Raw genomic sequence first — 42452 nt, 5'->3', positions numbered from 1 at the left:
TGGCCAAACGCATCAGACTGTAAATCTGCTCCCTTACGGGTTCGGTGGTTCGAATCCATCATCCTCCACCAGTTTTATAGGGGCATAGTTTAAAGGTAGAACAACGGTCTCCAAAACCGTTGGTGTGGGTTCAATTCCTGCTGCCCCTGCCAATTATTCATTACTTGCGGCGGTCGTGGCGAAGTGGTTAACGCACCGGACTGTGACTCCGGCATTCGTGGGTTCAAGCCCCATCGGCCGCCCTTTACTTATTGGGGATTAGCCAAGCGGTAAGGCAACGGACTTTGACTCCGTCATGCATAGGTTCAAATCCTATATCCCCAGCCATCTTTATGCGGACGTGGCTCAGCGGTAGAGCATCGCCTTGCCAAGGCGAGGGTCGCGGGTTCGATTCCCGTCGTCCGCTTTGTTATACTCTGGCGCCATAGCCAAGTGGTAAGGCAAAGCTCTGCAAAAGCTTTATTCCCCAGTTCAAATCTGGGTGGCGCCTCCATAATTAAATATGCCGGCGTGGCGGAATGGCAGACGCGCTCGACTCAAAATCGAGTGGGAAACCGTGGAGGTTCGAGTCCTCTCGCCGGTATTAACTAAAAGAGTTCATTAGAGATAGTCTCTAGTGGGCTTTTTTTATTTGAGCTTTAGTACCCCACTCATTGTTTGAGCTGAAGATACTTTCGAGTTGTATTCCAAATGCGAATAAATATTGGCTATTATTGCGTAATCACTGTGACCCGGCCATTCCTGAACTTCTTTCATGCTTACCCCTAATACATCTACATAAATATAATCCAGGTATTCAAGACAATAAGAATTGTCAGAAGATAAGCGATAGGATTCCTGTTATTCCTTCATACGGATCAGAAGCTCATAGAACGTCTCCACCAGTGGCAGTATACGGCGACTGGCTTTATTCTTGGTTCGGTCCTTTTCAATTTCAATATATCTACCATTCAAATTGCCCGATGTGGCGGTATGTTTAATATTAATAGTCCAATTCAATAAATCAATAGCCGACCATTTTAATCCTACGACCTCGCTTCGGCTTAGCCCATAAGAGGCAGCCAGGATAACGGAAAGCTCAATTCTTTCGCCTCGGATTACTGCGAGGAGTTGATTCAGCTCCTCGGCATTGTAGAAGCTCACGACGTAATTGTTCTTTTTTGAGCTTTCAACTAAGTCAGGGAGATTCGCCACAATCGGCTTTATTTTCACGGCATACTGAAGGGCTCTGCAAATGTTCGCGTGGTAATGAATAACGGTATTGGCGCTGACACCTTGCACATTCATTTCATGGGTATACAAGGTCTGAAAATCCTCTGTAGTTAAATCATCAAGCAATACATCCCTTTCTCTCGGAAAAAGGATCTACGCGGCCTTTTACAGTGTCGGAATAGGAGATATAGGAGATAAGCCCGATACTGTTTTTCATCATCTCTAGCTATTGAAGCATAAAGTCTGCGAACAGCCTTTTGCTATTAACGGATGGAGTAGCCGCTTTTACTCTTACAGCATATCTTCGTTTTCAACCGCGAGTGCTTGTCCTTCCATATGATAATTCTTCCTGGCTTCCTGAAGCAAGATTTCGGCTCTTTTCTTGGTTCCTTTTATCTTAAGCCCCGTAGGGATCCATTTTGGTTATCGTTTACCATTCTCATCTTTACAGTTAGGCGGATGTCCCGTTGCGCTTTCTCCTCTTCCAACAACTCCAGAGGGTGAACCTGATCCTTTTTCAAATACCGGTTGAGCTTCGGAATGGATTTGCTACAAAAGTGGTAGCTGAATCCACCGATGGATTGCTTTAGCGCCCAGAAGGTGCATTTGATTTTGAACCGGGCGGTATAAAGTTCGATGATCTAGGTCGCCTCCAGTGTCAGATCGGTGCTGGCTAGAATGGAGCATCGCCTGTTCGGATTCACCAGCAAAAACCACAGTTTTTGGTATACTCTTTGGCCCCATAACATATCCAGACACAGGTAACTGACGGATTATTCATTGCCATACATGCTCACGATAGCGTACTCAAACGCGGCGGTACGGCTTTAAAACAGCTCAGCCAAGCACCACCTTTGTCCTCTTTTTACGGTAGCGACCCCGGTCTGTGGCAGGTGTACCATGACGTTCATAGGCAACGGTATTGGACTTGGCTTCGGTTACCAGATCCATCCGGGTGCTGCCGAATTGGTTCCATTGTTCAACCCCCGCAAAGCAGGATTGATCAGAGGTAGGCAAAACCATTTCCGGGACGTGCCCTAGTCAAAACACAGCATGAGGCCGACGACAATGACAACAAACCCATGAAAAGCGCCTTTTAACACAATTGATATTGATTATCAATATCAATTGTGTTAATATGATTTTGTTCACTAGTAAACAAAAAATAATCTAATGGTGACACTGAACTTGGTCTGCAACTACTACAAGAGAGGGGAGATTGGGAAATTGGAGTTTCAAAATCATTTTAAAGGTCATCTTTACGAGCAATATATTAAAATGCTACATCTGAATGAGCTGTATACTGAACAAGAATTTAACTCGTTTCGACAACAGGCCAGAAAGTACCAGATTGACATGCTCTCCAACAATATTACTAGTGTACACGTTATTGATTGTATTGGTGATTATGAACCGATAAATCATACCGGGATTGTGGAGAAGATGGGGTTGTCCAAAGCTAGCATTACTAAAATTAGTGCAAAGCTGCTGGAAATGGGCTTCATTATGAGAAGTCAACTGAACAGCAATCGTAAGGAGATTTACTTTAGTTTAACGGATAAGGGAAGACACGTTTATCATTTGCATAAAGAACTGCACAAAGAAAAAGAAGAAAGGTTTTACCAATTCATTGAATCCTATTCAGAGGTTGAGCTGCAGACTATTGGAAAATTTATGAGTGATTTGGTGGCGCGTGCCGAAGAATACTCCGAAGGGAAGTTTACGATAAATGACGACATTAAAGATTGAGGAATTAAGATCCAAGATTGAAGGGAAAGAAATTTTAAAAGGGCTCACACTGGAGATTCATGGCGGAGAGATTCATGCGATTATGGGGCCTAATGGGACGGGAAAAAGTACATTGGCTTCAGCTTTAATGGGCCATCCCAAATATGAGGTTACTGGCGGTAAGGTGACATTGGACAATGAAGACCTTCTGGAGATGGAGGTGGATGAGCGTGCCCAGGCAGGCTTGTTCCTCGCTATGCAATACCCAAGTGAAATTGCTGGCGTGACCAACTCGGACTTTCTCAGAAGTGCCATCAATGCACGGCGTGAAGAAGGCGATGAGATATCCTTAATCCGTTTTATCCGTGAAATGGAGAGCAAAATGAAGGGGCTGGAGATGAACCCGGAATTTGTGCATCGTTATTTGAATGAGGGATTCTCTGGCGGTGAAAAAAAGCGGAATGAGATTTTGCAAATGATGCTACTTGAACCCAAGTTTGTGATCCTGGATGAAGTGGACTCAGGGCTTGATATTGATGCACTGCGTATTGTGGCCAATGGCGTAAATGAGATGCGCAGCCCGGATAGAGGCTTTTTAATCATCACCCATTATCAACGACTGTTGAATTATATTACCCCGGATTTTGTGCATGTCATGATGCAAGGCCGGATAGTTAAATCTGGCGGTCCGGAGCTTGCCCACCGTTTGGAGGCTGAAGGGTACGATTGGGTGAAGGAGGAACTTGGGATTACGGATGAGACGGTAAGGGAAGCTTAAAAGCCGGAGAGGAGGAACAGCACGTGGATATACAAGCTAGAGTTTCAATGAATGTGGACGATTTACGCGCATGGTCAAGCGCTAAGGATGAACCTCGTTGGCTGATTGAACGCCGCGTTCACGCACTCGAACTGGCAGGGACGCTGGAGTTGCCTAAAGTGGAGAAAATCAATCTCGAAAAATGGGATATCTACGAAAGTGGAGATTACAAAGCTGAGAATGCGTGGTCTAGTTTGGAGGAAGCGCCGGAGGTTGTTCGAGGTTTGGTTGCTTCTCCGGTGAAAGGCGGACTAATCGTTCAGTTCAACTCGGATGTAGTGTATACGAAATTGTCCGAGAGCTTAGCCGCCCAGGGAGTCATTTTAACGGATCTGCATACTGCGGCAAAAGAGCAAGAGGAGCTGGTTCAACGTTATCTCTTTCAGGCAGTAAAGCCAGAAGAACATCGTTTATCTGCTGCACACAGTGCCTTATGGAGTGGTGGCGTTTTTCTATATATCCCAGACGGTGTAGAGGTTGAAGCACCTATTCAAGCGATCTTTCTTAACGATACAAGCGGTGTGTGTTTTGCTCCTCACGTCTTAATTGTGGCAGGGAGCAATAGCAAGATCACTTATGTGGATAATTGTGTATCGAGTGGTGATGATGTCAAGGTATTGCATAACGGTGTGACGGAGGTCTTCGCGGGGGCGGGCTCAAAGGTGCAAGTAGCTTCGGTTCATCAGCTTGCTGCAACTACAACAGATTTCACCCAGCGACGGGCGGTGGTTCTTGCTGATGGGGGTGTGGAATGGATTATCGGTGAGATGAACAATGGTTATACCGCCAGCGATACCAAGACTTTGCTACAAGGCAACGGGGCGGTCTCCGACAATAAGGTGATTGCTATTGGCACGAGCAATCAAAAATCGAGCTATACAACTCAAGCTCAGCATTTTGGCAGAAGCTCGGCAAGCCAGATGATTACGCGTGCAGTCATGCTTGAAGAAGCTACGGCCATTATCAACGGCATTACAAAGATTGAAAAAGGTGCAACCCATTGTGATGGTCAGCAAACAGAACGCGTGCTTATGCTAAGTCCTAAAGCTCGCGGCGATGCCAATCCGATCCTGCTGATAGATGAGGATGATGTAACCGCGAGTCATGCTGCATCCGTGGGGCAAGTAAATGCAGAGCAAATCTATTATCTGATGTCGCGCGGGATATCACGGAGTGAAGCCGAACATCTTGTTATATTCGGGTTTCTCGCTCCTGTCATTTCGGAGATCCCGCTGGAAGGTGTTCGCAGTCGCCTAAAAGATTTAGTGGAAAGCAAGCTCGGCAGATCATAGCAAATCAAAATGAATCTTGAAAGGTAAAAAAGGAGTGATACTAATGGCTAAAAAAGCACCAGATATGGGCGAATATAAATATGGGTTTCGCGACAAGCACCAGTCTATTTTTCAATCTGGAAAAGGTCTGACGGAAGAGATTGTCCGGGAAATTTCCCGAATCAAGGAAGAGCCGGAGTGGATGCTCAATTTTCGGTTGAAAGCTTTGAATCAATTCTACAAAATGCCGATGCCTGAATGGGGAGCGGATTTGACCGGGCTAAATCTTGATGACATCCAGTATTACGTTCGCCCTTCTGAAAAACAGGGAAAGACCTGGGAGGAGGTTCCTACCGAGATCAAAGCAACCTTTGACAAGCTGGGAATCCCTGAAGCGGAGCAAAAATTCCTGGCGGGCGTATCCGCTCAATATGAGTCGGAAGTAGTTTATCACAGCATGCGGAAAGAACTGGAGGATCAGGGCGTTATTTTCCTTGATACGGATAGTGCATTAAAGCAATACCCCGAAGTGTTTAAGCAACATTTTGGGACGATCATCCCTCCCGCCGACAATAAATTTGCGGCGCTTAATAGTGCGGTTTGGTCAGGCGGTAGCTTTGTATACATTCCGAAGGGTGTTCAGTGCGAGGTTCCTATACAAGGTTATTTCCGTATTAATTCTGAAAATATGGGTCAATTCGAGCGGACATTAATTATTGCCGAAGAGGGCAGCTTTGTCCATTATGTTGAAGGATGTACAGCACCTATTTATAGTACCAGTTCTCTGCATAGTGGAGTTATTGAAATTATTTGCCGGAAAGATTCCCGTGTCCGTTACACGACCATTCAGAATTGGGCTCCTAATATCTACAACTTGGTAACCCAAAGGGCTGTGGCAGAAGAAAATGCCACAATGGAATGGGTGGACGGCAACATCGGCTCCAAGGTAACAATGAAGTATCCGGCAGTATTATTGAAAGGACGGGGAGCCAAGGGGTCCATCCTGTCTATTGCCGTAGCCGGTAAAGATCAGCATCAAGATGCTGGCGCGAAGGTAATTCACCTTGCTCCCGAGACAACATCTACGATTATATCCAAATCCATCAGCAAGCAGGGCGGAAAAGTAAACTACCGAGGGTTGTCCAGCTTCAGCCGCGATTCCGCAGGGTCCAAGTCCAATATTAAGTGCGATACGTTGATATTGGACAACATGTCAACATCAGATACGATTCCGTACAATGAAATTAAAAACGATCAGATTACTTTGGAGCACGAGGCAACAGTATCCAAAGTGTCCGAGGAACAATTGTTTTACTTAATGAGCCGCGGGCTTACAGAACAAGATGCTACACAAATGATTGTAATGGGCTTTATTGAACCGTTTACCAAAGAATTGCCAATGGAATATGCCGTTGAAATGAATCGGTTGATTCAATTTGAGATGGAAGGAAGCATCGGTTGATTCATTAATTTAATAGATCAAACCTTTATCATTCTTTAAAGAAGTGCGAGGTGCTAGTAATGAAGAAAAATAATTCGGACGATTCAGAACTAGCTCAAATTGCCCGAGAGATACGAAAACTTCAGTTCTGCTTCAATATGCTGTCAGGATTGAGCGCAAGTTGTGGTGTGATGATACCTTTAGACTCTATTCATACGCTTATAAGGGAACTTTCGGATCAAGAGGTCACTCTTAGGCAAAAAGCAAAGGATCACTCAGACGATCTAGGGTGAAAAAAGGTCTGATTTGACGAATGGTAAAACAATGGGAGGAGTTGACATAATGGATGAAAATAGAGTTTTATTCGATGAAGTATCGGAAGTTCTTCTCAAACTACGTCCTTTCTTACTGCGTGACGGTGGAGATGCTGAACTGGTCGAGGTTGAGAACGGTATAGCAAAATTAAGATTTTTGGGAGCTTGCAATGGTTGCCCAAGTGCTACGATTACGTTAAAGGTTGCTATTGAGCGCGCAATTCTTGAGGAAATTGATGATATTAAAGAAGTTGTACAAGTATTCTAAATTCCTTGATACTGAGCAACTGAGTTAGTCCTGTCGCAGACCATAGCTACGGAAGTTGATCCCGCTGCTCAATACCAAAGTACATCGACAGATTACCTTGCGGGTTGAAATCGACGAGTAACACTTTTTTTACTTCATCAAACAAAGTATTATCAAGATTGTATTCGGTATCGAGTGGGAAACCGTGGAGGTTCGAGTCCTCTCGCCGGTATACACAAAAGGATGATAAAGTGCTTAAAAGCATTTTATCATCCTTTTTATTATTCATACTCATGATTTAAGGAACAAAACTAACTTGGATTTAGATTAGTTCAGGCAAGAACTTTGCTTAGGTTTTCTCAATAGATTTAAATTTGACCCGGTCTTTGATCTTATAGTAAGATGGTGGTACTGAAAAAACATTTTCAGTTTATTAAGTACGAGAGAAATGAGGACGAATATGCAGGAAAGAATTTTGGAGGCTTTTGTAGATGAAGTTCATGAAAATGGATTGAAATTTACTATGGATGATCTTGCGAAAAGACTCGCTATTAGTAAGCGTACATTGTATGAAAATTTTTCGTCTAAGACGCTTATTTTAGAAACACTTATTGAGCGTACAAATGATGATATGATTCGAAAAACTGAGCAGATTATCGAAAATAATGAGTTATCTTTGTTAGACAAGATTAAGCAGTCGATTAGGGTCATGCCTCTGTATTATAAGTTTTACGATTTAAGAATATTGGACCAGATGAAAAAGTATTATCCTGAGCAATGGAAAAGGGTACATGCCGATTTAAATGACTGGTCTCCGATTAGAACATTAATTCAGGAAGCCATACGTGAAGGAATTATTGTGAACAAAAATGAGGCTCTGATCATGAAGCTTATTATTGAATCTGTAAATTTAACGCTTGATCAGCGTTTCTTTCTGGATAACAGTGTGACGGTAGAGGAAGCAACTTATTCTATTGTAGATATTTTGTTGTTCGGATTGGTCGAAAAATAAAAAATAGCCTCAACAATATGCTGCATATTTGAAGAGGCCATTTTTTTATATGAAAACTAAGAAAACAATTTTAGTTTCAATTGTTTTTGAAAAAGAATAATGAAGTTTACCTGATGTTGAATAAAGAGATACGGAAAAGGAAGGGTGGAAATATGTCTATACTCACAAGAAATCGAGGAGCAATGCTATTATTGATGCTTAACATTTTTTTGGCATTCATGGGGATTGGATTGGTTGTCCCTGTGTTACCTAAGTTTATAAGTGAGCTAGGGATGAATGGTTCCTCGATGGGACTGATGGTTGCAGCTTTTGCGTTGACACAGCTTTTGTTATCACCATTGTCAGGAAAGTTGTCTGATCGTTATGGACGTAAAAAGTTAATTGTTTCTGGGATGTTCATCTTCATGTTATCAGAGCTTGTTTTTGGACTGGCGAATTCCATTCCTACCCTGTTCATAGCACGAATCATGGGTGGAGCAGGGGCAGCGTTACTTACTCCTTCTATTATGGCCTATGTTGCTGACGTGACCTCGTTTGAGGAAAGAGGCAAGGGAATGGGAATGATTAATGCAGCGATCAACACAGGCTTCATAATCGGGCCAGGGATTGGCGGATTGCTTGCCACATATGGAATACGCATTCCCTTTTTTGCGGCAGCAGGAGCTGCGGGAATAGCAGCTATCTTGTCTCTGTTAGTACTGCCTGAGTCTTTAAGCAAGGAAAAGCAACAATATAATAGAGAGCTTCCACGTCAAAAAGAAAATCTTTTGCAGCAATTTGCCAAGTCATATCAATCTCCATATTTCATGGGTTTACTCATTGTATTTGTCGTTGCTTTTGGGTTAGCGAACTTTGAAACAGTATTTGGACTGTTTGTTGACCATAAATATGGTTTTACACCGATGGATATTGCCATCATCATAACGACAGGCTCCATTTTGGGAGCAGTTGTCCAAGCGACTATATTTGGATGGATCATTAATCGTTTTGGAGAAAAAAAAGTAATTCACCTCTGTTTGGCTATTGGGGGCCTGTTCATTTTTCTAACCCTATTTGCTGAACAGTACGTGATGATTATGCTGACGACCTTCATCATTTTTCTGGCTATGGATATCCTTCGTCCGGCAGTAAGCACTTCTCTATCGCGGCAGGCTGGAGATGAGCAAGGCTTTGTGGCAGGCATGAACTCGTCCTATACCAGCTTGGGTAATGTGATTGGACCGCTTGTTGCGGGATTGCTGTTCGATGTTCATATTAATCTGCCTTATATGGTTGCAGCTATAGCGTTGCTGGCTTGTCTCGTCCTTTCACTACGTTCCAAGCAAGCGGGTGAGCAACACTCGATAGCCCGTGCAGCAGAACAGCATAGAGGAGGATAGCCGCAGGTCTATACTCATCCCCGACTTAGGTCTAGGTTCAAAAACCGTCTGGGGTCCGTTTTGTCAAACGCTTGTTCAGCGTACAATAAGGACATAAGCAAGACACAGTGAAAGGCGGTGAGAGATGATGAGAGTTAACAAAGGGAATGGGTTAGCCATTGTACTGATCGTGTTGGGTTCGATTATGCTGCTCGGTAAGTTTACTCCGTTTTTCGGTCACTTTTTAGGACATCTGATTGGTTACTTAATTCCGATAGCTATGGTCATGCTAGGCTACTACGGTGTGAAAAAAGGAAATGCGCTCTTCGGCTGGATCGTACTTGTACTTGGGGTACTGATTTTGCTTGGCAAACTGTCCTGGCTTCTGGGACCGCTACTGGCAATCGGGTTAATCATATTTGGTGTTTCCCTGCTGAGTGACCGCAGAAGACGTTACTGATTTTAGCAGTTTGGCGAATGAAGAAAGATTGCAGTAACGAAGTGTTGAATTGTTGAATTATGGGATACGAATTGTGAAAGGAGCAGACGCAAATGAGTGTTTTTCGAAGAATGCGCGATATCACGGTAGCGACCTTTAATGAGCATTTGGAACAAAGCCAAGACCCAGTGCAACTGATTGACCAGTTCTTGTATAATACCCGCCAGGAAATTGCCGAAGCGGAAAAACTCCATCAACAGTATGCGATGCATACAAGACAGATGAAGCAGCAGTTGGATCATGCATTGTCCATGCAGACCAAACGGGAGGAACAGGCGCTACTGGCTTTGAAGGCTGATGAAGAACATATCGCGAAGCTGGCCCTTCAGGAGAAAATGCTATATGCAGAAAAAGAAGAGCAGTATAGAGAACTGTGGGAGCAGAGCCGTGAATCACTACGTGAGCTAGAACAACAGCTAGATACATTAAAGACAGAATATCAAACGGTACACAGCAAGCGTCAGTATTATGCGGCACGTGTACAGACGTTGAGACTCCAGCAGCAAATGAACGAACGGGCTGGTACATACGGTGGACGGAATGTTCCCCGAATGTTCAACCGCTTGGAAGACCGGGTAGCCGATATGGAAGCAGAAACGATGAGTCTGCGTGATTTACGTCGGGGTGAGGGCGACCATGCACAGGATGCCCAAGGCGGTGGATCGCTGCTCGAACAAGAGTGGGCGAGACTGAAAAGCAAGCTGAACAACAGTGGGAAGGAGTAATTTGATAATGACCCGAATTTACAGATCAAGCCGGGATAGAGTAATAACAGGTGTATGTGGCGGTCTTTCTGACGCAACAGGAATGGACTCAACATGGATTCGTATTCTGGTTGTGATCAGTTTCTTTATTACAGCAGGAACCACATTTATGATTTATGTAATTGCGGCCCTGGTTATCTCCAAGGAGCCGAGATCTCCTTTCGATGGAGGATTTGGCCCTGACAGCGGTCCCTACAATCAACAGGATCCACGCTATTATGGCAGTAACAATACAAGATCGCAGTATGGGCAGGGAACGGGTTACAACCAGGGCGGTGCATATGGCAATTCGAATCCGTTTTTTGGTCAAGATGCCCGCAACTCATCTAAATTTAACACAGGTCAGAACAGTGACCTGGATTCCATGATGGAAGATATCGAGAAAAAGGCAATGAAAAAAGAATTGGCAGAGTTACGCAAAAAAGTAGAGCAATTTGAGAAGGGAGATCGTAAATAATGGGGATCTTTAAAAGAATGAAGGATATGACAAGAGCATCGGTGAATGAAGTGTTGGATAAAGTGGAAGATCCGATTATTATGTTGAATCAATATCTGCGCGATATGGAGGCGGAAATTCACGAGGCTGAGGTAACGGTTGCCAAGCAAATGGCGAATGAACGACGTATGAAACAGCGTTTGGAGGAAGCGGTACGTGTATCCAATGAGCGTGAGAAACAAGCTGAATCCGCATTGCGAAATGGTCAGGAAGAAGTAGCGCGCAAGTTGTTGGGAGAGAAGATTTATTTTGTGCAGAAGCAGGACGAATACCGCGACTTGCATACACAAGCTGAGCTTCAAGCAAAAGAATTGGTACAGCAGCTTCACGACATGAAAGATGAATTCTATAAAATGCGCAACAAGCGCAATGAGTTGGTATCCCGTGCTCAAATGGCGAAAGCCAAAAAGCAAATGTCTCAAATCAATAGTTTGCACACGATTGAAAGTGGGTCTGCTTCACTGGGCTTCCACCGTATGGAAGAAAAAATCATGCAAATGGAAGCTGAAGCTGACGTACTGCGTGCTCCTTACCGTCAAGCTCCAGGAGAAGCATATGTTAATCCGGCTGAGGCTGAAAAACAGTTTAAAGTGGATGAGCAGCTTCAACAGCTTAAGTCCAAAATTCAGACAGGTGCTAAACCAGTCGATATGAAGAAGGACTGACTACTCGGAAACAAGACATTATGATATGCTGTATGGAATGGACATTGGTCGATGATCGTGCCTAATCTGTATGGTTCAGGAAAGCCATATGGCGGAATGTTGCGCCACTATGGCTTTTCCGTCCTGTATAAACAAAAAGGGGGTGCAGCATGGAGAGAAGAAAATCAGCCTTGGCACTGGCAGGGATTGGCATCGGGATTATCATTTTATTCGGTCAGTGGATTGGGTTCCTCTCCGTGGTTGCACTGATCCTAATGTTGGCCGGAATATATAAGATCCGTAATTCCAAAATCAAAAAGGGCTACACGATGCTTGCGATTGGTGCTGGACTGTTAGTACTGGATCATTTGTTCCTATTTGTGGTAGTTACACTAGCATCATTAGCTGTATTCTATTCACGTTCAAGGAAGCTGCATAAAGGTCAAAGCTCCATATTCAAGCACAATTTTATATCCAATCATAAATGGGATGAAGTGCCTTGGAGCCTGCGCAGCACAAGCATATGGCATGTGGTTGGGGACGTGGATGCCGACCTGACGTTGGCTCTCCCAGAGGAACGTGAGCCCGTCATATTTTTGCAGGGGATCTTCGGTGACATTGACATCACCCTACCGGATAATTACGGTGTAGAGGTGGAGATGTTCATATTGTTCGGACAGATTCAGTTTGACCGTGACCATGAGGCGGGGATGCTCAATCGACTGGTTTGGAAGTCTCCCCATTTTGAGCAGAGTGAGTATAAAGTGAAGTTTGTCGTTTCGTACTTGGCGGGCGATGTCCGCGTCCGATTTTATTGAATCAGGAGGAGCCGGGATGAATCATAAAAAAACGTCCAACATGGTAACCCGCAGTATGGGTGAAGGTATCCTCCTGTGTGTTGTTGTGGGCGTAGTTGTCTTTTATATGCTGTATACATATGGATATGTGAAGTCGTTCCCAACCTGGGGAATGATATTGAAAGTTGCAGGAGCCGTTATACTGGTGTTGATTGGTACAGGGGCAATGTACGGATTTTATGAAAGCTACCGCTTTAAAAGCAGACTGGAAATGTTGAGAGAGACGTTGCTGATGTGGGAAAAGGGAACGCCTGCACGTGAGTTGCCGCCCCTAGGGCATGATGAGCTTGGCAGGTTGGGAGAGCAACTGGAACGGATTGGGCGTAAATGGCAGGAACAAGTTACGTCTTTACAACGCTTATCCACGGATAATGCTCAGTTGGCAGAACAGGCACGGATGACTGCGATTGTGGAGGAGCGGCAGCGGCTGGCCAGAGAGTTGCATGACGCCGTATCACAGCAATTATTTGCTATTTCAATGACGGCAACGGCTGTGGGGAGGACGCTGGATAAGGATTTTGATAAAGCGCAGCGGCAAGTTGCTCTAATTGAAGAAATGTCTTCCGTGGCACAATCCGAAATGCGGGCGTTACTACTTCATCTGCGGCCTGTCTATCTGGAAGGGAAACGGCTTGAGCAGGGTTTGCGTGATTTGGTACAAGAGTTGCAGGCAAAGGTACCGATGGAGATTGATTTTGAGATGGAAAGCGGAGTACAGTTGGTTAAAGGCATTGAGAACCACTTGTTTCGCATTGTTCAGGAAGCGATGTCTAATACATTGCGCCATGCCAAAGCAACCCGCATGGAAATTCGTATCGTGCAACGCCCGGATTCTATCAGGCTGACGATTCGGGATAACGGTATTGGTTTTGAACTGGATGAGAAAAAGCAGACTTCATATGGATTATCCACAATGCAGGAGCGGGTCAGTGAGATTGGGGGAGCTATTCAGTATATAACGGCTCCGGGAAAAGGAACACGGATCGAGGTGTCCGTGCCAGTTATTAATGATGAAAGTGGAAGGAACGATGATCATGGAAACGGAATTACCGATTAGCGTACTGCTGGTAGACGACCATGAAATGGTACGGATTGGTCTTGCGGCGGTGCTGGGGACGGAAGAAGGTATTGAAGTGGTCGGCGAGGCCGGAAGCGGAGAAGAAGGCATACGGTTGGCTTCCGAATACAAGCCAAATGTGATTTTGATGGATCTGGTCATGGATGGCATGGATGGCATAGAAACGACACGCCAAGTAACTCGCCTGCTTCCAGAGACCAAGGTGATTGTGCTGACGAGTTATTTGGACGATGAGAAAATGTATCCGGTCATTGAGGCAGGGGCATTCAGCTACTTGCTCAAAACGTCTCGTGCTTCCGAGATAGCGGATGCGATCCGTGCAGCTGCACGCGGACAGTCCGTACTAGAGTCACAGGTGGCCTCCAAGATGATGAATCGATTCCGCCAGCCACAGGCTGAGGCACCCGCGCATACGGAGCTGACTGATCGTGAGATGGAGGTGCTTCGCCTGTTGGCACAAGGGAAGTCTAACCAGGATATCGCAGATGAGCTGATTATCGGGATTAAGACGGTAAAATTCCATGTCACGAACCTTCTCGCTAAATTAGGAGTGGAAGACCGTACACAGGCGGCGATCTATGCCTATAAGAACGGATTAGCAGAGTAGAAGTAGAATAAACGAATACAAAGAACCGGAGACGACAATAGTCCTCCGGTTTTTTTGTGTTCCATAACAAGTTGTTTAGATCAGGAGGAATAAAAAGGCGATTAAAGCCAGATCTAATGCAAGCCCTGCCCCGTATCCATATCCGCCGTACCCACCGCGATAGCCTGTTCTGCCATTTCCAGCAAATCCGCCTGCGTCATAAGGAAAGGATGGGCTCAGAGGTGCGTTGGGCGACTTAATTAAGGCATTTAGTTTGGCCGAGGTACGAGCTTTGTTTTTAGGATTCTTTTTTTTCTTTTTAGAGGAAATCTTTTTCGGGGTTTGTTTTCCTTTGTTACTGTAGCTCCCGGCATAAAGACTGCCAGGAAAAGAAGGTGGATATCCGTTCAACATCAGCTTGCCTTTGCTACACCCACTTAAGATGCCGATGTGTCGTGTACCATCACGCATAACGGCACAGACCAGACGTCCACCATGAGGTGCCACATTGGCTTCATTTACAGGATAAATCGGAAACATGATTTCACCTCTTTTGGTGTAAGATGCATTGTGATCATAGTCTATTCTTACGGTGCCTACGACGTATGGTCGAACACCCAGTAGGCAGATGAATATTTTAGAAGGGCTTTGCCAAATGCTGTGTGTATAAAACCTCTGACAATGGGAATGCTATTGATAGATTCATAGATTTCAATCCAGCCGAAAAGAAAGTATCCAGAGCGTAAGTGTGGGAATCGGATGGTTGTGGAGCGGGGGGAACGATAATGTTAAAAGCAGAGCTGATTAAAAAGGGGATTATTGCAATTTTGGTATTAGGAACGGTGCTGGTACTAGCTGGCTGGCGTTACGGAACCCTTCAGACAAACCGAAATGACTCCCGCGAGGCAGAAACGGCTTTACGCTCATTGTTAATCATCTCGGATCAGACCCCGGGTACGTTGGATAAGCTGGTTGTGAAGTGGCAAGGCGATTGGATTTCTAACCATGAAGAGCCAGCAGATGTGGCGGCACAGATAGCTGATCAGCTGAATATACCCACAGTAAACAAACTCGTAGAAAATGGACACACGGTTTATCGTTCTGTTCGTGATAGTGAGGATCTAAGAATCCGCTTAAATGTGATGGAACGTCAAACTGGACAATGGTATGTAGTTGTTCAACTGGAGAGCAATGATGCAGGACGTGAGCGGTTAATTCAGCTTCATAAGCTTTGTGCTGAGCAATTAAAGTCTATGGGAATTCAAGCACAGTGGAACACGGCCCTTCAGCGTTTGCTGCATACAAAGGAATCCAAAGATCAACTGTTGAAACTGACAGAGGCGAGCTTAGCAGGGAACATCTCCATGCAGGCCAAAGAAAGATATACGGATGCTACTACTGTGGCTATATCCTATGAAGCTCCAGAGCTGCCGTTAATGGTTCAAAGCGGTGAGCATCAGGTCCAGATGCAGATGGCTGTACATGAAGATAGGGAGCAGCAGGATACACGTATAACACTCGGTTTCCCGCTTATCACGATTGAATACTGACTTATAAGGTAAATTTATGATTCATCGGATAGCTTATCCATGTAGGATATGATAAAATATCAACAAATCTTTAGTTCCATGTTTTTCGAAAATCAAGTATGATCTTGTATAAATATACACAATACTACATGCAGATTTCGGGGATTGTGGATTGCGGAATCTTGACATGGGAAGAATGAGGTACTTCATGGCTGACATACCTGTTAAAGAATCTGTTGTGACGCAAGGCGCAGTTCTGTTTATTTTTGGCGCTACGGGCGATTTGGCTCGTCGCAAGCTTTTTCCTGCTATTTACAGCTTGTACCGCGAAGGCAAGCTTGCTGAAGATTTTGCCGTTATTGGTGTAGCAAGGCGTCCTCGCACAGAAGAAGAATTCCGTAATGACCTGTATGCTTCCATACAGGAGTTTAGTCGCTACAAAGCAGAAAATGATCAAGAATGGCAGGCATTTGCCGAGCATTTTGAATATAAATCGCTGGATATCAACAATGTCGAAGGGTTCCATGAGCTGAGACAGCAGACGGAGTCTATAGAAAGCAAGTTTAACATACCGGGAAATCGGTTGTTTTATTTGGCCTTGGCTCCTGAGTTATTCGGAAGCGTGTCGAAGAGTTTGAAAGATGGCGGCATGATGGATGGAAAGGGCTGGAATCGCCTGGTGATTGAGAAGCCATTCGGTTATAACCTCGTATCTGCACAAGAATTGAACGTTGAAATACGAGAAGTATTTGCCGAAGAAGAAATTTATCGGATTGATCACTATCTTGGCAAGGAAATGGTACAAAATATTGAGGTGATCCGCTTCGCGAATGCCTTCTTTGAACCACTGTGGAATAATAAGCATATTGCCAATGTGCAAATTACGCTTAGTGAAACGGTAGGGGTGGAGGAACGCGGAGGTTACTACGATCATTCCGGCGCCTTGCGGGATATGGGACAGAACCATATGTTGCAAATGCTAACGATGATTGCGATGGAGCCACCTAGTCGCTTGTTGCCTGAGGATATCCGTGATGAAAAGGTAAAAGTGCTGCGTTCGCTGCGCCCTTTTGAAACGTCTGAGGATGTGAAAACCAATGTGGTGCGTGGTCAATACACCGAAGGCAGTTATCGCGGTCAGCAGTTGCCGGGGTATCGCCAAGAAGACAAGGTTGATCCACAGTCGAACACAGAGACTTATTTTGCTTCACGCGTGTTTGTTGATAATTTCCGTTGGTCTGGCGTACCGTTCTATATCCGTACGGGCAAACGTCTCCCTGTAAAAACAACGGAGATTGTTGTGGAATTTAAGAGCATGCCAACGAACGTGTACCTCGGTCAAAAGCATAAGCTGGAACCGAATTTGCTCGTGATTCGGGTCAATCCAATGGAGGGCATTTACATTAAAATCAATGCCAAGAAACCCGGTTCGGAATCAGATATTGAGCCACTGGCTATGGATTTTTGCCAAAGCTGTATGGTGGGTATCAACTCACCGGAGGCTTATGAACGGTTGCTGATGGATGCAATTGAGGGTGATTCGACGTACTTCACGCGTTGGGATGAGGTTGCCACGGCATGGGGATTCGTCGATCGAATCGCCAAAGCATGGCAGCAGACCCCGGATACGCTGGAAACCTATGCTGCAGGTTCATGGGGACCGGAAGGTGCTCACAAGCTATTGGAGCAGGATGGCTTCAAGTGGTGGCCGGTTAGCGGTCAGGATGAAGATAATGTCATCTGGCGAGTAGGCGGCGTTCAGTAATCCCGATTTGTCCTGCATCCCCCTATGTCCTGTTCAGGACGTAAGGGGATGCTTTGCGTTCGGAGTGTGCTATAATAGCTTAGTCTCAGGTTTTCAGTTTGCAACTGATTATAAGTTAAAGGCAGGCTAAAACATGTAAATAGATCGTATTTATAATGAATATGGTAACGGAGTACGCCGAATACTGGAGCTAACGGCAATATAGCCGATAGAGCCGATGAACTTATGAAAACAGGCGTGCATCATGGCCTTTTTATGGATAGCTTGAGCAGTAATGCAATGGATTTGATCATGAAGGGATATGTGAAATGAGTAAAACAACAGATATACTTCAACAGGAAGTCGACAAACGGCGTACGTTTGCGATTATTTCTCACCCGGATGCGGGTAAAACGACACTGACGGAAAAGCTGCTGCTGTTCGGGGGCGCGATTCGTCTTGCGGGTTCAGTTAAAGCGCGTAAAGCAAGCAAACACGCCACGAGTGACTGGATGGAGATTGAAAAACAGCGGGGGATTTCTGTAACATCCTCAGTAATGCAATTTGATTATAATGGTCACCGCATCAACATTCTGGACACCCCAGGTCACCAGGATTTCAGTGAAGACACGTATCGTACATTAACAGCAGCAGATAGTGCAGTCATGCTGATTGACGTAGCGAAAGGTGTGGAAGCGCAAACGATTAAGCTGTTTCAAGTTTGTGCGAAGCGTGGAATTCCGATTTTCACCTTCATTAACAAACTGGATCGTGAGGGACGCAGTCCTTTTGATTTGATGGAGGAGCTGGAGCAGGTGCTTGGCATCCGTTCGGTGCCTATGAATTGGCCGATTGGTACAGGACGCGAGCTGTGCGGTGTCTATGACCGTGTCAAAAATCAGGTCGAGCTGTTTCAGGGAGATGATCATTCCACGATCAAAGTACAGAAAGTGGAAGATTACAATGATCCGATCATTCGTGAGATGGCGGGCGAATATTTGCATGACCAATTATGCCAAGACTTGGAGTTGCTTGACGTCGCGGGTGACCCTTTTGACATGGAGAAAGTACAGCGCGGAGAATTAACACCTGTATTCTTCGGCAGTGCGATTAATAATTTTGGTGTACAAACATTTTTGGAAAACTTCCTTCAGCTTGCTCCTAAACCGGAGCCGCGCCGTAGTACAGCCGGGGAAATTGAGCCAACAAATGAAAAGTTTACTGGCTATGTATTTAAAATCCAAGCGAACATGAACCCGGCTCACCGTGACCGTATTGCATTTTTGCGTATTGTCTCCGGTAAGTTTCAACGCGGGATGAGTGTTAAGCATGTACGGATGGGCAAGGAGATTAAGCTATCTCAGCCACAGCAGTTCCTGGCACAGGACCGTGATATTGTCGAGGAGGCTTTTCCTGGCGATATTATAGGATTATTTGACCCGGGTATTTTCCGTATTGGTGATTCACTCAGCCAAGGTAGCGAGGTTGTGTTTGATGAATTGCCGACCTTCTCGCCTGAGATTTTTGCCAAGGTAACGGTGAAAAATGCCTTAAAGCACAAACAGTATCTGAAGGGTATTGATCAGTTGACCGAGGAAGGTATGATTCAGGTGTTCCGTACGGTAAGCTTTGACGATACGTTATTGGGTGTTGTCGGCCAACTGCAATTTGAAGTATTTGAGTACCGCATGAAGGGTGAATATGGAGTTGATGTACAGCTTCAGCGTATGCCATTCCAATTTGCACGTTGGATTGTGGATGATCAGATTGATCCGAGCAAGTTCCGTATTAACTCTACACTGGTAAAGGATAAGAAGGGCAATTATGTCGCCTTGTTCGAAAACGAGTATGCCATGCGTACGGCTATGGAGAAAAATCCGACAGCTAAGTTCTTAGAAATGGCTCCATAAGATTGAATAAGCAGAACAGTTTGATCTCAGTCATTTAGTGTATACAACGAATAGTCCACTCGATGTTAATGCGAGTGGACTATTCTCATTTTCGAATACGGGTAAAATAATGAGCACAATTAAATCGGAACCAAATGTTAAATAGCTAGAGCTAGGTTAAGGGTACGGGTTTGATTTTATCGATTTGTTCATGTGCCAAATGGACGAAATCGTGCTGCTGGTTTGGACTCATATGCTTCCAAGCAATTTCAAGAATGACACCCAACCCAGGCAAAGCGGCCTCCGGTCCGTCCACTGACCCAATAATCATGTCCGTAAGATCAGCTTCTGATTTGCCGTGTACTTTGTGAACAATTGCTTGTCGTAAATCCATTGTAATGGGCATGTGTACCTCCCGTATGTTGTAGTAGTGGTCGAATGTATTATGGCTTGGGCTGTTGTCCAGTATACATGGAGAAGCATTTGGCATAAGTATGTCAAAATTTATGTTTGTAGCATGATATGCTATACTATGACGGACAGTATGGTGATCGGGAGGTAAAGAAGGAATGGCAAAAAAACAGTATGCGGTCATTGGTATGGGCCGTTTTGGTTCCAGTGTTGCCAGTGCGTTGAGTGAGATGGGTTTTGATGTGCTGGCTATTGACTCGGACGAGCAGCGTACACAGGAAATGTCGAATATTGTGACGCATGCGGTGTCTGCCGACTCGACGGATGAGGAAGCGCTGCGAGCGCTGGGTATCCGTAATTTTGACGTAATCGTAGTTGCGATTGGTGAAGATATACAGGCCAGTATTCTGACGACATTGATTCTCAAGGACATGGGCGTACCCGCTCTTGTGGTCAAGGCACAAAATGAACTGCATGGGAAAGTGCTGCAAAAAATAGGTGCGGATAAAGTCGTTTATCCTGAACGGGATATGGGGTTACGGGTAGCCCATCATTTGACATCTCCCAACATTTTGGATTATATCGAGCTGTCCAAGGACTACAGTATTTTGGAGATGAGAGCCGCCGATTCCATGATTGGCAAAAACCTGAAGGAGCTAGACATACGTGCACGCTTTGGCTGCAATGTGATGGCGATTCGCAGAAATCAGGAAATGAACATTTCACCTTATGCCGAAGATCGTCTGGAGCCGGGTGATGTACTGGTCATTGTGGGCCACAAGGATGATTTGACCAAGCTAGAGCTGGCATTTGCAGCCTAATGAAGGCTTGATGTTCAATTACAAGTGATGCATCATTTATTTTTAGAAACGGACAAAGAAACGGAAGGTTAAACGAATGGAAATCATTTCACCGAATAATGCGCGTGTAAAAGAGTGGGCGCAACTGCTGGAGAAAAAGCATCGTACACGGCAGCATAAATATATTGTCGAAGGTATTCATCTGGTGCAGGAAGCGCTGCGTTCGGACGCGGCTGTCGAAATCGTCGCCTATGATTTGGACAAGGGCATTCCCGCCGAGCTGAATGGCCTGGATCCAGCCGCCCAGCCGGTGGAATGGGTTCCCGTGTCAGCGGCAGTCATTGCAAAATGCACCGATACGAAGACGCCGCAGTCGGTCTTTGCCATCGTGCATAAAGAGGAGCGCAGTGCATTCCCGGCATTGCTGGAGCAGCCGGATGCACTGGTGATGGTGCTGGACGGGGTGCAGGACCCCGGCAATGTAGGCACCATCATCCGCAGCGCGGATGCTGCTGGAGCCGCAGGCGTAATATTGGGGCATGGCTGCGCCGACCTGTACAATCCCAAAACGATCCGCTCCACGATGGGATCGTTGTTTCACCTGCCGGTGATTGAAGGCAGCCTGGAGGAGCTTTTACCGCAGGCCAAAAGTAAAGGTGCCCGCTTGCTCAGCACCTCGCTGGATGCGAGCTTGTCATGCTATACTATAGATTTGCGCGCTTCCACTTGGCTTGTGATCGGAAACGAAGGCCAAGGGATTTCTGCTGCTACCGCGCGCATGGTGGATGAGTCGGTATTCATTCCGATGCAGGGGCAAGCGGAATCACTAAACGCAGCGATGGCTTCTACAGTGCTATTATTTGAGGCGATGAGACAACGAAACTAAGAGAAGAACATGGGTGCATGTGTGCGGTTAACATCAAGTGAGACTATTATATTGTCAAATGAGATTAGGAACATCTACGCTTATATAATATATTTGCTCTTATCATAAACAATTGGAATTTTGAATAAATATTCTAAAAAGCTATTTCATTTGAATTCCAAATAGAAAGGTATTTGATTATGATATTCATTAACAAAAAAACTATTAATAAGCTAACTGAATCGCATAGAGAACCTAACATGCTTATCTGCTATTCAACTCCTCAAAGCCTTTCGGCTTGGACAAGTCGAGCTATATTACTCCTAAATAATGATAAAATTATTATCCTTTTCCTGAATCTATTTTCCACTAAAGTAGTACAAAAAGTTGAATTTGAAGTAGCTGATTTACAAGAACAAAAATATCATTCCATATATCTGTCTTCTGCAATATGGTCATTTAACAGTAAAGGACAGCATTGGAGGTTCAAGATAATCAAAAAAATTATACCCCTTGGCTCTATGCAAAGGGATTTTCTAAATTTCTTGCAACAAAATATTTTAAATTAGCGACTGAGTAGATCACCGATCTCCGAAAACATGTGCCCTTCCAGACGAAGACGAACAGCCAGGTATCTTTCGTAAAGTCGTTTATCTGAGGTCTCTTTCATGGTTCTTTTCATTACCCAATAGGCGATTGAAGTAATGTTGTTGGTTTGTTAATTGCGTGTTATTTATCAAAATGAATTTGACAGGTTCCCAAATCTTTGTTAGAGTTTCAATCAAATACGTATAACCTTTTCATGGGATGTTACCGATAGGGCATAACCTGAATTGGCTTGTTTACACTGTAAGTGTATACAGGCTGGTTTGGGTTTTTTTATTGTCTATCACCCTTCGCTACCCCTTTTATCACACATTTGGAAGGAGAATGTTTATGTCCAGTTATATTTTTCCTAAAGACTTTTTATGGGGAGGTGCTCTTGCTGCCAATCAGGCCGAGGGCGCTTATTTGGAAGACGGTAAAGGATTGAGTCTGGTGGATCTGCTGCCTACCGGAGAGAAGAGAAGAAGCATAATGAAAGGAAATGTTCCCTCGCTGACTCCACTTGAAAGCGAATTCTATCCTTCCCACGAAGCCATTGATTTCTATCATCACTATCGCGAGGATATTGCGCTATTTGCAGAAATGGGCTTCAAGGCGCTGCGTGTTTCCATTGCCTGGGCTCGTATTTTTCCAACGGGAGAAGACGCTACTCCTAATGAAGCAGGTTTGCAATTCTACGATGATTTGTTCGACGAGTTGCATAAACATGGCATTCAGCCAGTCGTTACCCTCGCTCATTTTGACGTGCCGGTAGATCTGGTCGAGAAATATGGAAGCTGGCGGAGCCGGAAGCTGGTAGGCCTGTTTGAAACCTATGCCAAAACAGTATTCACCCGCTATAAGGATAAAGTGAAATACTGGATGACATTCAACGAGATTAACATGCTTCTCCATTTGCCGTTTCTCGGCGCAGGTCTTGTTTTTCAAGAAGGTGAGAACGTTAAACAAATTCAGTATCAGGCTGCACATCACCAGCTTGTCGCAAGCGCGCTGGCTGTAAAAGCGTGTCACGAGATCATTCCAGATGCCAAAATTGGCTGTATGCTTGCTGCCGGCAGCTTCTATCCGTATACATGTAATCCCGAGGATGTGTATCAGGGTATGGAAAAAGACCGCGAGTCCTACTTTTTTATTGATGTACAGTCACGCGGTGAATATCCTGGTTATGCGAAGCGCTTCTTCAAGGATCATGGATTAAACATTGAGATGGAATCAGGCGACGCAGCCATTCTGAAAGATCATACCGTTGACTATATCGGGTTCAGCTATTATTCGAGCCGGACGACCAGCACAGACCCGGAAATCGTCAAGAACATGACCAGTGGTAATGTATTTGGTTCCGTAGCCAATCCATATCTGGACAAGTCCGAATGGGGCTGGACGATCGATCCCAAAGGTTTCCGCATCACAGCCAACCAATTGCATGACCGTTACCAAAAGCCACTGTTCGTAGTGGAGAACGGTTTTGGTGCCAATGATGTGGTTTCGCCTGAAGGAGAAGTTAACGACGATTACCGGATCGACTATCTCAAGCGGCATATTGCCGAAATGGGTGAGGCTCTTCAAGACGGAGTCGAAATTATCGGTTACACAAGTTGGGGACCTATTGACATTGTCAGCGCTTCCTCAGGAGAGATGAAAAAGCGCTATGGTTATATTTATGTGGACCGTGACAACGAAGGCAACGGTTCGTTGAAACGTATTAAAAAGAAAAGCTTCCACTGGTACAAAAACGTAATTCATTCCGACGGCGAAAATCTGGGCGAATAATCGTACCACAAGTAAATAGGATCGGACGTCCCGCGCCCACGGGGATTTCCGATCTCCGTTTCTTCATTGAAAGCGTTGACAATCGTTCCTCTTCGGGCTATACTTGACGCAATTCCATCATTTTTAGGATTGTTACTGCGTAGCAGGCAAAACCTAAGCCACGAATAAGCGGATGTTACAGTCTTGTTTATTTGGCGTGCTTCGGTTTTTTTCTGTTTACAATAAAGAGGATGGAGCATGTGTGGCTCTTGCTGGCATATGGAACGGGGGATCGAGATGAACATAGCAAAGGTCATTAACAACAATGTAATCAGCGTCTACCAGACCGACGGCACCGAACTCGTGGTGATGGGTCGGGGGATTGCTTTTAAGAAAAAGCCTGGAGACAAAGTGGACGAAACCAGAATTCAGAAGGTATTTGCTCTGAAAAACAAGCAGACGTCCGATAACTTTAAAATGCTGTTGCGTGAGGTACCGCTTGATTTGATCGTGATTGTGGAGGAAGTCATTAATGAGGCCAAGCATAATCTAAACAGAAAGCTGAACGAAAATATTTATGTTTCACTGACTGATCATATCAATTTCGCTGTTGAAAGATACCGGGAAGGATTGGAAATCAAAAACGCGTTATTGTGGGAAGTCAAGCAGCTGTACAAAGAAGAATTCGCGATGGGTCTGAAAACGTTGGAACAAATCAAACAAAGGCTCGGTATTGAACTGCCTGTGGACGAAGCGGCTTATATTGCGATTCACATCGTGAATGCTGAAATGAACGAGGAAGTCATTACGACCATGAGTATCACGAAGTTTATCCAGCAAATTATCAATATCGCAAAATATCATTTTAAGGTGGAGTTCGACGAGGACTCTCTGAGCTATTTCCGTTTTATTACGCATCTGAAATTTTTCGCCCAGCGCGTATTTAAGGGAAATCACTACGAAAATAACTATGATCATTTGTATGACATGATTAAGGAAAAGCATAAGGAAGCGGCTGCTTGTACAGAGAAAATCGGAGCTTTTGTACAAAAAGAATACAACCACGAATTGACGAACGAAGAAAAATTGTATCTGACCGTGCATATTGAACGGGTGGTGAACAGATAAGTCGAACGTTTTCAACGAAAAGGACCAAGAATAGACGATTAAAAGTTTTTGTTGACAAATATGGTATAATGATTATATTATGAGAGTAACAGGAATTTAATAAGTTTTAACTGGGATTGTTACTGGTTATGCAGGCAAAACCTAAGTCATGAAAAATCGCGGGACTCAAGTGCCCACCATTTTTCAAGGCTTAGGTTTTTTGTGTGCCTAAATATGTAAAAAGCCCCTTAGAACATGGAGGTGTCCATCATGAGTTATGAAAAACTGGCTAAGGAAATTGTACACCTGGTAGGTGGCGAAAAAAATGTAGTATCGCTCGTTCACTGCGCCACACGCCTGCGTTTTGTGCTAAAAGATGAGGCAAAAGCAGACAAGGGAAAGTTGGAAAAAACCGACGGAATTATCACTGTGAAGCAGAGCGGTGGTCAGTTCCAGGTTGTAGTCGGCAACAAAGTACCAGAGGTATATAATGCAATCGGCAATGTATCCAATATCTTGAATGAAACTGGAAAAGAAGATCATTCAGCTAAAGGCAACAAAGGATTTGGTGCCGTAATCGACGTGATTTCCAGCATTTTTGCACCTTTGCTCGGAGTTATGGCGGGGTCCGGTATTTTGAAAGGTCTGCTGCTGATTGCGAGTAACCTTGGCTGGTTGCTACCGAAAGACACTACCTATATGATTTTGTATGCTGCGGCCGACAGCTTGTTTTATTTCCTCCCTCTCTTGTTAGCGGTTACAACGGCACGGAAATTTGGAGGTAATATATTCGTTGCCCTGACCATTGCCGGAGGGTTGCTTTACCCGACCATTGTCACGCTAAAAACGGAAGGTACACCTACGGACTTTTTCGGTATTCCTATTGTTATGATGAGTTATTCATCTACCGTTATTCCGATCATTTTAGCCGTCATCGTCATGAGTAAGCTGGAAAAATGGTGCAATCGAGTGATCCACGAGAGCGTCAAAAACTTTATTACACCTTTGATTCTACTTGTAATTATGCTTCCTCTAACCCTGATCGTGTTTGGTCCAGTCGGGGTGTATGTCGGCAACGCGATCGCTACTGCACTCGTTGCTGCATTTAGCTTTAGTCCATTGCTAGCTGGAGCAATCCTTGGTGCTTGCTGGCAGTTGCTCGTTATTTTCGGTGTTCACTGGGGGCTTGTACCTGTATTCATTAATAATATTGCTGTTAATGGCAGAGACGGAATCAAGCCTTCCGCTGCGGCTTCCATCTTTGCTCAAACCGGCGCTGCGTTCGGTGTTATGCTGAAAACCAAAAATAAGAAGCTGAAAACTTTGGCGGGTTCTGCTACACTTACCGCTTTATTCGGCATCACGGAGCCAGCCGTCTATGGGGTTACGCTGCCACTGAAACGTCCGTTTATTGCAGGTATTATCGGCGGCGCCGTTGGTGGTGCCATTATCGGTCAAGCGGGAACGCAAGCATTTGCCTCCGGCGCACCTGGATTGCTGACCTTGCCGATCTTTTACGGCCCTGGTGGACAAGGATTCCCGGGATTGATTTTAGGGATTACCGTTTCATTCCTGGTGTCGGCCATCTTGACTTATATTTTAGGTTTTGAAGATCCAGTTGAAGAAGAGGAAACTACTAACAATTCGGCTAAAGAATCGACCTCTACAGTTGTTGTTTCTAATGAAGAGGTGCTCAGCCCAATTGAAGGAACTGTGGTCGCTTTGTCGGAGGTTCCCGATCCTGCCTTTGCTTCGGAAGCTATGGGCAAAGGGATCGCCATCCAACCGACAACGGGCAGAGTCGTGGCCCCGTTCGATGGAACCATCACCGTGGCGTTCAAGAAAAAACATGCGCTTGCAGTTGTTTCGCATCATGGCGCAGAAGTTCTGATTCACGTCGGAGTAGATACGGTCAAGCTGGACGGTAAACATTTTACGTCCCATATCAAAGAAGGCGATCAGGTGAAAGCTGGGGACCTACTGCTTGAGTTTGATGTTGAGCAAATCAGGGCAGAGGGTTATCCTACGATTACGCCAGTTATCATTACGAATTCTTCTGAATATACTGAAGTCCTTCCAATCGCTCAAGGAGAGGTAACGGAGCAGGCCCCGCTGTTGAAACTGTCTAGCGCTCTGAATGAGAAAGAAAGCATTGCCTAAATGTCTTAAGGACAAGGCTCTGATGATCCATATTCTCGGATCATCAGAGCTTTTTTGTCGTCATTTTATGTAGCTGGTAAGCCTACTTGTAATTGACAATATGTCAATTAAATTAACTTGTATGGGGGTAAAAACTAATCTATAATTTTTTGTAATTATGCAAATTTTCTGAAAACGTAGACTAGAAATCAATTGATTGATCAGGGGGAAATACAAGGAATGTTAGAGCAGTGGGCAGAGGCAGTAAACGGCGTCATTTGGAGCAATCCTGTGGTATATGTCTGTTTGGGTGTGGGGCTATTATTTTCGATCATGACTCGATTCCTGCAAATCAGGCATTTCAAAGAGATGATCCGCCTAGTATTTAAAGGGAAAAGTTCCGAGGCAGGTGTATCCTCCTTTCAGGCCTTTACGATGGCACTATCGGGGCGTGTAGGGACGGGGAATATTGCTGGGATTGCTTTGGCGGTTGGTATGGGTGGACCTGGGGCGATATTTTGGATGTGGGTCATGGCCTTTATCGGGTCGGCTACAGCTTTTGTAGAATCCACACTGGCTCAGGTGTATAAGGTAAAGCGCGATGGTCAGTACCGGGGCGGTCCAGCCTTTTATATTGAAAAAGGGACAGGCTTAAAATGGTTTGCCGTCATTTTTGCGGTTGCTGCGTTGGTCGCGATGTGTTTACTGATGCCGGGAACTCAATCGAACTCCATTGCTGTAGCTTTTCACAGTTCGTTTGGCATGGATATGAAGGTTTCGGGGATTTTAGTAGTCGTGTTGCTGGCGCTTATCATTTTTGGTGGTGTAAAAAGGATTGCCAATGTGGCTCAGGTTGTCATTCCGTTTATGGCACTCGGTTACATCCTCGTCTCTTTCTACATTATGATGACGAACATTACTGCACTTCCCGATGTATTTTCGCTGATCTTTCGTAGTGCCTTTGGCGTGGATTCTGTGTTCGGCGGTATAGCAGGGACGGCGATTGCTTGGGGTGTAAAGCGGGGGATTTATTCCAACGAAGCCGGACAAGGCTCTGGTGCGCACCCGGCAGCCGCCGCAGAAGTGTCCCATCCAGCAAAACAGGGGCTAGTTCAGGCGTTTTCCGTGTATGTGGATACCTTTTTGGTCTGTACGTCTACGGCTTTTATGGTCCTGTTTACTGGTATGTATAATGTGAAGGGACCTGGTGGCGATTTTATTGTGCAACATCTCCCGGGTGTTGAAGAGGGAACCCAATATACACAGGCTGCTATTGAATCGGTATTTCCCGGTTTTGGATCGAGTCTGCTGTCCATTACCTTGTTCTTTTTCGCATTTACGACCATTATCGCGTATTATTACATCGCAGAAACGAATATGGCCTACCTGGTTGCCGACCGTAAAGCCAAATGGCCTATGTTCGTCCTAAAGCTGGTTATTCTGGGTTCGACGTTCTATGGAACGGTCGTCAAGGAATCGGCTCTGGCGTGGACACTGGGGGATATGGGTGTCGGCATTATGCTTTGGGTGAATCTGATTGCTATGATTCTGTTGGCCAAGCCTGCTCTTCTTGTGCTTAAGGATTACGAACAGCAGCGGAGGCAAGGGCTGGACCCGGTGTTTGACCCGAAGAAGGCAGGTATTTCAAATGCCGAGTATTGGTCAAAGGAATATCAGCCTCCTTCAGATGAGTTGACGATCACCGCCAAACCGAGCAAGCTTCAAGCCTAAATAATAAGATAGATAAGTAAGATCAAAGGTGGCTCCGCGGGGAGTCATCTTTTTTTCGTTATCTTGCCTTTACATCCCAAGAAGGGTACATATGTTCACTATTTAGTTTATAATTTAGACAGAAGGATTTTGAATAATTCTGCCATGGATATGTGGGGAGGCCACATTTGCATTAGAGAGGTGATTTGAATGAGTACATCCGATTTATCCATAACTGACGACAAGTGGAACGCTATCGTAGAAAACGACAAGTCATATGATGGGGTATTTTTGTACGCTGTGAAGACAACGGGAATATTTTGTCGCCCCTCCTGCAAATCCCGACCTCCCAAAAGAGAGAACATCCGTATATTTAAAACAGTAGAGCAGGCATTGGCCCAGCATTTTCGTCCATGCAAAAGATGTAAACCGACAGGACAACGATTGCCTGATCATGAATGGATCGCACTGGTTACAGAATACGTGAATTCTAACTATATGAAGGGCTTAACATTGCACATCTTGGCTGAAATAAGCCATGGAAGTCCGTATCATTTACATCGTACCTTCAAGCGGATCATGCATATAACTCCAATGGAATATATACAGCAGACCAGGTTGAAACAAGCGAAGAAGCTACTCATTTGCTCAGATATATCTGTTGCGGAAGTGGGGGAGAACGTAGGTCTGTGCAATGCACCTTACTTTATTACGTTATTTAAAAAGAATACAGGCTACACCCCATTGCAATATCGCCAACTCAAATTGAAAGCAACACAAAATGGAGGTACACAGCATGGCACAGCAAATAAATAAAACGATCTATTGGTCATTGTTGACACATGAGGATTGGAATTTATATATTGCAGCTACATCGGAAGGACTATGTTATGTAGGTTCGCCCAATCAACCTGTAGAGGAATTGTTTTCATGGGCGGGAAGACGATTTCCCGGCAGTCCTTTAGTTGAAGAGGATGCTGCTTTACAGCCCTATGCCAAGGAGTTGATTGAATATCTGCAAGGGAAGCGCGCCCAATTTACATTGCCCTTTGATTTTCATGGGACTGCGTTCCAGATGGCGGTTTGGAATGCGTTGTGTGATATTCCGTATGGGGAAACACTATCCTATTCAGACATTGCCAACGCTATTCAAAAGCCAGCCTCTGTTCGTGCGGTGGGGGCTGCCATCGGTGCTAATCCGATTTTGGTCACAGTCCCTTGTCATCGGGTCATCGGTAAAAATGGAGCTATGACCGGATATCGTGGTGGTTTGGACATGAAGATGAAGCTTTTACAGCTCGAACAGGAAAGTGTGGCATCGGTTCAGTATGAAAAATGAGTATTACAAATCCCCCAAGACTCTTTTGAATAAAGGGACAGGTTTCTTGTCAGGTTATACACACTCGTTGAACCCGTATACTGGCTGTACCTTCGGCTGCTCGTATTGCTATGTACGTCAATTGCCAGTCTCCACGTTTCGGAAGGAGGCGTGGGGGACATGGGTTGATATTAAAAATCAGGCGGCAGATATTCTTCGCAAGGAGCTTCGTAGAGCCAAATCCAAAGGTAAAGTCACGATTTTCATGTCGTCAAGCACAGATCCTTATCAGCCTGCCGAGTATAAGGAAGAGGTGACCCGGTCTCTGCTGAAGGTGATGGTGGAGGATCCACCGGATTTTCTCTTTTTACAGACGCGCAGTCCACTGGTACGGCGGGATACTGATTTACTGCTCCGATTGGGGGATCGTGTACGTGTGAGTATGACTATAGAAACAGATCGTGAAGATATACGCAAACATTTTACCCCGGAGGCTCCTCCCATCCAGGCTCGTCTCCAAACGCTACATCTCTTAAAGGAGGCAGGTGTACCTACGCAAGCTACGATTGCTCCGATGCTTCCAAGCAGTGAACATTTTGCAGACAAGCTTTTGCCTCTGGTCAACCGTGTCTGTATTGATGATTATTTTATGGGAGATGGCAGTGGGGGGAGACGAACGCGTAGCTTGAAAATTGGTGTGCTGTACGAGTCATTGGGGCTGGAAGAATGGTATCATCCTGCTGCCTATAAGGCGGTTTATGAGCGTTTTCTTCATGTTTTTCCGAAGGAACAGCTCTACGTGAGCAAAGAAGGTTTCGAACCTTGATGTAAAAGCAGTCCATGCCATTGAATCAAGAGTGAACCATATAAGGGGGCAGCGGGAGAACGAATGCAAACCGTAATGACCAAAAACTTTGACTATGGGGAAAAGGAAATCAATTATCTAAAAAACGTAGACACCGTACTTGGTGCAGCGATGACGCAAATGGGCAAGGTAGAACGTGTGATCATTCCCGACCTGTTTGCAGCGCTCGTTCATGCGATTGTGGGACAGCTTATATCGGCCAAGGCGGTTCAGACCATATGGGCAAGGATGCAGGAGAAGTTAGGCGTGATCACTCCACAAAATATAGCTGTTCAGTCGGCTTTAGATATTCAAAGCTGTGGCATCACCATGAAAAAGGCCACATGTATTCTTAATATAGCCCAAACGATCGAGCAGGGTCTGTTGGATTTACAGGAATTATATGAGCTTTCCGATGCACAGGTGATTCAGAAATTGTCCTCGCTGCAAGGGATAGGACCTTGGACGGCTGAAATGATGCTGATTAATTGTATGGAGCGTCCAGATGTCGTCAGTTGGGGCGATATGGCTATTCGACGGGGAATGATGAAGTTGTACCATTTAGATACCTTGACCAAGCAGCAATTTGAGGAGTACCGCCGAGTCTATTCGCCTTATGGTTCGGTGGCCTCCATTTATTTGTGGAGTATTTCATTTCGTTAAGAATCAGGGAGTGGAAATGATGGAGAAAACAATTAGAGAACAGATACTGTCATATGTGGATGCGGATTTTCAGAAATTTACGGCTGCATTGCTTCCGACGATTAATAATGTGCTGGGTGTACGTCTGCCTGTGCTGCGTAAGCTAGCTCAAGATATTGCCAAAGGGGATTGGCGCCTCTATCTGGAGACCGCCGAAAGTGAACACTTCGAAGAAGTAATGCTGCAAGGTATGGTGATTGGTTCTGTAAAAACGGATATAGAGGAAGTTTTGAGTTATACCGCCAAGTTTGTTCCTAAAATTGATAATTGGTCCGTATGTGACAGTTTCTGTGCCGGATTGAAAATCACGAAACATCATAAAGAACGGGTGTGGGAGTTTATTCAGCCCTATCTATTCTCCAAGAAAGAATATGAAATTCGGTTTGGTGTGGTTATGCTTCTTAATTTTTATATTGAGGAACAGTATATGAAGCGGGTGTTTACTTTACTGGATCAGACCCATCGCGAGGATTATTATGTACAAATGGCGGTAGCATGGGCGATATCGATCTGTTATATCAAGCTACCTGAGGTAACCATGGCGTATTTAAATCATAATACATTAGATGATTTTACCTTCAACAAAGCACTGCAAAAAATCACGGAATCATATCGGGTGGATCAGGCCACAAAAACGACCATCCGCAGTATGAAGCGAAAAAGAAAATAGGATCGGGCTCAGCAGCCAGGTACGCACTTTGCTTTTTTTGGAATCTAATAATAAAATGGAAGTAACTTTCGAAAAGGAGATGACGTGAATTGGCAGAGCAAGTGCGTCTTGGTAAAACAGATTTATATGTAAAACCAATCGGTTTGGGTGCAAATAAAGTGGGAGGACATAATCTCTTTTCCGATTTGAACAATGAAACGGGCAAAGAAGTCGTTCGCACAGCTTTGGACAACGGCATCAATTTTCTGGATACGGCTTTTATTTATGGACCTGAGCACTCGGAACGGTTGATTGGTGAGGTATTGAAAGAGCGTGGTCAGCGTGATAAAGCTGTTATTGCCACGAAGGGTGCACACAAATTCGTAAACGGAGAGGTCGTTTTTGACAACTCGCCTGCTTTTTTGCGTGAATCCGTCGAATCCAGTCTGAAAAGATTGCAGACCGATTATATTGATCTGTTTTATATCCATTTCCCGGACGAAGCTACACCGAAGGCAGAAGCAGTCGGAGAACTGAAGAAGCTCAAGGACGAAGGCAAAATCAAGGCCATTGGTGTATCTAACTTTTCCATTGAACAACTTAAGGATGCGAATAGTGATGGTTATGTAGATGTGCTTCAATCCCAATATAATTTGTTTCAACGGGAAGCTGAGAAGGATCTGCTGCCTTATACCAAGGAAAATGGCATTTCGTTTGTGCCTTATTTCCCGCTAGCTTCGGGATTGCTGGGTGGTAAGTATACGAAAGACATGACCTTCTCGGACATCAGAGCGAAAAATCCATTGTTTCAGGGCGATGCATTTGCTCGTAATTTGGACAAAGTGGAGCAGGTACGGGAGATTGCCAATGCATTGAATGCAGAGGTTGCTCATGTTGTACTCGCATGGTATTTGACCCGTGATTCGATTGATGCCCTCATTCCAGGGGCGAAGGGGCCGGAGCAGGTGCTGGCGAATCTGAAGACGCTAAATGTCCAATTGAGTCAGGCTGATATCGAAAAGATTGACCATATTTTCAAATAATGAGTGCACCTTATATTTGCAATTATATATTTGTTCCATCTAGAGAAGCTGCCGGACGGGCGGCTTCTTTTTCGTGTACAACTCGCATATCCTTGTAGGGTAAGTTCAACGCTGCGGGGGGATCGGATGATGAGAAGACCGCAATGGCACAGCGCACCCAACAGAAGGCGACGCGGCAGACGTAGGTTTTTTTTTATTGTGGCACTGGCGCTGCTGGTAGGGATCATACAAATGGCTGCTTATGTGGAGCAGCATTTGAAGCCGCCCATGATGCACCTGGCAAAAGTGCGGGTTAAACAAATGGCGACGGAGGCTATTAATTCAGCAATTACAGCACAGGTAGAGCAGGGGAAGACAGCTGATAATTTGATCGAATGGAGAACGGATGCACAAGGGAGAACCTCCGGTTTTGTTCTGAATTATGCGGAGCATATGAGAATTACGTCAGACACGCTCAAAGCAGTCAAGGCAACGATGGACAGCATGAGCCATTTTGATGAGAGTGTTCCGATTGGTCAGGCATTGGGCAGTCCACTGTTGGCAGCTTATGGACCAACGGTCCCCCTAAAGGTGGAGCCGCATGGAGCAATCAAGGTGGATTTAAATACCCGTCAACAGGATGCGGGCATAAACATGATCTTGGTGGAAGTGTACATTCGGATTACGACGGAAGTGTCCGTGGTTATACCGTTTGAGATGCAACCCCAGATTGTGGAGACGGAAATTCCGGTTTCTTATTTATTAGTGGTAGGCAACGTTCCGATGTACTACTATGACAATCAGGGTAAACCAGTAGGCAAAAATGGTGCAGCCGCTCCGCAGTTGGCGTTGCCTCCCCATTCCATAGAGAGTAGCGGCGCTATAGATCCCACCATAGAAAGTGTTCCAGAGGCACAGGAAAACCAAAACACCTCTAGCCAGTCCCCAACGCCATAGAGCGGAGGGGAATGACGCGAGCTGCCTAGGAAAAACAAAAGGGCCCCTATGAGGAGGTCCCTTTTGTTTTTCCTGTTTTGAGCGCTTTGCGTTCGGACTGCTCCCACTGTCTTAATAACGGATACGGGTCAAAGGACCAATCTGCCCAACCATTGTCCCGATATATACCATAGTGTAGATGCGGTGGAAACTTGCCTTGGGTACCGGGTTTTCCATAGCCCGAGCTTCCGACCCAGCCAACCGTCTGGCCGGGTGTAACGATGTCTCCGTTGTGAACGGTTTTGTCAAAGCCGGAAAGATGCGCATAGTAGTGATAGCGGTTGTTGAGATCTCGGATTCCGATTCGCCATCCGCCGAAGGGATTCCAGCCCTTCATTTCAACTACACCGTAGCAGGTACTGCGAACTGGAACTCCATAGCCAGCAAACAGATCAGTTCCTTCATGTATCCGGTAGCCGCCCCAGCTGCGACGGCTTCCCCATGTGCTGCGGTAGCTATAAATGCTGCCTAAAGGAAGGGGGAAAGCTTGACTGACCAGATCCAGCTTGCCATACGTCCGATACAGCTTAGCAAACTGCTGAACTCTTTGAACTGCGCGGCTGTTATGGTAATATTCCCAAACGGCAATACCAAATTCATCCTCGTTGTTTCCATACTTTCCGAGATAAGATGCGATGCTGAACAGCAGATCCTTGTCATTATTACGGTCAGCGATTCCATCACCCGAACCGTCTTGTCCCATCCCGGAAAATAGTTCAATGGAACGCGGATTTTGATCCTCCGAATCAGGGTTCATCATGCCGGACCAGACTGGTCCCGTGATGAAAATACCTATGATTCGTTCCGCATGCTTCCGATCCTTGGGATGGGCCACCGTAAGTGTGCGTTCATACTGGTCGATGGCGGCCAGTCTGTACCAAGGAACTCCAGTCAGGGCTTCGATGGAATGATATAAAGCCAGCCTGGACGTATACAACGAGGACTGAGCATGTGAAGCATCTACATTTGCGGTCAGGCTGCTTTCGGCGGACGAGGACTGTAAGTGATTGGCAAAGGCATGGGCAGGAAGCGGACAGGCCGTTGTCAGTGTAGTAGCACATAACAGCAGCGATAACAGACGAACAGCTCGGGCTGTCCGCGTAGGGTAAGGCACGTGAACCGACCTCCTATAAAGGGCTTGATCGCCCGATAAATTCTAGGCCCGTATACAATAGCGTGAATAGGGCGCTTTTGTTTAGATTGAGCCATATCCGCCGCTTTTATCCATGTAAAGAGTTTACTTTTTCCGGCATCAATGTCATATCAAAAAGGGAACAATGAATGGAGGTTTTTCCATGGCTTTCATGTTATAATGTATGGCAATGACAGCTTAAGCTTATCAGAAAGAAGGTCTATGCCATTGTCTAGAAAAGTAAAGGAAGCTAAGCCCGACTGGATTCGTATTAAACTTACGACAGGCGATAACTATCAGGAAATCAAGAGCATGATGCGTTCCAAGACATTACATACCGTATGTGAGGAGGCACGATGCCCTAATATATATGAATGCTGGGCCAATAGGACAGCTACATTTATGATTTTGGGTGATATTTGTACGCGTGCGTGTCGTTTTTGCGCAGTAAATACGGGAATGCCTACGGAACTGGACTTGCAGGAGCCTGAACGCGTCGCGGAAGCGGCTGAAAACATGAATTTGAAGCACTGTGTCGTTACCAGTGTGGCTCGCGACGATTTGAAAGATGGGGGCGCTACTATATTTGCAGAAACGGTTCGTGCGATTCGCCGCCGATTACCTCTTTGCAGTGTAGAAGTATTGATTCCCGATTTTATGGGCGATATTGAATCGCTGCGAATCGTCATGGATGCCAAACCAGATATTCTGAATCATAATATTGAAACGGTGGAGCGTATGTCCGACAAGGTTCGGGCTAAAGCGAAATACCGTCGCTCTCTGGAGCTGCTTCAACATGCGAAGCAATTAAATCCGGCTATTCCAACGAAATCAAGCATCATGCTAGGTGTCGGAGAAGAGTGGGACGAGATCTTACAAGCCATGGATGATCTGCGTAAAGTCGATTGTGACATTCTGACAATTGGTCAATATTTGCAGCCGTCCGAGAAACATTTATATGTGCAAAAATATTATCCACCGGAAGATTTTGCGAAGTTAAAGGAAGAGGGATTACAGCGGGGATTCAGCCACGTTGAATCTGGACCGTTGGTCCGCAGCTCCTACCAAGCGCATGAGCAGGTGAAGTCAGCCGCTCAGCATAAGGAAGAAGGCGCCCTTTCGCAGGCTTGATCCGGGAAAGGCGGTCAGAATAGCTTGTTTCAAATCGGTGGTAAAAACTATGAATTGTTGCAGGATCACAAGAACGGGTGGAATCCCGAAGCGTTTCGTGATCGGTATAGTGAAGTGCTGGATCGCTATGATTACATTATTGGTGATTGGGGTTACAATCAGCTACGTCTGAAGGGCTTTTATCGAGACGGTCATCCCAAAGCAAATAAGGATACATCTATAGTGGTACTGGACGATTACATTAATGAATACTGCAATTTTGGCTGTGCCTATTTTGTGTTGCAAAAAAGCCGTGAAGTGGTTAATAAAAACGGCGTCAATGATGAAATCATTGCTCCAGATATTCAGCAGTTGGTAGATGCTCAAAGGGAACAAGCGGGAACGTTAGAACCCGAAGAGCAGCAAGAAGTATTGCAACATACAGCTGGAGAACAGGAGTGGCCGCAACCACAGCAGGATTCCTCAGCTACAGAGGAATCGCGAGTGGAGCAGCCTCGAGAATCCCGAGAACCACGTGAGTTGCAACGTCGGGAACCGAAGGATGCCCAAGAAGTACGTGAACGACAGCCGCGTGAAGCTCGCGAAAGTCGTCCATCCAGAGAAAGACGTGAAGCAAAAGATGGACGGAATCCGGGTGAAGGGCAGCAAACCCGTGAACCACGTAGACAGCGCAATCAGCAGGGAAGTTTCGATAAAAAAGAATCGCGTGGATCACGCTATGAGCGTCAATCAAAGGAAAATCGGGAGGGACGGCAAGTTCGTGTCTCTCGTGAACCTGAGGGCCAGCGTCAGACCCAGCCAGCTGCCAAAGCCGAAAGAGCTGAGGGTAGTAAAAAGAATAAAACATTTACAGCTCCACAACAAAACGGTTCCTGAATTTTCAGGAACCGTTTTGTTTGTAAAAAAAGAGCCAGAGTCGGCTCTTTTATAGGTTCTAATTAAGAAAAGCGTTGCGTACTCGATCCCAAAATGGGAAAGGACGGTAACGAGCGAAGCTGATCTTCTGACTTGCGACCTGACATCGAACAGAGATTAAGTCATCGACAGGAAAGTTCAGGTGATCTACTGTCAATAAAAGACGCTGATCTTTCCGTGAAAAAATATCACAATGATGGTGTTTGGGCAGTAGCAATGGCGATCCCAGTGTCCGATACACGCGGTTATTAATGGAAGCGATCTCAGTCAATTGCAACGCTTCAATGGTGGGGTGAACCATAGCTCCGCCAAGTGCTTTATTATAGGCGGTCGTTCCTGAGGGGGTAGAAACACATATACCGTCACCGCGAAACATTTCAAAGGTAATATCGTTAATATCTACTTGGGCAACGACAGTGCCATCCACCCCTTTTAACGTAAACTCATTCAAGGCAATAAAAGAAGCATTGCCTGACTTCTTGTGAATTTCCAACTCAATCAGTGGATACTTAACGATTCTCGGGTTAAGCGGTCCCTCAGATCCGCTTTGACTCATCAGGTGGATTAGCTCCTCCAGCTCGTCCGCCCGCCAATCAGCATAAAAGCCCAGATGACCGGTATGTACACCAACAAAGGCAATATCCGGAATGCGGTCGATGAAGGTATGAAACGCATGAAGCATCGTACCATCGCCTCCAATAGACACGACGATTTCCGGCGATTCGGCATCCAGCTTGAAATTCTTTTCTTGGGCAAGACGGTGAAATTGCTGACTCAAGTCCATGGAGTGCTGATCCCCGCGATCCAGAACATAATATCTCAAGATGAAAAGCTCCTTTGTCATGGGTATATATCGATCATAATCAATTATGAGCAAGAACACAATCGTTCATTGCCTGTGTGTTCTTCTCAAACGTACATATAAGCGACTTGTACCCACACTCAACCATGAGAGACTAAGCATTCCAGCCAGTATAAAGGCAAGAACTAGCAGACTTTGCAACAGCATGGCGGACGAGAAGCCAGGAGACCACGCGATGTCGTATATTGGAGAAAAGACTGGAGAGCTTCCCTGTCCCATCAGAGGCCGCCATAACACGAGAGCTAGCAGTGCTGAGATGATGCCGTGCGCAGCCCGGGCCAACAAAAATGGCATATAGCGGAGATTTGTCATATTTAAAATACTTGCAACCTGCGCATGAACCGACAGCCCGCCCCAGGAGAGAACAAAAGCGGCTGCGGCTACCTTGAATGGTAACGCTGCTGCCGTGGCTTCACCTGCGGCTTGCGCTCCTAAAGTGACTTCGAAAATACCACCCACGATGGACTCCGTTAACGTAGGAGGAAGACCACATGCAGTCAATAGGCTTGCCGTAAGCAGATGAAGCCCGCTCATTAAACCGGAGTTCGTCAAAGCTTCTAAAATGACGCAGAAGAATACAACTAGCCCTCCTACGACAATAATAAGGCGTAGGGAGGAAGTAATCGCCTGACGAAGTAACTCACCCAATGGGCGACCATCTTCCAAACGAGCTGTATGCATGGCATATAATGCTTGGCGTAGGGGTCCAGGCTGCCTATTGCGACCTGCTGCTTTTGTATTCGTGGACTTCGACCAGGCTTTTTGAGTAGGTTGAGGGCGGTCGCTGCGAGTATCTGTTTCCCCTGAACGGGAACCGTGGAAGCGCATAAGCAGCCCGATGATGAGCACGCCACCATAATGGGCCGCGCCCAGTACGAGTGCAATTTCTGGTTGATGGAAGAAGCCAACGGAAACCGCACCGATCAAAAATATCGGATCAGAGGAAGTGGTAAACGCGACCAAACGCTCTCCTTCAATGCGTGTGATCCATTTTTGCTCCCACAGCTTGGCTGTTAGTTTAGCTCCAATCGGGTAACCGGATGCGCAGCTGACCGCAGCGACAAAACCCCCACAGCCAGGTACACGGAATAGAGGCTGCATCAGCGGATCCAACAGCGCACCTATGAAATGAACAATTCCGAAACCGAGGAGAAGCTCGGAAATAACGAAAAACGGGAATAAAGACGGAAACAGCACGTCCCACCAGATGGCAAGCCCCCGAAGTCCGGCATTCAGAGAAGATTGCGGGTATACAGCCATAAGCATAAATAGGAATAGCAGTGTAAGGATGAGCAGAGGAAGCGAGTAACGACGGTATAGCGACATAGAGGCCCCTCCTTTGGAGTTGTACTAATATACCTATGTCGGGGATGGACAAAGAGTACAAAAAAATCAAAGAAAACGATTACATCTAATGCTGTATTTTTGTAAATAGTATGTTAAAATAGGAAAACAACGATCCATAACCTTAAGGATGGAGTGATCAGGATGAGTATCGTTGCCGGTCTGTTCGTATGTGCTTTTGTGTATGTTATTCGTGCCTCTCTCGTCCATCCCGGTGAAGAGGATTGGCGGAGTTATTAGTTGTGTTTATAGAATGACGAAGCTGTGTGCAACGAAGCACACCCTCTTCATATGTTAAATTGATAAAATGACGCTTATTTTTAGCGTCATTTTTTGTTTTTTGTTATAATACGGGTGTATATTTATTACCATAGCACAGAAAGTTGGAGAAAAGTGAATCCTAGCCTAAGCATTTATGACAACCTTGGGGGTGCGGAAGGTGTTCGTGCTATTATTGAGGCCTTCTACCCGAGAGTTTATAAAGATCCGTTGTTAAGTCCCCTGTTTCCTAAAGACATGGAACCGGTTAAGGAAAAGCAGTATATGTTCCTGAGCCAGTTTTTTGGAGGACCGTCTCTTTTTTCTGATGCATATGGTCATCCGATGTTACGTGCCAGACATATGAAGTTTCCCGTAACGGAGGAGCGAGCAGAGGCATGGTTGTCTTGTATGGCAGGTGCGTTAACGGATACGGGCATTGAGGAGCCGCTTCGTTCAATCATACTTAACCGTTTGTCTGGTCCTGCGCATCATTTTGTAAATACCCCGTAAGCTTTCGGGGATTGCCGAATTTTGGAGAGGGTTGTAAAAACATTGGAACTTGAACCGTTATATCAGATCAAAATCGCTTGCCCACATTGCGAAGAAGAATTTCAGACATCCCGTGTCAGACCAAGCCTAAAGAAGGCCATTCGTACGGATTCAGATTTTTGTGCTTATTATAAGAATGAAAATCCGGATTTTTATGTCGTAAGGGTCTGTCCTCATTGTGGATTTACCTCGACAGAGCACTCTACCGTTCAGTTAAGCGATCAGCAAACCAAGATATTTAAGGATAAAATCGGTAACCGCTGGCAGTCTCGCGAATATGGCGGGCATCGTAGCTGGGAAGAGGCATTAGAAACGTATAAACTGGGTTTACTCTGTGCCCAGGTCATCGGAGAAAAGGAACGCGTAGTAGCCAGTCTATTACAGCATATCGCATGGATGTACAGATACCAGGGAAATGAGGAGCAGGAGCTTCGCTTTCTCAAATTTAGTCTGGATTCGTATGTTCGGGTCTATGAGCTGGAGGGTGTCGGGGCGAATAATGCCAAACTGCTTTATCTGATTGGTGAACTGCATCGACGTACAGGCAACTTTCACGAAGCGGTACGCTGGTTTTCGCGTGTCATTAATGACAAAAAGATTATGGATGCAGCCATGATCCGGGCTTCCCGTGAACAGTGGTCTGTACTGCGAGAACAAATGTTGGCTAAAAATTTCCAACTGCCGGAGGAAATGCAGGACGCTAGCTCCTCTTGAAGAAATAAAGGTGTGCACTATGGCCGATTTAGGCTCATGGTTCACACCTTGTTTGTAAAACGGGTTATCTTATCTTACAACTGCCTCATGAATTAATGATGACGCAATGTGGTATCTGACAGCAAATAATCGTCATCACAATCCACCAAAGTAACCTTGTTATGGCAGCATGGAAACACAAGCAACTTTTTCATACCTTCGTGTATGAGCTTAAGTTCTTTTGGCTTCAGGGGCAGCAAAACATTATCATGGTCGCAAAATGGACAAGACTGTACATAAACGTCTCCCATGACGATGTCATAAGGCCAGGTTTTATGAAAAGGGATCATGATTTGTTCGATTCTCCGCCGTTCGGGTCAGCGGTTTCTTCTTTAGCCAGTTCGGCCAGCTTTTGCATCAAAATGTGCTGGGGGGTATGCATAAGGTGTTCCAGCGGAATGCCGAGCTTTTCGGATAATTTCACAGCCGTTTCCGGCGAAATTTGTAAGGGTCTCATCCTGTTTTCCTCCCAATTGTAGTGATTTACTATCACGATGTAGCTTTATTGTATATGAAACCACATGAATTCGCCAAAAAAGAAAGGTGGAACTATTATGAAAACACCGTTAAAGCAAACATGGGATCTGGAATCTATTTTTAGCGGAGGATCTTCTTCTGCCTCATTTCATGCATTTTTGGAAGAAATGGAGAGCAAGGTCCAACAGCTGCAATCCCAGCTTAAAGCAGCCAAAGTACCACAAACGGTATTGGATACCGAGCGTCTGGATAGTGTACTGAATAGCTTACAGGAGCTGTTTAATGGTGCGTCGCAGGCGGGTTCCTTTGTCTCTTGTCTAACTGCTCAAAACCAGCACGACAAGCTGGCTGTTCAATTGGGGGCGCGTGTCAACACGCTGTATGCCCAAGGGAAAAGTGCTTTAGTATCTTTCCAGAACTTGCTGGCACAAACCAGTGAAGACATTTGGCAGAAATGGATGGAGCGCGAAGCTATCCAGCCGATTTCTTTTGTCCTGACCGAATATCGGAACGAAGCACGTGAAAAAATGGCTCCTGAGCTGGAAAGCCTTGCATTGGATCTCGCAGTGGATGGCTACCATGGCTGGGGCGACTTTTATGATACTATTGTCAAAAATATGACGA

At 45.4% G+C, this 42452-nt stretch carries 43 protein-coding genes, 6 tRNA genes and 1 pseudogene (1 of these 50 only partly in view); 41 read left to right on the top strand and 9 right to left on the bottom strand.

Features of this window, described 5'->3' with window-relative positions; translation table 11 throughout:
- The first annotated feature begins 78 nt into the window (after nt 1-78).
- The 6 genes from ACUYLD_RS22355 (at nt 79) to ACUYLD_RS22330 (ending at nt 583) form a co-directional block, all read left to right on the top strand.
- Nucleotides 79-152: transfer RNA gene (locus tag ACUYLD_RS22355), tRNA-Trp, on the top strand.
- A gap of 17 nt (nt 153-169) precedes the next feature.
- Nucleotides 170-242 (top strand) — tRNA-His (locus ACUYLD_RS22350).
- A gap of 10 nt (nt 243-252) precedes the next feature.
- Nucleotides 253-327, top strand: a tRNA-Gln gene (locus ACUYLD_RS22345).
- Nucleotides 328-334: 7 nt separating this feature from the next.
- Nucleotides 335-406, top strand: a tRNA-Gly gene (locus ACUYLD_RS22340).
- Nucleotides 407-418: 12 nt separating this feature from the next.
- Nucleotides 419-493: transfer RNA gene (locus ACUYLD_RS22335), tRNA-Cys, on the top strand.
- An 11-nt stretch (nt 494-504) separates the two neighbouring features.
- Nucleotides 505-583, top strand: a tRNA-Leu gene (locus tag ACUYLD_RS22330).
- A 257-nt stretch (nt 584-840) separates the two neighbouring features.
- Here the strand turns inward: ACUYLD_RS22330 and ACUYLD_RS22325 are convergent.
- Together ACUYLD_RS22325 and ACUYLD_RS22320 are read right to left on the bottom strand one after the other, a co-directional pair.
- Nucleotides 841-1338, bottom strand: coding sequence for a tyrosine-type recombinase/integrase (locus ACUYLD_RS22325; protein ID WP_446676006.1), 498 nt, complete (start codon nt 1336-1338; stop codon nt 841-843).
- Between the two features lie 711 nt (nt 1339-2049).
- On the bottom strand, nt 2050-2235 hold the full coding sequence (locus ACUYLD_RS22320; protein WP_446676005.1) for a hypothetical protein: 186 nt from the start codon (nt 2233-2235) through the stop codon (nt 2050-2052).
- A 204-nt stretch (nt 2236-2439) separates the two neighbouring features.
- Here ACUYLD_RS22320 and ACUYLD_RS22315 point away from each other — a divergent pair, with 204 nt between their 5' ends.
- From ACUYLD_RS22315 to ACUYLD_RS22250, 14 genes are all read left to right on the top strand, one after another.
- Complete coding sequence (locus ACUYLD_RS22315) at nt 2440-2961, top strand: MarR family transcriptional regulator (protein ID WP_023990248.1); 522 nt, start codon at nt 2440-2442, stop codon at nt 2959-2961.
- Nucleotides 2942-3718: a Fe-S cluster assembly ATPase SufC gene (gene sufC, locus ACUYLD_RS22310; protein ID WP_023990247.1), complete on the top strand. Its 777-nt coding sequence runs from the start codon at nt 2942-2944 to the stop codon at nt 3716-3718. Before ACUYLD_RS22315 ends, sufC begins: the two co-directional genes overlap by 20 nt.
- 23 nt (nt 3719-3741) lie before the next feature.
- Complete coding sequence (gene sufD, locus ACUYLD_RS22305) at nt 3742-5049, top strand: Fe-S cluster assembly protein SufD (protein ID WP_446676004.1); 1308 nt, start codon at nt 3742-3744, stop codon at nt 5047-5049.
- 43 nt (nt 5050-5092) lie between these two features.
- Complete coding sequence (sufB, locus tag ACUYLD_RS22300) at nt 5093-6490, top strand: Fe-S cluster assembly protein SufB (RefSeq protein ID WP_446676003.1); 1398 nt, start codon at nt 5093-5095, stop codon at nt 6488-6490.
- Nucleotides 6491-6811: 321 nt separating this feature from the next.
- Nucleotides 6812-7051, top strand: a complete 240-nt coding sequence (locus ACUYLD_RS22295; RefSeq protein ID WP_254326669.1) for a NifU family protein — start codon at nt 6812-6814, stop codon at nt 7049-7051.
- Between the two features lie 439 nt (nt 7052-7490).
- On the top strand, nt 7491-8042 hold the full coding sequence (locus ACUYLD_RS22290) for a TetR/AcrR family transcriptional regulator (protein ID WP_446676002.1): 552 nt from the start codon (nt 7491-7493) through the stop codon (nt 8040-8042).
- 113 nt (nt 8043-8155) lie between these two features.
- Nucleotides 8156-9421 (top strand): MFS transporter, encoded by a 1266-nt coding sequence (locus tag ACUYLD_RS22285; protein ID WP_416145631.1) that lies wholly within the window; start codon nt 8156-8158, stop codon nt 9419-9421.
- A 127-nt stretch (nt 9422-9548) separates the two neighbouring features.
- On the top strand, nt 9549-9860 hold the full coding sequence (locus ACUYLD_RS22280) for a LiaF transmembrane domain-containing protein (protein WP_013311898.1): 312 nt from the start codon (nt 9549-9551) through the stop codon (nt 9858-9860).
- Nucleotides 9861-9952: 92 nt separating this feature from the next.
- Nucleotides 9953-10624: a PspA/IM30 family protein gene (locus tag ACUYLD_RS22275; protein WP_013311897.1), complete on the top strand. Its 672-nt coding sequence runs from the start codon at nt 9953-9955 to the stop codon at nt 10622-10624.
- Nucleotides 10625-10631: 7 nt separating this feature from the next.
- The gene (locus ACUYLD_RS22270) at nt 10632-11120 is read left to right on the top strand and encodes a PspC domain-containing protein (protein ID WP_013311896.1); all 489 of its coding nucleotides are present in this window, start codon (nt 10632-10634) and stop codon (nt 11118-11120) included.
- Complete coding sequence (locus ACUYLD_RS22265; RefSeq protein WP_061829898.1) at nt 11120-11824, top strand: PspA/IM30 family protein; 705 nt, start codon at nt 11120-11122, stop codon at nt 11822-11824. Before ACUYLD_RS22270 ends, ACUYLD_RS22265 begins: the two co-directional genes overlap by 1 nt.
- Nucleotides 11825-11973: 149 nt before the next feature.
- Entirely contained in the window at nt 11974-12621 is a 648-nt protein-coding gene (gene liaF / locus ACUYLD_RS22260) for a cell wall-active antibiotics response protein LiaF (protein WP_061829897.1), read from the top strand.
- A gap of 16 nt (nt 12622-12637) precedes the next feature.
- Entirely contained in the window at nt 12638-13717 is a 1080-nt protein-coding gene (locus ACUYLD_RS22255; RefSeq protein WP_250266655.1) for a sensor histidine kinase, read from the top strand.
- Nucleotides 13695-14345 (top strand): response regulator, encoded by a 651-nt coding sequence (locus tag ACUYLD_RS22250; protein WP_013372995.1) that lies wholly within the window; start codon nt 13695-13697, stop codon nt 14343-14345. The genes ACUYLD_RS22255 and ACUYLD_RS22250 overlap by 23 nt, the downstream gene beginning before the upstream one ends.
- A gap of 75 nt (nt 14346-14420) precedes the next feature.
- On the opposite strand, the gene ACUYLD_RS22245 is transcribed toward ACUYLD_RS22250, so the two are convergent.
- The gene (locus tag ACUYLD_RS22245) at nt 14421-14864 is read right to left on the bottom strand and encodes a hypothetical protein (protein WP_254350126.1); all 444 of its coding nucleotides are present in this window, start codon (nt 14862-14864) and stop codon (nt 14421-14423) included.
- 245 nt (nt 14865-15109) lie between these two features.
- On the opposite strand from ACUYLD_RS22245, the gene ACUYLD_RS22240 reads away from it, so the two are divergent.
- From ACUYLD_RS22240 to ACUYLD_RS22230, 3 genes are all read left to right on the top strand, one after another.
- The gene (locus ACUYLD_RS22240) at nt 15110-15874 is read left to right on the top strand and encodes a YwmB family TATA-box binding protein (RefSeq protein ID WP_250260447.1); all 765 of its coding nucleotides are present in this window, start codon (nt 15110-15112) and stop codon (nt 15872-15874) included.
- A gap of 187 nt (nt 15875-16061) precedes the next feature.
- Nucleotides 16062-17618, top strand: a complete 1557-nt coding sequence (gene zwf / locus ACUYLD_RS22235) for a glucose-6-phosphate dehydrogenase (RefSeq protein ID WP_446676001.1) — start codon at nt 16062-16064, stop codon at nt 17616-17618.
- A 308-nt stretch (nt 17619-17926) separates the two neighbouring features.
- Entirely contained in the window at nt 17927-19507 is a 1581-nt protein-coding gene (locus tag ACUYLD_RS22230; RefSeq protein WP_013311888.1) for a peptide chain release factor 3, read from the top strand.
- Nucleotides 19508-19658: 151 nt separating this feature from the next.
- On the opposite strand, the gene ACUYLD_RS22225 is transcribed toward ACUYLD_RS22230, so the two are convergent.
- A complete protein-coding gene (locus ACUYLD_RS22225) occupies nt 19659-19892 on the bottom strand; it encodes a small acid-soluble spore protein SspI (RefSeq protein ID WP_016819939.1) in 234 nt (77 codons plus the stop codon).
- Nucleotides 19893-20052: 160 nt separating this feature from the next.
- On the opposite strand from ACUYLD_RS22225, the pseudogene ACUYLD_RS22220 reads away from it, so the two are divergent.
- The 13 genes and pseudogenes from ACUYLD_RS22220 to yunB form a co-directional block, all read left to right on the top strand.
- Nucleotides 20053-20718 (top strand): annotated as a pseudogene (locus ACUYLD_RS22220) (potassium channel family protein); the annotation flags it as partial.
- Nucleotides 20719-20794: 76 nt separating this feature from the next.
- A complete protein-coding gene (locus ACUYLD_RS22215) occupies nt 20795-21583 on the top strand; it encodes a TrmH family RNA methyltransferase (RefSeq protein ID WP_250260448.1) in 789 nt (262 codons plus the stop codon).
- 915 nt (nt 21584-22498) lie between these two features.
- A complete protein-coding gene (locus tag ACUYLD_RS22210; protein ID WP_348623525.1) occupies nt 22499-23938 on the top strand; it encodes a 6-phospho-beta-glucosidase in 1440 nt (479 codons plus the stop codon).
- Between the two features lie 276 nt (nt 23939-24214).
- Complete coding sequence (gene licT, locus ACUYLD_RS22205; RefSeq protein ID WP_446676000.1) at nt 24215-25045, top strand: BglG family transcription antiterminator LicT; 831 nt, start codon at nt 24215-24217, stop codon at nt 25043-25045.
- A gap of 249 nt (nt 25046-25294) precedes the next feature.
- Nucleotides 25295-27184: a beta-glucoside-specific PTS transporter subunit IIABC gene (locus tag ACUYLD_RS22200; protein WP_061829881.1), complete on the top strand. Its 1890-nt coding sequence runs from the start codon at nt 25295-25297 to the stop codon at nt 27182-27184.
- Between the two features lie 219 nt (nt 27185-27403).
- Complete coding sequence (locus ACUYLD_RS22195; protein WP_446675999.1) at nt 27404-28894, top strand: alanine/glycine:cation symporter family protein; 1491 nt, start codon at nt 27404-27406, stop codon at nt 28892-28894.
- A 189-nt stretch (nt 28895-29083) separates the two neighbouring features.
- Nucleotides 29084-29689 carry a bifunctional transcriptional activator/DNA repair enzyme AdaA gene (locus ACUYLD_RS22190; RefSeq protein WP_446675998.1) on the top strand — a complete coding sequence of 202 codons (606 nt, stop codon included), beginning with the start codon at nt 29084-29086 and terminating at the stop codon, nt 29687-29689.
- Nucleotides 29670-30212 carry a methylated-DNA--[protein]-cysteine S-methyltransferase gene (locus ACUYLD_RS22185; RefSeq protein ID WP_446675997.1) on the top strand — a complete coding sequence of 181 codons (543 nt, stop codon included), beginning with the start codon at nt 29670-29672 and terminating at the stop codon, nt 30210-30212. Before ACUYLD_RS22190 ends, ACUYLD_RS22185 begins: the two co-directional genes overlap by 20 nt.
- Complete coding sequence (locus ACUYLD_RS22180) at nt 30202-31017, top strand: radical SAM protein (protein WP_446675996.1); 816 nt, start codon at nt 30202-30204, stop codon at nt 31015-31017. The genes ACUYLD_RS22185 and ACUYLD_RS22180 overlap by 11 nt, the downstream gene beginning before the upstream one ends.
- A 63-nt stretch (nt 31018-31080) precedes the next feature.
- A complete protein-coding gene (locus ACUYLD_RS22175; protein ID WP_069290353.1) occupies nt 31081-31698 on the top strand; it encodes a DNA-3-methyladenine glycosylase family protein in 618 nt (205 codons plus the stop codon).
- 19 nt (nt 31699-31717) lie between these two features.
- A complete protein-coding gene (locus ACUYLD_RS22170) occupies nt 31718-32407 on the top strand; it encodes a DNA alkylation repair protein (protein ID WP_235308404.1) in 690 nt (229 codons plus the stop codon).
- An 89-nt stretch (nt 32408-32496) separates the two neighbouring features.
- Complete coding sequence (locus ACUYLD_RS22165) at nt 32497-33429, top strand: aldo/keto reductase (protein WP_322160434.1); 933 nt, start codon at nt 32497-32499, stop codon at nt 33427-33429.
- A gap of 129 nt (nt 33430-33558) precedes the next feature.
- The gene (yunB, locus tag ACUYLD_RS22160) at nt 33559-34365 is read left to right on the top strand and encodes a sporulation protein YunB (protein WP_414126568.1); all 807 of its coding nucleotides are present in this window, start codon (nt 33559-33561) and stop codon (nt 34363-34365) included.
- Nucleotides 34366-34411: 46 nt separating this feature from the next.
- Here yunB and ACUYLD_RS22155 read toward each other — a convergent pair whose 3' ends face one another.
- Complete coding sequence (locus ACUYLD_RS22155; RefSeq protein WP_446675995.1) at nt 34412-35518, bottom strand: M23 family metallopeptidase; 1107 nt, start codon at nt 35516-35518, stop codon at nt 34412-34414.
- 246 nt (nt 35519-35764) lie between these two features.
- Between ACUYLD_RS22155 and lipA the strand changes: the two genes are divergently transcribed.
- Entirely contained in the window at nt 35765-36667 is a 903-nt protein-coding gene (lipA, locus tag ACUYLD_RS22150; protein WP_069290345.1) for a lipoyl synthase, read from the top strand.
- A gap of 24 nt (nt 36668-36691) precedes the next feature.
- A complete protein-coding gene (locus ACUYLD_RS22145) occupies nt 36692-37543 on the top strand; it encodes a YutD-like domain-containing protein (RefSeq protein WP_254329255.1) in 852 nt (283 codons plus the stop codon).
- 58 nt (nt 37544-37601) lie between these two features.
- On the opposite strand, the gene ACUYLD_RS22140 is transcribed toward ACUYLD_RS22145, so the two are convergent.
- Together ACUYLD_RS22140 and ylbJ are read right to left on the bottom strand one after the other, a co-directional pair.
- Nucleotides 37602-38405, bottom strand: a complete 804-nt coding sequence (locus ACUYLD_RS22140) for an NAD kinase (protein WP_013372943.1) — start codon at nt 38403-38405, stop codon at nt 37602-37604.
- Nucleotides 38406-38471: 66 nt separating this feature from the next.
- Nucleotides 38472-39770, bottom strand: a complete 1299-nt coding sequence (gene ylbJ, locus ACUYLD_RS22135; RefSeq protein ID WP_069290343.1) for a sporulation integral membrane protein YlbJ — start codon at nt 39768-39770, stop codon at nt 38472-38474.
- A gap of 411 nt (nt 39771-40181) precedes the next feature.
- Between ylbJ and ACUYLD_RS22130 the strand changes: the two genes are divergently transcribed.
- Entirely contained in the window at nt 40182-40559 is a 378-nt protein-coding gene (locus tag ACUYLD_RS22130; RefSeq protein ID WP_023990208.1) for a globin domain-containing protein, read from the top strand.
- A gap of 21 nt (nt 40560-40580) precedes the next feature.
- Nucleotides 40581-41312 carry a DUF2225 domain-containing protein gene (locus ACUYLD_RS22125; RefSeq protein ID WP_061829862.1) on the top strand — a complete coding sequence of 244 codons (732 nt, stop codon included), beginning with the start codon at nt 40581-40583 and terminating at the stop codon, nt 41310-41312.
- A 92-nt stretch (nt 41313-41404) separates the two neighbouring features.
- Here ACUYLD_RS22125 and ACUYLD_RS22120 read toward each other — a convergent pair whose 3' ends face one another.
- Together ACUYLD_RS22120 and ACUYLD_RS22115 are read right to left on the bottom strand one after the other, a co-directional pair.
- The gene (locus tag ACUYLD_RS22120) at nt 41405-41641 is read right to left on the bottom strand and encodes a hypothetical protein (RefSeq protein WP_023990206.1); all 237 of its coding nucleotides are present in this window, start codon (nt 41639-41641) and stop codon (nt 41405-41407) included.
- The gene (locus ACUYLD_RS22115; RefSeq protein ID WP_013311864.1) at nt 41638-41808 is read right to left on the bottom strand and encodes a YycC family protein; all 171 of its coding nucleotides are present in this window, start codon (nt 41806-41808) and stop codon (nt 41638-41640) included. Before ACUYLD_RS22115 ends, ACUYLD_RS22120 begins: the two co-directional genes overlap by 4 nt.
- A gap of 97 nt (nt 41809-41905) precedes the next feature.
- On the opposite strand from ACUYLD_RS22115, the gene ACUYLD_RS22110 reads away from it, so the two are divergent.
- Nucleotides 41906-42452, top strand: the beginning of a protein-coding gene (locus ACUYLD_RS22110; protein ID WP_446675994.1) for a M3 family oligoendopeptidase. 1241 nt of this gene lie beyond the right edge of the window; the window shows 547 of its 1788 coding nt (coding positions 1-547); the start codon lies at nt 41906-41908; its stop codon lies beyond the right edge, outside the window.

This window comes from Paenibacillus sp. SER-28 (genome assembly GCF_052906305.1).
Note: the sequence above shows the minus strand (reverse complement) of the source record. Positions and strands in the feature narration are given on the sequence as shown.

Excerpts from the sequence above, each read along its gene's own strand:
- ACUYLD_RS22320 (WP_446676005.1), bottom strand. The coding sequence starts at position 2,235 with ATGGTTTTGCCTACCTCTGATCAATCCTGCTTTGCGGGGGTTGAACAA.
- sufC (WP_023990247.1), top strand. The coding sequence starts at position 2,942 with ATGACGACATTAAAGATTGAGGAATTAAGATCCAAGATTGAAGGGAAA.
- sufB (WP_446676003.1), top strand. The coding sequence starts at position 5,093 with ATGGCTAAAAAAGCACCAGATATGGGCGAATATAAATATGGGTTTCGC.
- ACUYLD_RS22295 (WP_254326669.1), top strand. The coding sequence starts at position 6,812 with ATGGATGAAAATAGAGTTTTATTCGATGAAGTATCGGAAGTTCTTCTC.
- ACUYLD_RS22290 (WP_446676002.1), top strand. The coding sequence starts at position 7,491 with ATGCAGGAAAGAATTTTGGAGGCTTTTGTAGATGAAGTTCATGAAAAT.
- ACUYLD_RS22285 (WP_416145631.1), top strand. The coding sequence starts at position 8,156 with ATGTTGAATAAAGAGATACGGAAAAGGAAGGGTGGAAATATGTCTATA.
- ACUYLD_RS22280 (WP_013311898.1), top strand. The coding sequence starts at position 9,549 with ATGAGAGTTAACAAAGGGAATGGGTTAGCCATTGTACTGATCGTGTTG.
- ACUYLD_RS22275 (WP_013311897.1), top strand. The coding sequence starts at position 9,953 with ATGAGTGTTTTTCGAAGAATGCGCGATATCACGGTAGCGACCTTTAAT.
- ACUYLD_RS22270 (WP_013311896.1), top strand. The coding sequence starts at position 10,632 with ATGACCCGAATTTACAGATCAAGCCGGGATAGAGTAATAACAGGTGTA.
- ACUYLD_RS22265 (WP_061829898.1), top strand. The coding sequence starts at position 11,120 with ATGGGGATCTTTAAAAGAATGAAGGATATGACAAGAGCATCGGTGAAT.
- liaF (WP_061829897.1), top strand. The coding sequence starts at position 11,974 with ATGGAGAGAAGAAAATCAGCCTTGGCACTGGCAGGGATTGGCATCGGG.
- ACUYLD_RS22255 (WP_250266655.1), top strand. The coding sequence starts at position 12,638 with ATGAATCATAAAAAAACGTCCAACATGGTAACCCGCAGTATGGGTGAA.
- ACUYLD_RS22250 (WP_013372995.1), top strand. The coding sequence starts at position 13,695 with ATGGAAACGGAATTACCGATTAGCGTACTGCTGGTAGACGACCATGAA.
- ACUYLD_RS22245 (WP_254350126.1), bottom strand. The coding sequence starts at position 14,864 with ATGTTTCCGATTTATCCTGTAAATGAAGCCAATGTGGCACCTCATGGT.
- ACUYLD_RS22240 (WP_250260447.1), top strand. The coding sequence starts at position 15,110 with ATGTTAAAAGCAGAGCTGATTAAAAAGGGGATTATTGCAATTTTGGTA.
- zwf (WP_446676001.1), top strand. The coding sequence starts at position 16,062 with ATGGCTGACATACCTGTTAAAGAATCTGTTGTGACGCAAGGCGCAGTT.
- ACUYLD_RS22230 (WP_013311888.1), top strand. The coding sequence starts at position 17,927 with ATGAGTAAAACAACAGATATACTTCAACAGGAAGTCGACAAACGGCGT.
- ACUYLD_RS22225 (WP_016819939.1), bottom strand. The coding sequence starts at position 19,892 with ATGCCCATTACAATGGATTTACGACAAGCAATTGTTCACAAAGTACAC.
- ACUYLD_RS22215 (WP_250260448.1), top strand. The coding sequence starts at position 20,795 with ATGGAAATCATTTCACCGAATAATGCGCGTGTAAAAGAGTGGGCGCAA.
- ACUYLD_RS22210 (WP_348623525.1), top strand. The coding sequence starts at position 22,499 with ATGTCCAGTTATATTTTTCCTAAAGACTTTTTATGGGGAGGTGCTCTT.
- licT (WP_446676000.1), top strand. The coding sequence starts at position 24,215 with ATGAACATAGCAAAGGTCATTAACAACAATGTAATCAGCGTCTACCAG.
- ACUYLD_RS22200 (WP_061829881.1), top strand. The coding sequence starts at position 25,295 with ATGAGTTATGAAAAACTGGCTAAGGAAATTGTACACCTGGTAGGTGGC.
- ACUYLD_RS22195 (WP_446675999.1), top strand. The coding sequence starts at position 27,404 with ATGTTAGAGCAGTGGGCAGAGGCAGTAAACGGCGTCATTTGGAGCAAT.
- ACUYLD_RS22190 (WP_446675998.1), top strand. The coding sequence starts at position 29,084 with ATGAGTACATCCGATTTATCCATAACTGACGACAAGTGGAACGCTATC.
- ACUYLD_RS22185 (WP_446675997.1), top strand. The coding sequence starts at position 29,670 with ATGGCACAGCAAATAAATAAAACGATCTATTGGTCATTGTTGACACAT.
- ACUYLD_RS22180 (WP_446675996.1), top strand. The coding sequence starts at position 30,202 with ATGAAAAATGAGTATTACAAATCCCCCAAGACTCTTTTGAATAAAGGG.
- ACUYLD_RS22175 (WP_069290353.1), top strand. The coding sequence starts at position 31,081 with ATGCAAACCGTAATGACCAAAAACTTTGACTATGGGGAAAAGGAAATC.
- ACUYLD_RS22170 (WP_235308404.1), top strand. The coding sequence starts at position 31,718 with ATGGAGAAAACAATTAGAGAACAGATACTGTCATATGTGGATGCGGAT.
- yunB (WP_414126568.1), top strand. The coding sequence starts at position 33,559 with ATGAGAAGACCGCAATGGCACAGCGCACCCAACAGAAGGCGACGCGGC.
- ylbJ (WP_069290343.1), bottom strand. The coding sequence starts at position 39,770 with ATGTCGCTATACCGTCGTTACTCGCTTCCTCTGCTCATCCTTACACTG.
- ACUYLD_RS22120 (WP_023990206.1), bottom strand. The coding sequence starts at position 41,641 with ATGATCCCTTTTCATAAAACCTGGCCTTATGACATCGTCATGGGAGAC.
- ACUYLD_RS22115 (WP_013311864.1), bottom strand. The coding sequence starts at position 41,808 with ATGAGACCCTTACAAATTTCGCCGGAAACGGCTGTGAAATTATCCGAA.